The organism is Nitrincola iocasae, from assembly GCF_008727795.1.
Taxonomy (GTDB): domain Bacteria; phylum Pseudomonadota; class Gammaproteobacteria; order Pseudomonadales; family Balneatricaceae; genus Nitrincola; species Nitrincola iocasae.
Genome location: NZ_CP044222.1, coordinates 1,033,367 through 1,091,037, shown reverse-complemented (window position 1 = coordinate 1,091,037; position 57,671 = coordinate 1,033,367). Strand labels below are relative to the sequence as shown.

At 44.4% G+C, this 57,671-nt stretch carries 43 protein-coding genes and 2 pseudogenes (2 of these 45 running past the window's edge); 13 read left to right on the top strand and 32 right to left on the bottom strand.

Annotated features, from left to right (window positions below; genetic code table 11):
* From F5I99_RS05095 to ilvD, 6 genes are all read right to left on the bottom strand, one after another.
* A protein-coding gene (locus tag F5I99_RS05095) for a response regulator transcription factor (RefSeq protein WP_151053953.1) crosses the window boundary here: on the bottom strand, positions 1-670 show its 5' portion. 125 nt of this gene lie to the left of the window's left edge; only the first 670 of its 795 coding nucleotides appear in the window; the start codon lies at positions 668-670; the stop codon falls past the left edge of the window.
* The gene (locus F5I99_RS05090; RefSeq protein WP_151053952.1) at positions 634-2,586 is read right to left on the bottom strand and encodes a sensor histidine kinase; all 1,953 of its coding nucleotides are present in this window, start codon (positions 2,584-2,586) and stop codon (positions 634-636) included. Before F5I99_RS05090 ends, F5I99_RS05095 begins: the two co-directional genes overlap by 37 nt.
* A complete protein-coding gene (locus F5I99_RS19425; RefSeq protein WP_191906022.1) occupies positions 2,583-2,981 on the bottom strand; it encodes a hypothetical protein in 399 nt (132 codons plus the stop codon). Before F5I99_RS19425 ends, F5I99_RS05090 begins: the two co-directional genes overlap by 4 nt.
* Before the next feature lie 224 nt (positions 2,982-3,205).
* Positions 3,206-3,889, bottom strand: a complete 684-nt coding sequence (locus tag F5I99_RS05085) for an alpha/beta fold hydrolase (RefSeq protein ID WP_191905953.1) — start codon at positions 3,887-3,889, stop codon at positions 3,206-3,208.
* 172 nt (positions 3,890-4,061) lie between these two features.
* Positions 4,062-6,170, bottom strand: coding sequence for an autotransporter outer membrane beta-barrel domain-containing protein (locus F5I99_RS05080; protein WP_151053950.1), 2,109 nt, complete (start codon positions 6,168-6,170; stop codon positions 4,062-4,064).
* 224 nt (positions 6,171-6,394) lie between these two features.
* The gene (gene ilvD / locus F5I99_RS05075) at positions 6,395-8,071 is read right to left on the bottom strand and encodes a dihydroxy-acid dehydratase (RefSeq protein WP_151053949.1); all 1,677 of its coding nucleotides are present in this window, start codon (positions 8,069-8,071) and stop codon (positions 6,395-6,397) included.
* Positions 8,072-8,693: 622 nt separating this feature from the next.
* Between ilvD and F5I99_RS05070 the strand changes: the two genes are divergently transcribed.
* Positions 8,694-10,055, top strand: coding sequence for a tyrosine-type recombinase/integrase (locus F5I99_RS05070; protein WP_151053948.1), 1,362 nt, complete (start codon positions 8,694-8,696; stop codon positions 10,053-10,055).
* A gap of 63 nt (positions 10,056-10,118) precedes the next feature.
* Here the strand turns inward: F5I99_RS05070 and F5I99_RS05065 are convergent, their stop codons facing one another.
* From F5I99_RS05065 to F5I99_RS05035, 7 genes are all read right to left on the bottom strand, one after another.
* The gene (locus F5I99_RS05065) at positions 10,119-11,615 is read right to left on the bottom strand and encodes a hypothetical protein (protein WP_151053947.1); all 1,497 of its coding nucleotides are present in this window, start codon (positions 11,613-11,615) and stop codon (positions 10,119-10,121) included.
* Complete coding sequence (locus tag F5I99_RS05060) at positions 11,615-13,267, bottom strand: hypothetical protein (protein ID WP_151053946.1); 1,653 nt, start codon at positions 13,265-13,267, stop codon at positions 11,615-11,617. The genes F5I99_RS05065 and F5I99_RS05060 overlap by 1 nt, the downstream gene beginning before the upstream one ends.
* A gap of 397 nt (positions 13,268-13,664) precedes the next feature.
* On the bottom strand, positions 13,665-14,321 hold the full coding sequence (locus F5I99_RS05055) for a HEPN domain-containing protein (protein ID WP_151053945.1): 657 nt from the start codon (positions 14,319-14,321) through the stop codon (positions 13,665-13,667).
* Positions 14,322-14,345: 24 nt separating this feature from the next.
* The gene (locus F5I99_RS05050; RefSeq protein WP_151053944.1) at positions 14,346-15,350 is read right to left on the bottom strand and encodes a helix-turn-helix transcriptional regulator; all 1,005 of its coding nucleotides are present in this window, start codon (positions 15,348-15,350) and stop codon (positions 14,346-14,348) included.
* A gap of 200 nt (positions 15,351-15,550) precedes the next feature.
* On the bottom strand, positions 15,551-15,856 hold the full coding sequence (locus F5I99_RS05045) for a gamma-glutamylcyclotransferase family protein (protein ID WP_151053943.1): 306 nt from the start codon (positions 15,854-15,856) through the stop codon (positions 15,551-15,553).
* A gap of 3 nt (positions 15,857-15,859) precedes the next feature.
* Positions 15,860-16,798, bottom strand: a complete 939-nt coding sequence (locus F5I99_RS05040) for an ATP-binding protein (RefSeq protein ID WP_151053942.1) — start codon at positions 16,796-16,798, stop codon at positions 15,860-15,862.
* 474 nt (positions 16,799-17,272) lie between these two features.
* A complete protein-coding gene (locus F5I99_RS05035; protein ID WP_151053941.1) occupies positions 17,273-18,112 on the bottom strand; it encodes an SIR2 family NAD-dependent protein deacylase in 840 nt (279 codons plus the stop codon).
* Between the two features lie 130 nt (positions 18,113-18,242).
* Between F5I99_RS05035 and F5I99_RS05030 the strand changes: the two genes are divergently transcribed.
* The 3 genes from F5I99_RS05030 to F5I99_RS05020 are packed head-to-tail and all read left to right on the top strand — an operon-like array spanning position 18,243 to position 19,618.
* Positions 18,243-18,617 carry a hypothetical protein gene (locus F5I99_RS05030; protein WP_151053940.1) on the top strand — a complete coding sequence of 125 codons (375 nt, stop codon included), beginning with the start codon at positions 18,243-18,245 and terminating at the stop codon, positions 18,615-18,617.
* 39 nt (positions 18,618-18,656) lie between these two features.
* A complete protein-coding gene (locus F5I99_RS05025) occupies positions 18,657-18,935 on the top strand; it encodes a hypothetical protein (RefSeq protein WP_151053939.1) in 279 nt (92 codons plus the stop codon).
* On the top strand, positions 18,932-19,618 hold the full coding sequence (locus F5I99_RS05020; RefSeq protein WP_151053938.1) for a hypothetical protein: 687 nt from the start codon (positions 18,932-18,934) through the stop codon (positions 19,616-19,618). Before F5I99_RS05025 ends, F5I99_RS05020 begins: the two co-directional genes overlap by 4 nt.
* Before the next feature lie 83 nt (positions 19,619-19,701).
* Here the strand turns inward: F5I99_RS05020 and F5I99_RS05015 are convergent, their stop codons facing one another.
* Together F5I99_RS05015 and F5I99_RS05010 are read right to left on the bottom strand one after the other, a co-directional pair.
* Entirely contained in the window at positions 19,702-20,868 is a 1,167-nt protein-coding gene (locus F5I99_RS05015) for a metallophosphoesterase (protein WP_151053937.1), read from the bottom strand.
* 656 nt (positions 20,869-21,524) lie between these two features.
* Positions 21,525-21,989 carry a YgjP-like metallopeptidase domain-containing protein gene (locus tag F5I99_RS05010; RefSeq protein ID WP_151053936.1) on the bottom strand — a complete coding sequence of 155 codons (465 nt, stop codon included), beginning with the start codon at positions 21,987-21,989 and terminating at the stop codon, positions 21,525-21,527.
* A 104-nt stretch (positions 21,990-22,093) separates the two neighbouring features.
* On the opposite strand from F5I99_RS05010, the gene F5I99_RS05005 reads away from it, so the two are divergent.
* The gene (locus F5I99_RS05005; protein WP_151053406.1) at positions 22,094-23,074 is read left to right on the top strand and encodes an IS5 family transposase; all 981 of its coding nucleotides are present in this window, start codon (positions 22,094-22,096) and stop codon (positions 23,072-23,074) included.
* A gap of 242 nt (positions 23,075-23,316) precedes the next feature.
* Here the strand turns inward: F5I99_RS05005 and F5I99_RS05000 are convergent, their stop codons facing one another.
* Complete coding sequence (locus F5I99_RS05000; protein ID WP_151053935.1) at positions 23,317-25,941, bottom strand: DEAD/DEAH box helicase; 2,625 nt, start codon at positions 25,939-25,941, stop codon at positions 23,317-23,319.
* A gap of 83 nt (positions 25,942-26,024) precedes the next feature.
* Here F5I99_RS05000 and F5I99_RS04995 point away from each other — a divergent pair, with 83 nt between their 5' ends.
* The 4 genes from F5I99_RS04995 (at position 26,025) to F5I99_RS04985 (ending at position 29,166) form a co-directional block, all read left to right on the top strand.
* Complete coding sequence (locus tag F5I99_RS04995; protein WP_151053934.1) at positions 26,025-26,615, top strand: class I SAM-dependent methyltransferase; 591 nt, start codon at positions 26,025-26,027, stop codon at positions 26,613-26,615.
* A 41-nt stretch (positions 26,616-26,656) separates the two neighbouring features.
* Positions 26,657-27,655: a nuclease-related domain-containing protein gene (locus F5I99_RS04990; protein ID WP_151053933.1), complete on the top strand. Its 999-nt coding sequence runs from the start codon at positions 26,657-26,659 to the stop codon at positions 27,653-27,655.
* 278 nt (positions 27,656-27,933) lie between these two features.
* Entirely contained in the window at positions 27,934-28,101 is a 168-nt protein-coding gene (locus tag F5I99_RS19420) for a hypothetical protein (RefSeq protein WP_191905952.1), read from the top strand.
* Positions 28,102-28,197: 96 nt separating this feature from the next.
* Positions 28,198-29,166: an IS30 family transposase gene (locus F5I99_RS04985; protein WP_151053932.1), complete on the top strand. Its 969-nt coding sequence runs from the start codon at positions 28,198-28,200 to the stop codon at positions 29,164-29,166.
* 133 nt (positions 29,167-29,299) lie between these two features.
* Here F5I99_RS04985 and F5I99_RS04980 read toward each other — a convergent pair whose 3' ends face one another.
* From F5I99_RS04980 to F5I99_RS04970, 3 genes are all read right to left on the bottom strand, one after another.
* Positions 29,300-29,725 (bottom strand): hypothetical protein, encoded by a 426-nt coding sequence (locus tag F5I99_RS04980; RefSeq protein ID WP_151053931.1) that lies wholly within the window; start codon positions 29,723-29,725, stop codon positions 29,300-29,302.
* A complete protein-coding gene (locus F5I99_RS04975) occupies positions 29,722-30,069 on the bottom strand; it encodes a hypothetical protein (protein WP_151053930.1) in 348 nt (115 codons plus the stop codon). The genes F5I99_RS04980 and F5I99_RS04975 overlap by 4 nt, the downstream gene beginning before the upstream one ends.
* Positions 30,070-30,329: 260 nt before the next feature.
* Positions 30,330-31,253: a helix-turn-helix transcriptional regulator gene (locus F5I99_RS04970; protein WP_151053929.1), complete on the bottom strand. Its 924-nt coding sequence runs from the start codon at positions 31,251-31,253 to the stop codon at positions 30,330-30,332.
* A gap of 148 nt (positions 31,254-31,401) precedes the next feature.
* On the opposite strand from F5I99_RS04970, the gene F5I99_RS04965 reads away from it, so the two are divergent.
* From F5I99_RS04965 to F5I99_RS04955, 3 genes are read left to right on the top strand one after another with little or no spacing between them, the layout of a single operon-like run.
* Complete coding sequence (locus tag F5I99_RS04965) at positions 31,402-32,499, top strand: hypothetical protein (RefSeq protein ID WP_151053928.1); 1,098 nt, start codon at positions 31,402-31,404, stop codon at positions 32,497-32,499.
* Positions 32,492-33,658 carry a hypothetical protein gene (locus tag F5I99_RS04960; protein WP_151053927.1) on the top strand — a complete coding sequence of 389 codons (1,167 nt, stop codon included), beginning with the start codon at positions 32,492-32,494 and terminating at the stop codon, positions 33,656-33,658. The genes F5I99_RS04965 and F5I99_RS04960 overlap by 8 nt, the downstream gene beginning before the upstream one ends.
* Entirely contained in the window at positions 33,643-35,133 is a 1,491-nt protein-coding gene (locus tag F5I99_RS04955; RefSeq protein ID WP_151053926.1) for an Hsp70 family protein, read from the top strand. Before F5I99_RS04960 ends, F5I99_RS04955 begins: the two co-directional genes overlap by 16 nt.
* Here the strand turns inward: F5I99_RS04955 and F5I99_RS04950 are convergent.
* The 5 genes and pseudogenes from F5I99_RS04950 to F5I99_RS04930 all read right to left on the bottom strand — a co-directional run.
* Positions 35,130-35,552 (bottom strand): annotated as a pseudogene (locus F5I99_RS04950) (IS30 family transposase); the annotation flags it as partial. The gene F5I99_RS04955 and the pseudogene F5I99_RS04950 overlap by 4 nt on opposite strands.
* A gap of 26 nt (positions 35,553-35,578) precedes the next feature.
* Positions 35,579-37,231: an IS66 family transposase gene (gene tnpC / locus F5I99_RS04945; protein WP_151053925.1), complete on the bottom strand. Its 1,653-nt coding sequence runs from the start codon at positions 37,229-37,231 to the stop codon at positions 35,579-35,581.
* A gap of 44 nt (positions 37,232-37,275) precedes the next feature.
* On the bottom strand, positions 37,276-37,644 hold the full coding sequence (gene tnpB, locus F5I99_RS04940; protein WP_151053924.1) for an IS66 family insertion sequence element accessory protein TnpB: 369 nt from the start codon (positions 37,642-37,644) through the stop codon (positions 37,276-37,278).
* Positions 37,644-37,952, bottom strand: coding sequence for an IS66 family insertion sequence element accessory protein TnpA (gene tnpA, locus F5I99_RS04935; RefSeq protein ID WP_151053923.1), 309 nt, complete (start codon positions 37,950-37,952; stop codon positions 37,644-37,646). Before tnpA ends, tnpB begins: the two co-directional genes overlap by 1 nt.
* A gap of 83 nt (positions 37,953-38,035) precedes the next feature.
* Positions 38,036-38,593, bottom strand: a pseudogene (locus F5I99_RS04930) (IS30 family transposase); the annotation flags it as partial.
* A gap of 883 nt (positions 38,594-39,476) precedes the next feature.
* On the opposite strand from F5I99_RS04930, the gene F5I99_RS04925 reads away from it, so the two are divergent.
* Positions 39,477-41,084 carry an MBL fold metallo-hydrolase gene (locus tag F5I99_RS04925; RefSeq protein WP_151053922.1) on the top strand — a complete coding sequence of 536 codons (1,608 nt, stop codon included), beginning with the start codon at positions 39,477-39,479 and terminating at the stop codon, positions 41,082-41,084.
* Between the two features lie 31 nt (positions 41,085-41,115).
* Here the strand turns inward: F5I99_RS04925 and F5I99_RS04920 are convergent, their stop codons facing one another.
* The 8 genes from F5I99_RS04920 to brxC all read right to left on the bottom strand — a co-directional run.
* Positions 41,116-42,405, bottom strand: coding sequence for a hypothetical protein (locus F5I99_RS04920; RefSeq protein ID WP_151053921.1), 1,290 nt, complete (start codon positions 42,403-42,405; stop codon positions 41,116-41,118).
* 156 nt (positions 42,406-42,561) lie between these two features.
* Entirely contained in the window at positions 42,562-44,649 is a 2,088-nt protein-coding gene (gene brxL / locus F5I99_RS04915) for a BREX system Lon protease-like protein BrxL (RefSeq protein ID WP_151053920.1), read from the bottom strand.
* A 3-nt stretch (positions 44,650-44,652) separates the two neighbouring features.
* Entirely contained in the window at positions 44,653-47,184 is a 2,532-nt protein-coding gene (locus tag F5I99_RS04910) for a PglZ domain-containing protein (RefSeq protein WP_151053919.1), read from the bottom strand.
* Positions 47,181-49,019, bottom strand: a complete 1,839-nt coding sequence (locus tag F5I99_RS04905) for a DUF262 domain-containing protein (protein ID WP_151053918.1) — start codon at positions 49,017-49,019, stop codon at positions 47,181-47,183. The genes F5I99_RS04910 and F5I99_RS04905 overlap by 4 nt, the downstream gene beginning before the upstream one ends.
* Positions 49,020-49,075: 56 nt before the next feature.
* On the bottom strand, positions 49,076-49,690 hold the full coding sequence (locus tag F5I99_RS04900) for a DUF4276 family protein (protein ID WP_151053917.1): 615 nt from the start codon (positions 49,688-49,690) through the stop codon (positions 49,076-49,078).
* A gap of 2 nt (positions 49,691-49,692) precedes the next feature.
* Complete coding sequence (locus F5I99_RS04895) at positions 49,693-50,931, bottom strand: AAA family ATPase (RefSeq protein ID WP_151053916.1); 1,239 nt, start codon at positions 50,929-50,931, stop codon at positions 49,693-49,695.
* Complete coding sequence (gene pglX / locus F5I99_RS04890) at positions 50,928-54,767, bottom strand: BREX-1 system adenine-specific DNA-methyltransferase PglX (protein ID WP_151053915.1); 3,840 nt, start codon at positions 54,765-54,767, stop codon at positions 50,928-50,930. The genes F5I99_RS04895 and pglX overlap by 4 nt, the downstream gene beginning before the upstream one ends.
* 3 nt (positions 54,768-54,770) lie before the next feature.
* A protein-coding gene (brxC, locus tag F5I99_RS04885) for a BREX system P-loop protein BrxC (RefSeq protein WP_225307559.1) crosses the window boundary here: on the bottom strand, positions 54,771-57,671 show its 3' portion. Its footprint extends 744 nt past the window's final position; 2,901 of the gene's 3,645 nt are visible here — the last part of the coding sequence; the start codon falls outside the window, past its right edge; its stop codon occupies positions 54,771-54,773.

Here is a 57,671-nt window from a genome sequence, read left to right as displayed (position 1 = left end):
TGATTGGACTGGCCTTGAAATTGATCAGTAATTTGGTACGCAAGCGGCTGATCAATTTTTCCAGTCGGCGTTCATCATAAAGCATGAAATCTTCACCCAGTGAGCGAATCAAATCAGCACGGGATACATGCGAGGGGTGCTTTTTTGCCAGTTGGATCAGCAATTCAACTTCAGAAGCCGTAAGTACTAATGCGGTTGAGGTATCCGGGGCGTAAAACTGCTGACCTGAAACATCAAGGTGCCACAACTTTTGTTGTGTCTTTTGTATGCGAATACGCCGTAAAAGGGCATGGATTTGTGCCAGTAATTCATCAAACTCAAACGGTTTGGTAATATAAGCATCAGCACCCGCTGAAAGACCGCCGATACGATCACGCAACTCACCCCGCGCAGTTAGCATGATGATTCCTGTACAGTCCCTGCTGTTGCTTAGCTCACGAGCCAGATCGATGCCATCTGCATCAGGAAGACCAAGATCTAGAATCAGAATATCATAGGCGTTCATAGCATGACGAAGCCTGAAAGTAGCAGCATCACCGAAGGACTCAATTTGATAGCCCTCACTTAGCAACAGGCAATCAAGCTCTTCTCTGAGGGCAACATTATCTTCTAATACTGCAACACGATATTGATTCATTTTAAGTCGATAGGCCCTGCTTGCAAACAACATGTAAACACCGCCCCGATCTCCTGATTATCAACAAAAAGGCTGGCGTCATATTGTTCGATTAGCTGTTTTACAACATACAACCCAAGCCCAAGACCCGGAACAGATGCCCTTTCCTCAGCACGAAAGAACTGTTCGAACATATGCTTACGGACATGTTCAGTCAAGCCCGGTCCATTGTCTTTAACACTCCAACACACTCCGTGCTCATCCCTTTGTACCACTACCTCTACAGGAGAACCTGATGGACTGTACTTAAGCGCATTGTCTATCAGGTTACGCATAACCACATAACACGCCTTTTCCGGCAACTGGAAATGATTAATCATTTCTGATTCCGGATAGCTAAACATGATCCGTTTTTGCTCATCCTTATTGAACTCACCGATAACGGCCCTGGTCAACATGATGAGATCATAGGACTCATGGTTGCCGGGATATTGTTCCATGTCAGCTTGAGCTTTGACGACACTCATACTTAACAATTCATGGATTCGTTTAACCGACCCTCTTATACGCGCATACCTGGAGCGCTTAGCATGCTCTGTGACTCCCTGTTCTTGCATTCTGATCAAAGCTTGTGCGGCCGAGTCAATCACCGTCAGAGGAGTTCGTATTTCATGCGACAGCATAGCCAGAAATGTCTGTCCCTGCTCTCTGCGCAAGCGCTCGGATGACGCTTCGTGACGGGCTAATTGTGTGGCTTGCTTTGCCTCATCTATAGCAGTTTGCGATTTACGGATCGAAAGCATGATGACAAAGTGCAGAATCAGCTGAAATGAAAGTATGGTGATTGGCGAAATATAGGATTTAAGCCCACTAATACCAATGAATCCATTCACATACATACTATTGATAAATGTAAAAAATCCGAAGACAATAAAACCGACTACTCGATATTTTTTCTCGGTATCAAATATTTTCCAATTAGGTAATACAAAAAATGATACTACTAAGGGTAATAGTGCCCCTATCCAATTCATATAATCCATCACTTCAACAAATCTATCAGTGAGGGTCATATAAATTCCGAAAAAAACATGGAGAATACCCGCAACAAAAATAAAGTTGACTATTCGCTTTCTTTTGAAGCTAAAATCAATGAGTCGGTAAATAAATAGAATTGCAAATATGGCAGATATCAATAATGAAATCTTAAATATTTCATTTTGATGTATCATTTCCAAAGAAGGATAAACTCGTCTGACAAGTCCAACAGATAATGCTACAGTGGCCAAAAGACTGAATTCATATAAAACAAAATATATAAATAAAGCACTTCTCAACCAGAGGCTATTTATAAAATTTATAATCAAAATAGTTATAAGAACACCAATAAGGATTCCTTCAAATACGATACTGATATCGATATAACTCTCGAACATATTTTCCGGTATCAGCTTCACCAGCAGCAGGGAGGTACTCGTTGTTTTTAAACGAAAATAGACATCAGACGTACCCACTGGAAACAATGCCTGGACAAAATGTAGACGACTGTGAATATCATATTTCGGATCAACAACTTGATCTCCAGCTTGCATATGCCTGATCAACTCACCATCCTGCATAATAAATATGTCTACCTGGTCAAGGTAGGATGGGGTGATGGAAATACCCCATCCAGTGGAAGACTGCTCAGGCCTTAAAACCTGCGTATACCCCCAAAATGCGGAGTTACTGTAGCCTTCACTGACTGAGTCGAATATTGGCTTAAACTGCCCCTGCTGTCTTAATTCGACTACCTGATCGAACAGAAGACTAGCAGATGTATCTTCAAAAATACTCAACTGCCCCTGATCTAAAGTCTGAATATCATCGCCCAGGATTATCTCACTCGCAGTCACTCTAGCCGAAATAAACAATATAAAAATAAACAAAAAAATACAATTATGCTTAAAACTTACATCAGCCAATATCAAAATTCTGACTCCCGAATCATAATAGCCACCAGCCGCTCCAGTTGGTCCCGCAACCTGCTTCTGGGCTGCCCTCCATCGACGCTGTAATTGTCAATGCCTCTTGTCTCACCAGCAAGCGTTCCATTTTGACCTGCAATTGTTTCACCCGCCAATTTTTTAACCTCAATAATCTGAGCTGCCTCAGGTGCATACACGTAGCGTAGGCTTTCTGCTCTGATAACAGCAGGGGCCCTGACCTCTGAAGGCAAAGGTATAAGCGCTGCTAAAAAGAGGATTAACGGCAGGGCCCAACAGCCAATGACGCAGCCTCCAACGTCCCAGTGCGAGAATGCACGCTGCTGAAGGTTTTCTACTCCAATCAGGTCTGAAAAGGCATAATAACCATCGAAATGCAAAAAAGGACTGACATTGACCAGCAGTGACGTTATCCAACCAGTTTTTCAGCCAGGTCCGAAAACAGCCAGTCAAGGCGCGAAAATATTTATTTAATCCGGTTTATAACAAATTTAATTCAGCCAAAGCTGACCAAAGCTGACATTGGCTAATTATTTTTCAGAAAGGTATAAGGATTTTTCGCCTGCAGAGGGACTTCAAGAAGGGTATAACACGGCGTGCCCAGCTATTTTTCCAAGTGTTGCAATATTGACAACCATCCTAAATTTCCACAACACCTATGCGATACACCCGGAAGAATAAGAACCTCAGTGTTGGGTGGTAATCCATGTCGCATATCCATGTAGGGAACATTCCTGTCATCTTCACCAAACACAGCCAGGCGTTTCACATCGGAGCGCCAAGAATTCAGACTGGCAATATTCAACGATCCGGATAGTGGCGAGTAACCATGCAATTCCGCCCAGCGTTGATGATCCAGAGGGGCAGCAATAGCCACCACCTGAGAGACTTGTGTAACACGCTCAGCAATCAACAATGCCAGAACACCGCCACCCGAATAACCAACAAGACTGATATCAGCTACACTTGGGTGCCGTACTAGCCAGTCAACAAGCGCACTGGTCATTATTTGGACCACCTTATCGGAGTAGCGATGGCTGGTCCAAAGCTGTGGTGTGCATGGTGGTTCACTTGATCCAATAAAATAGCAAGGCCGGCCGAGATAAAGCACCCCACGATCATCCTGGGTCATCAATTCTAAGGCCAAAGGATTTCTTGAGGTCGGATCAGCCGCTACCACCTCTCCACCGGCAATCCAAGGCCGACCATCGCCTTCAATATAGATGCGAACATTCTCGCCTTGCGTAAATAGACCAGGCTGCTCAAGAACCAATACACGAAACCCCATGGCCTCGATACTATCTTGCCTTAAATGAACACTGTCCCGAAGTGCCTCAAAACGACCTTGTGAACTGGAACATGCCCCTAAAAAAAGGGGAATAGTCATTAGAGCAAAAAATATAAAGGCTGTTGGAAAGTATTCCAGCAGCCTTTTCTTCGGATTAAACATGGACACTGATCTAGAAGCTCTGACGGTACTTGAGTTCCAGCGTGTAGTCACTGTAGTCGCTATTGCCGACTACACTATCAACGTTGAAATAGAATGATCGTTCACGCTCAATGACCTTACTAACACCAAATGAAACTCGCCCGTAGTCACGCTGTCCGTCAATTCCCTTCACCTGAAAAATGGTATTTGCCGGATCATCAACGAATGCTGTCCTAATAGATCGACTGTCATTATTAAACTCGTGTTCCCAGGCCAAGCTACCATTAACAGCCCACCCGTTGTTCAACTGACGCTCCGCCCCAATACCAATCTCTGAAACCAAAGATTCGATTGTGTTGCCACCATAGAGTAACGCAGCAGCGCCACCTTTTTCACTGTAGCCATCGATGGACACATTGGCATAATGCAATTGACCAAAAGGTCTCAGGGTGACCAGATCACTAACCTCCATTTCTCTGGTCACACCGACGGATAGGTTCCACTGGTCGGCATGGGTATCACCTACCAGACGATCTCCTGCAACCGTGCGCGTAGTATCTAAGGTAACGTGGCCATAGCTTAATACCCCATCAAGATACCAGGAGGGAGAAAACTCATAGGAACCATAGGTTGAAAGCATATAGGTGTTGGCATCTGAACCACTGCCCTCGATACCACGCACATCGGAGTCGGTGGAAATATAACCGAGAGACGCACCAAGCAGGACGTTTTTGTTAATTTGTGTATCAGCCCCTAAGGCGATGCTATAGGTTTCAGAGTTGTAACCATTAATGCCTGCATCAGTGGACTGACGCGCTTCTCCATAGGTACCGCGAACAAAGAAGTTTATATCGCTTGCACTGTCAGCACTGGCACCACCACCTGTGCTGCCAATTCCGGCTAATGCTGTGTCACTGATATTGAATCCGTTTCCACCCGTAAGCGACAGTGGAACTGAAGATGCACGTAAACCTTGTCGAGCACTGGTAATTCGGCTGAACAGGATGCGTCGATACTGTGAGCCACCACGCAGGATTGCAGCTCGTCCTGCCAGGGTCGCATGCGGTAACATCTGATTAAGTTGTGCCTGCATCTGAGCATTAGTTCCGCTCGGGCGTACCGAAGAAAGCTGTGAAGATCCCAACAATGCCGCACACAAGTTTCTCGCCGGACCCGTTGCAACGCTACAATCAACACCAACCACAGTCCCCTGACCTTGGGAAATCGAAGCTACGATTTTTGCCAATTCCTGAGAAAGAGAGTTCAGTGCGGTTACGTCTGTGTAGACACTTCGTAACTCACTAATATCCATCACTGTACCGCCGGTTGCCAAAGAAAGCTCACTGTAGTCACTATCGGTGGTATCAAAGCTATTAATGCGGACATAGCCCTGCACCTTGGTAACCACACCTGTCACTGGATCTTTAACGAAGGCGAAACCCGTCGTAGGATCGGCACCGACTACAGCAATCGCCGTATTACCCTGGCTATCGGTGAAACGCTGATCAACTACGCTATGCAGTACAATGTTTTTATCCGACAGCATCTGCTGCATCACCGGCATATTAGCCGCAGAAATCGAAGAAGGGGTGCCACTGTTGTTATATATTGTCTGGCCTTGCGGGAGCCCGCTAGTCGCTGGTGTGCCATCAGTATCGACATCGCGGTCTTCATCAGTAATCAGAAAAATTGATGCTCCAGCACTGTTTCGAAACTGATAGTTACGTAATACATAGTCCACCATCCGGTAACCATCTTCCGTTCCACCAGAAGTTTGAAGTTGGGATGTTACCGAATTGAAATCATTCGCCGTTCCCCAAATTGAATCAACTCCACTCGAAAGATTAAAATGTCGATAAAGCGCAGAGCCCGTTTCACGTCCAGCCTCATTGGCAGAGGAAAGCTGACCGATACTCCCACCAAAACCGCCCAAGCCATAGCGATTGACAGTGACTTGCTGGGTGTTCAAAACATTGTCCAGATTCTGAATATATGAGCCAATAAATGCATTGTGTTCACCAGACATCGAACCACTTTCATCTATAGCTACAACCATGTCAATGGTGTTTGCAGCGTTCACTGTGCCGCCAACTACAGAAAAAATAGCGGCACAAAGCAAACTCTTTTTGAAACCCTTCATGTAACCTCCTTGATTAATACGAACACTGACATAATAAAACGGCCATTTTAAAGCAACGTATTACCGTCTAACCAGCTCTACTGTTTAGACAAAAGTGATATATCAATACAAAACATGACACACATCAATATTCTTAAACACTACCGTGCCTAAGTTAACTATTCACGTGAACAAGGTTGGAGTTTCAGTAAGAAATTTTTCGCCCGGAGACCGGGCTCCTACAATCAGGGAAGGTCGGTCACTGCGCCCTTGGAGGCTGAGCCGACGGTACGTGCGTATTTTGCCAGCACGCCTCTGATGAATCTGGGGCCAGGGGCTTGCCAGGACTGGCGCCTGCGGTCTAGTTCTTGATCCGAAACGTCCAGTTCAATCCGGTTTGCAACCGCATCAATAGTGATGGTGTCACCCTCTTCAACCAGGGCGATGGGACCACCTTCCGCGGCTTCAGGAGTGATATGACCTACTACAAAACCATGGCTCCCTCCGGAAAAGCGACCATCAGTAATTAATGCTACGTCACTTCCAAGCCCTCTCCCCATGATCGCCGAGGTTGGACTGAGCATTTCCCGCATACCCGGCCCGCCTTTCGGGCCTTCGTAGCGAATCACCAGCACATCACCGGCGACAACTGTGCCATCCAGAATCCGTGTCTGGGCCTCTTCTTCAGAATGGAACACCCGTGCACGCCCGGTAAAATGGGTGCCCTCCTTGCCGGTAATTTTCGCTACAGCACCCGTGGGAGCCAGATTACCGTAGAGGATGCGCAAGTGACTATCGGCCTTGATGGGGTTATCGAAGGCATGAATGATATCCTGATCTTCCGGATAGGGTGCAACGTCAGATAGATTCTCGGACAAGGTCCGCCCAGTCACAGTCAAGCAATCGCCATGCAGTAACCCCCGATCCAGCAACATTTTCAACAGCGGCTGAATACCACCAATCGCGACCAGTTCCGACATCATGTAATGGCCACTGGGTCGCAAGTCTGCCAGCACAGGAACTCGCTTACCTATCTCGGCAAAGTCCTCCAAAGCCAACGCCACACCTACCGTACTGGCCATGGCTAACAGGTGTAGCACCGCATTGGTCGAGCCGCCGAGCGCAATAACGACAGTGATCGCATTCTCGAAGGCTTCACGGGTCATAATGTCAGACGGTTTGATATCACTTTCAAGAAGATTGAGCACCGCCGCCCCCGCGGCCTGGCAATCCTCAAGCTTGTTCGCTGACACGGCATTCTGCGCCGAACTGCCCGGCAGGCTCATACCCATGGCCTCTATCGCTGATGCCATGGTGTTGGCTGTGTACATGCCTCCGCAGGAACCCGCCCCAGGAATCGCTGTTTCTTCGATCTGTTTTACCTCTATCAGGTCCATCTTGCCCTGTGCATGCGCACCTACGGCTTCGAACACAGAGATAATATCCGTGTGATTTTCACCCGGCAGTATGGTGCCCCCGTATACAAATACAGCCGGGCGGTTCAATCTTGCTAGCCCCATCAGACAGCCTGGCATGTTTTTGTCGCAACCACCGATGGCCACAAGACCATCAAAGCCCTCACAACCTGCAACTGTCTCTATAGAATCCGCAATCACTTCGCGAGACACCAGTGAATACTTCATACCTTCAGTACCATTGGCTATGCCATCTGACACAGTAATAGTATTGAAGATCAAGGATTTTCCCCCAGCCGCATCTGCACCCGCCGCCGCTTCTTCAGCCAGCCGATTGATGTGCATATTGCAGGGAGTGAGGTTACTCCAGGTAGAAGCAATGCCTACCTGGGGTTTCAGAAAGTCATCGTCAGTGAAACCAACGGCCCTTAGCATGGCGCGACTGGCTGATTTTCCAACACCATCAACCACTTGTGAGGAATAACGACGACGCTTATCTTCTAACATGGGTTTTTAACTCAGTTAATTTTGTTTTTTGGAGGGCTATCCACTCGCCATGGCATACCGTTACAGGTTGAGTAATTGCTGCAATCAGGCAGGCAACCACGACAGGGTAGCCGATGAGGTGTCGCTGTAGTGTTGTTTTGTGTAGGTTCAGACATAAGATTAGTACTTCATCAGGTTAATTCAACCTGTGTTACGTCCAGAGGTGAGATTTGGATGTGATGTTTCGCCCGGGGACCGGGCTCCAACATTATTTCCGCGACCCCTTGTGGAACCTCGCTCCGCGAGTTTCGCCCGGGGACCGGGCTCCTACAGCAATCATCAACCTATGTAGGAGCTCGCTCAGCGAGCGAACAAGAACACCCGAAGACCGGGTTCATGACGACGAAAAATAAGGACATAAATTGGTCGGGACGGGAGGATTTGAACCTCCGACCCCTTGCACCCCATGAATAAATTTTTCATTTCCATGGCATTCCAGCACATTCCATAAAAACACAATAAATACTTTATATTCAGCAGCTTACTTGATATTTTTCTTTTTTTAAATCCCAAGACTTTTCAATAAATACCAGTTAAGCTAATCTCAAACGGTCACGGAACGGTCACGAGAATAGAGATAAAGATGGCAATAATCACCGATCGACAAATCAATTCAAAACCTGATACCAAAGATCGCTGGCTCAATGAAACAGTAGTCAGGGGGCATGGTGCACTAGTCGCCCGGATTGCACCTTCCGGGGCAAGATCTTTCTATTTCCGTTACACCGACAGTAATGGAAAGCGCGACCGTATGCCTATTGGAAATTATAGCCGAGAAGAAAAGCCTGGCGGCATGACACTGACGCAAGCACGCTTCAAGGCAAAAGAGCTTGCTGGGCTCCACAAGCAGGGCATAACAGATATACGACTGCACTTCGAAGCCGAAGAGCAGCTACAAAAAGCAAAGCTTGAAGCCGAATGGATCAAACTAGAACGAGAAAACCAACTTCACAGAAGCCGGATGACGGTGAATGACCTTTTCGAACACTGGGCCAGCGTTGATCTAATCAGACGCAAAGACCAAGGTGCAGAAATGAGGCGCTTGTTCACCAGGGATATCCTGCCAAAAATAGGTAAGCTCGCTGCAGAGGATGTGCGACGCCGACACATTACCGAAATAACAGATGTCTTTTTGGCCAGAAACACTCCACGCATGGCTAAAGTGGCTTTCTCAAGTATTCGGCAGATGTTCAAATTTGCTGTTGTTAGGGAAATTGTCGATGCTGATCCAACAGCTGCTATTAGCAAATTCAATATAGGCGGTCAGAGCGTTGAACGTGACAGAGTCCTATCTGAAGATGAGCTAAAATTACTCGTCAAACTCCTGCCTGAATCAGGGCTGGCACTAACAACAAAGATCGCGGTATGGATAGCCTTATCCACCGGCTGTAGGATTGGTGAGTTGATGACAGCTGAGTGGTCTAATATCGATCTTGAGAAGTGTGAATGGTTTATGCCGACCACTAAAAACGGCAAATCACACACAATACAGTTATCAGCATTCGCCGTGGAGCAATTCCAATTCTTGTATGAGATTACAGGCGCTAGCCGCTGGTGTTTTCCAAATAGACACGATACAGGGGCACTTTGCCCTAAAACGATTAACAAGCAACTTCAGGACAGGCAACGACAGCCTGATCAAACAAAGTTAAAAGGCCGCAGTCAAAACAGCCAAGCCCTGATACTGCCAGGTGGTAAGTGGACACCGCATGACCTACGAAGAACGGCTGCCACGATGATGGTTGAGGCAGGAATACTTCCAGAAGTAGCGGATCGCTGTCTGAACCATACGGAGCAAAATAAAATCAAAAGGACGTATCAGCGATACTCATATGCGAAGGAAATGCGGCATGCTTGGGAGGTGCTGGGTCAACGCCTGACAATATTAGCCCAACCAGAAGGCAGTAATGTTATTACTGGACACTTTGGAATGCAGGCAGACTAACCATCAACTCATTACTGTTCAGTTGTTAGAGGATACCGTGGTTCAGCTATGAGCTAGTACAAATTATGGATTCAAAAGTTTTTTATACTCTTCATCTAGATACTCATTAGCTGCATCAATATCAAGTCGACCTGCTAAATACCAAGCACGAAGCTCTTTAACGGCTAGAGTACCAAAACGTGCCCATGCCAAAATATTTGCACGCAGCATAAACTGTACAATATTGCCTCCTGATCGCAAGCCTGCGTCAATGCCATCGACCATACACAAGGTTCCATGAGAGACCAAAAGCATCCGTCTTAATTCAGGGTTTGCTCCTACTGGCAAACATTGGCTCCACTCCTTTTTGTGATATAGCCGTTGTTTGAAACTCCATGAAATGCGAGTTAGAAGCTCTGCAATCATAACCGGCACAGCCAAGGCCAAGCCATGTCGAAAATCGTAACCTTGTTCAAACACTTTAACAGCAACTTTTCCAAAAGTGTCTCTATGTTGCCCAAACGCACCAAAATCTAAAAATTGGAGTAAAGAGTAGAAAGGTATAGGTATACCTGCTCCACGACCAGAAGATCCTGAAGAGCCAGCCATATCTGATGCAAGATGTCCTAACCAATTACAGAAACCAGAGAATACTTTTGCGGGAAAATTCGCCCCTTGTAATTCAAAGGTTTCTGTATCGATAGTAATTAAACGTCCATCACTGATAAAGGTGGATGTACTGGTGAATTGATTAATTATTGAAAAAAGCAAACCTATCAAATCTGGAGAGTGTGAGAGACTTTTAATATGATGATTCAATGGTGTTAAGTTTTTGATTTGACCATCAGTACCTCTAGGTCCAGCCGCATTAGAGTGAGTTTGATCATAATTAACTTTAAAATTTCGTTCTAAAAAACCTATTGCACTCGCTTTTGGATCGCTTCCTTCTCTTGCACCCTGCCAACCAAACAATTTTGCTACATTTATAGTTGCATTATCTACTACTTTATCAGCCCCCTTACCGATGATACTTTGGCCTGGAACACCAACAAAAACAACATCAACTAAACCGCCAATCATTCCACAGGTAACAGCGAGCATATAATCATACTTATCGCAATTACTTGCCTTGTATGTTAAATCACTATCTATTCGCTTCTCAATCTCTATACGTTGAGATTCTGTCATTAAGTTTTGAAAGGGATCGCTAGAAAGGTCAACTTGATTTTCATGCGAATACTTACGAACTGAAGCCATATAGGCATCCCAATCAAGATCATCATTCTGAACGATTTCTAATAAAGAAATTTGATGCTTAGCTTCGATTTGAAATTCATCGACAGCTAATGCTAATGCAACCTCTTCAGAAATGGATTGATCACTAACATCAAATTCAACTCCTGTACTAGCTAACAAGATATCAAGTTGTGAATCAAGCTCATCAAAAGCACTTAGATTTTCTTGGCGAGTATTGGCAAGGCTGTCTACTCCACTTTTAAGTTCGCCGAGCTTTTTTTGAGCAGAAGACTGCTGGTGCTTCTGTACCAGCAGTGATTCAGCAGCTTCTCTGTGCTTAGACATTACGAAAAAAATCCTTTTAATTTTCCTTTTATTGCAGATTGAGTAGAGGCATAATCCAACAACTCAAACACTTGTCCTAATTGCTCCATCTCTTTGGAATTACTACTCTTGATAAGTCGATGTGATTGTCGCTCCACTACAACACCTTCCTTTACTTCTTTAAGGATATCTTCTTTGTAATAGCCCATAACAAAATCAAAATATTTACTTTTGTCATGATCTGAAGTTAGAGCTTTTAGACGGTCTACGTCTAAATACTCAGGTGATTTTAACCGAGCACGCTCAGTCTCCGCTTGCTCTGTCTTAGAACCAACAACTTGAGAGGCTCTTATAAACTGAGATAATTTAGCTGCTAGTTGCTCTAACCTCTCCTTAGTAACATGCTCAGATGCCAACGCACTAGATAGTTCCTTGGTAAGAAAGTTAATATCCTCGATAACCATGTTAATCGTTCGTTGACTCTGTCGGATTACTTCTTGCAACATGATTTCTCTGCGTTTATCTCCTTCATCAACACCCGAACCAGTCAAGTGCTTTATGCCCTTGTACGCCACAACACCCAGGATAATAGCGGCACCTATCCCTGTAGCCATGCTAGAAAAACCAAGAACACCACCCATTCCCAGTGTTGCAAGTCCAGAAGTCATACCTGCTGCTGAAAGACCCATTACTGACCCAGAAAGATAAACTGCGCCTAGCGGTACGCCTACAGCACCAGCTTTAGCACTCAACTCTTTGAGACTTTTTGTGATAGCTGTATCTGTATAGGAACGATCAAGTATTTTTCTATCATTAGCAATAGCCATCTGAGCCAACTCAATTTCTTCATCTGATATTTCAAACAGCTCTCGGTTTTTTTGAAGAAATGAAAAATTTATAGCATCAGTTTTAGTTAAAGAAGAGTTAATACTTATGAGGTCTTTTACAAGTGATATTTGTATGGACTTCTCCATACCATCTGGGCTTTGCGATCTAATTACAGATACCAAGTCTTTCACCAACTCAATATTATCAATTGATCCAATATACAGACGAATTTCATTTCTAGACTCTAAATTTAAATTAAGACGAGTCATTAATTGTAGAATCTCAGCAAATTCTCTATCATCAACTTCACCATCATTATCAAAAGCCATATTTACAATTATTTTTATGTATGCAACTTTTAGTAATTCAGACAAATTCTCTATAGGCTCTAATTGATTCTGCTCTTCATAGCCATCATATTTACTAATAACATCATTGATAATTTCCGCCAATTTATCTCGCGCAACTTCTGATCCATATTTTACATTGACCACATCACCACTTTTTAAATTAAACCTTAAAGACTCATCTCTTTTCTCCTTCCCTTTACTATCTAGCTGAACATCTAAAATATAGTCTACAGAATCTATATTTTCATAATATATCTCAATAGGATTTTCAAAAACCTCTTTAAAAACAATTTTTAGTCCAGTAAGTAGAAAACCCTCCTTGGCACTTTTAAATGTTGTATTATCACAGATACCTATAATAGATGCTGGATCCCCATTAAACTTAAACGCATTAACTGCATTATTTAGTTTCTTTTCAGGAATATCTGGTGCTATATAGGTTGCATTACCCATTTCAGACAACCTTTCCTTCAAGTACTGGTTAATTCCTGACATAATCAATATCCTTACTGGTAAAATATTATATATTACTACTTTTTTACTATATTGAATTTATTAAATAAAAAATAACTCTCATCTGAAAGCAACCTATGAGTATCCCTGATACTGGTTAGCAAATGACTTTCCAGATCAACAAGCCTAGTTACTTCTTTCCGTATAACTTACAGGTTATCTGTATTAATTTTCATTATTTATTCGACTATAACTAACCACATATTCTTTAAAATCAACTAGAAATGTCAAAATCCTATTTACAAATTACCTTCGATTAACATACCGAAAAAATTTCCACAAAATCGCTCTCCATTAAAACATCACTTCTAGGCGAGACTATTTTAGCCCAACCGAAAGCCTGGCACTTAATCATGAATGGTTTCATTTTTATAACCATTTAGCTCTCCTGAATAAAAGGATAAAATGGTTCACCCCATTCGTTTTTATCATGCTCAAGCATCAGCTCAAGGATGATTGGTATAGCTTTATCCAATAGTGATACACAGTATTTGAGTTGAGATCTGTTGGCATGGCTATTCCAGGTTGATCCACCGTGCATTATCTGATTACGGAGCGTGTATATTCTTCTGAAAATGATTGAAAGAATATGAGTCGTGTTCTGAGATGCCAATGCCTGAGAGGCACGTTTCTTGGATTGTTTAAAGCGGGCTTCCCACTGGTCTTTTTCCAGGCGATTATTTTGATAATCCCAGAAAGGCTGAAATATGTATTGATTATCGAGTAACGCACGGATCGTGCCAGGAAACTCTTTCCATACCAGATGGTAGAGGCTTTTGTGTTGATCCAGCTCTACAAGTTTTTGAAAGAACTGCTCAAACATACCCTTTTCAGTTGTACGATATTGCTCTTCCACATCGACGGCATAAACAGCATTAAAGGCTATCCACAGAAAAATGAATTTCGCATCCAGATCATCTTCTACCTGTTCGGCCTTGTTCAGCCAGCTCAGAGACCTGTGAATACGAAGAGAGAGTTCAGGAGCTGAGAACTCGCGCCTTTCTCTGTGTATCTGCTTCAGTTCTTGGTACTGCATCGCGTCTATTTCCTTAACAGATTTTCATCCATATAGCTTTTTTAATTCATCAGCTAAGTCTTTAATTCGTTCACGCCATGCCAATGGCTCTATCACTTCAAAATCAGCTCCAAAGCCCATTACCCACCACTGAGTCTGCAAGTCATTCGGCACAACTGCAGTCAACGTCGTCCACCCTTCTTCGTTGGGTTCAGATAAATTTTGTTGTTCGCTTACGGGAGTTTCAGATAATAACCAGGCAATCTCAGGCCTCACCTTAGCGACTAGCTCTATGTCTTGGCTATCTATGCGGTATCCAAATACACCCTGTTGCAGATAGTCATCTACATTAAAGTCAGGTCGTGCACGATAGACTGCACGGCTTTCTTTACTCTGCTTGATTCGGTGTAATGCAAAATGCCGAATATCTTCGTACTCATCTGCTGTTGCAAGAAGATAGGTTACACTGTGGCGAGCAACTAGCCCTAATGGATGCAGTGTGAAGGATTTTTCTTCACCTTTGGCTCGGCTAAGATAGATAACATCAAGTGCAATACTGCGCAGCAAGGCATCCGTTACCTCAGACCAAATTTTCTGATCAATGGGTGCTGGAATCAGCGCTTTGCCATTAGGGATGGCTTTAACGTGACGAGTCCAGTCACTGAAGCCACTCTCTTTGAGTTGGTCTAGGTATTTACGTGCAGCGCTAAACTGATTACTTAACTGCACAACTGCCGTTTGGGGAAGCAAGCCTTTCAAATACTCCTCAGCAAGCACCAGCGTGAGCGCTGTTGGTGTATCCAAAGCTGGTAGATTACTTTTAAACGCTGGATCGAATGCCCAGCGGTAGGGCTTACATGCTTTATCACAGATAAGTGGGAAGTGATTGGACATTTTTTCCAAATCACGCTGAACACTTCGAAGTTCAACCTGGAAACCACGCTCCTCAAGAAGTGCCTGAAGGGTGGGGGTCGCTCTGTATCCTGGCAATCTAGGAATTAACTGCAAAAGCGTTAAATACCTAAATAATGTATTGTGCTGGTTACTCATCCTGAAGCAGGTCCTTGATTCCTATAATTTCATCATATCCAAAGGCTCTTGCGATTGAAACAGACTTAAGTCATATATCAGCCAACTTATTTAATTGGATGTACGTGACTGTCCTCAACGATCTGATGTTGAATTGGTGTCGCTCATTCTGGGCACCAATTACCTGTCGCGATGACACTGTTAAGCTCTACCTGTCGGCTTTATTCATACACCCACACAGAGCCAAAGCTTGATTCAACCTCGATACGCAGATATAGGCTCTTGTGAGGCTCACCTTGGTTGTAGCCTTCCAACTTATCCAGGCGATGTAGCTGTTCCGTTGATACACGATAGATTTCAACAAGCACACTTTCAGAGCCACCACGCTTTATGGCTGGAAACAACCCCAGGTCATAGAGGGTAAATTCAAACAACCTATCTTCTCCGACAAACTCCGAGCCTTTCAGTAGGTCATGATTAAAGTGGCCCTGCTTTAACGATCCATACACTGCAACCAGATGCTCCATAATCTAATTTCCCCCAGATAAGGCAAGGCTGCCCCCTGGTTGCAGTGTTTTAATTTCGTGCTCTTGCTGCAATCCATTCAGCAATGATTGTGGTGTAAGGGTATCGCCCATAGCACGATGATGTCGCTCAACTGCTGCAAAGTCACCGGGGGTAAGTAGTCGTAGTTTTTGCAGTTCACTGTGAATATTGTCGACTGGATAAGCCTTTAAAGCTGACTCATGAGAACGTCCTATCAGATTATTAAACAACATCCACGTCTGCTCAAAATCCAGATAATTGAACCGGATTTTGAAATCAAACCGCCGCATCGCTGCCATATCCGGATGTGTCATTAAGCCAGTAGAAATCAAAAGAATGCCATCATACTGTTCCATCTGACGCAGCAACTCATGCACTTTCGTGACATTCAGTCTATGACGTACTTGAGCACTCGATGACAAGAAAATATCTGCTGCACTGATCAATAGTACTGCTGATTTTTCAGTGGCTTCGTCAAAGGCATGCGCTAGTGATTTTTCGGTGCTACCTAAAAACATATCTAACAAATTAGATGCTTTGTGTGCCACAAGCGGCATGTTCAATTGATCGGACAAGTAGGTAGCAAATGATGTCTTACCGGTTCCTGGCGGACCGAACAAACAAACACGCCCTCTTCGACTACGTTTTAGTTCCTTTGTGAGGCACTCCAGCGAAAAATCCGTGTTTGAAAAGGCTGGATTGAAATAGACAGGCACTTCTGAATGCCTCTTCTTTTTTTCTCTATGACCCAAAGCCTGATAGAGCGATCCCAAAATGGCATCAATTTCGGCGTTAACACGCTCAGGCTTGTGATGGCCAGAATTTTTAACTTCACCCGTCCTTATCCACCCTTGACCAAATAAGGGTTGGGGAGGCTGAACCATCAAAATTGGGCTAGGTACGTACTGTAACAAAGATGACATGGCTGACTCCCTTCACTGCTGGATTTATTGGGAGTATAGGGAATGGGTGCGTTAAATTTTGTCGCAGAGATCATTTTGTAAAGAATGGCCGATATTCAATGATATAAACTCTTTGCAGGTAGGTCTAACCTTGTATGAATTCATCCCTTTTCGATTCGTGCCGTTCCACACTCAACACATAACTTAGCCGAAGAAGAGCGTAACGGTAACGAGCACATAACGCATTCGGGTCCATAGTCATCGGCACGAAAATAGTGAACTAAGTACCAGTCTTTGTGAAGTAATGCAGAACTTGTGATTGAGTTGTACTCATTGACGACCCAGCAATGTAACTGTATCGCAGCACTGGATTTATCAACACCTTGAGTTGATAGCACCGCATAATTTTCCATATTGGCCTGGGATAATGACCACACTTGATTCCACTCATGATCATCAAGCATTTTTTCAATCCGCTTAGTTCGCCAACAATACTTACTGATCATCTGCGTATTTATTCATCTCTTCATGTACTGATTCTAATACCGTTAACGCTGTGCCATCGAGGTTAAGCCATGGACAGGGTGAATCATTAGGTGCAGCCTTGCAGATATTGATCTGCAGCACAGCTAAGGCCTGTTTTGCCAATGCCCAAGTTTTATCTTCTAGTGTCGTGACGGTTGAACCCACACCAATCTCTAGCACAAGAAAGTCACGGCTAGACGCTAAGTGCTTCTCAAAACTTTGCCAATTCAAATAGGCCTTTTCATCAGCGTGATGAAGAAAGCTACGATCACCAAACATCAGCACATGCGGTCGCAACACTTGCCCACAGCCACACTTCGGTAGAATGCCATCTTCTATCAAGTTTAACTGATCATCGGTAATGCTCATTAATCCAATTTTACGGGTATCGCAATGTTTATCACTGCAATACATAGACTCAAGCGATCCATGGCATTCATACACTTGATCCGGATTGAAACCTGACTTCAAAAAATGACCATCTGTGTTTGACGTCAATACAAATGAACGGTGACTGCCGACACGTGTGCACCACTTGTGCAAAATTTCATAACCAGGATGAGGCTTTGTTAGACGATATTGTCGAATACGTTTAGCGTAAAACTTCCAGGATGCCCGTGGTTCTTTTTCGAACAGAGAGTAGCTGGCCAAGGAAAATTGATTACGGTCATCACTTTTCCAGTACCCAGTGGCATCTCGGAAGGTGAGTAATCCACTGTCAGCACTCATACCAGCACCCGCCAGAATGACTAATCGTTTCGCCGACCTCAGATAGGCTGCTGCCCTCTCAATAGATTGTGTATCCAGCATGACGCTTACCCTATGTACTGGAATCTAGTTGTGTTCCATATATGTATGAGTTTACGCGAACATACGACAAATATTGTCGCAATACATCTTTACAATACACAGCAATAAAATATTTTAGTCGAATCACCCTATGCGCAGAGTTAAAGACATTTTAGTGGCGAGTTTGAGCAGTGACGACGAATCATCAACCATAGATGATTTAGCCTTTCATATTCAGGACTGCCTGTCAGACCTCATTCAACTTAAAAAACTGTTTAATTACGTTGAAAGCAATGATGAATCAGCACTGTCTTTGCTGGATGGAGGTCCAAAAAGAACACTGATCTCCATAGCAATACATGCGTCTAATCATCTCATTGGTGCCGCCTACCTTTACACAAAGGTAGGTCTTACTGATCAATTTCAAGTCAATATCTTTCATGACGAACCCGAGTGCCCAGATCATTTAATGCACACACCCTGCCCTGAGCCAATGTGTGAAAGAGAATTACAACATTACATATGAAGACAGCATGCGCCCTTGCCGATTAAGCAGATGTCACGGATGGAACAACTGGTATACCATGAATTTTTAAGGGGTGATGCCAGTGCTGGCACGCTAAAACAGGCTGTATTTCTTTTGACTGACTGGCACACTGAATCTCATATGCCAGAAGCGCCACAGGTCAGAAAGATCCTGGCGCATTTTTTCATCAAGACGCCTGAGCATTTGGCAGCACTTGGAAAATTGCAATCTCGGCGGGCCATAACAGATGTGTTTGGATTAGGTATTTTCAAAACGGATTATTCAGATGCTGGAATTCAGAGGGTAATAGTGGAATGAATGCTTTATTAAACGAAATCATGGACCAAGCGGGTGTATTGAATTCAGTGGATACACAAAAGGATTACGACTGGTCCTATCCCTACTTTGTGCGCTATTTTTCAGATAGAGCTGTGATTACTGAGCATGATTTTATTATTGGTTCTAGCTTCACCTATTCTTGGATGCCAACGATTCTGCGGTATAAATCTATGAATAACGACCAATCGAATAAAAACCTGTTTGATGAGAAAGCCAAACAAGCCGCTGACATACTTTGTCGCGCCAGGTGTTTTGAACCTTTATCTATGGAAAGCCTTTACTTTCTAAAAGGTGTTATCAACAACTCACTTGTCGGCACATCGAAACTACTTCACTTCGTTAACCCTGATGTGTATGCCATTTGGGATAGCCGGGTGATGAAATTTTTATTGGGAAAGCGATACAGATACAGCATGCTCAAAGATCCCCAACTGTACTATCGCTACCTAGACCTCTGCCACGAGCTTACCAAGCATCCAGATTTTAACCACACTAAAGAATGTTACATGGAGCGACTGGGCTACCAAGTCTCCTCACTCAGGGTGGTAGAGCAAATATTATTTTTAAACAGCAGCCATGAACTGAAGAACACATGGGAATATTGTAAAAACGCTAACAGATTACACAAAACTCTTCCATTAGCTTCACAGGTGCGTCATTGAGTACCGAACCTTAGTGATGCCATACTCAAAGATACAAACGCTAAAAACACCACAAATTGATGACTCATTTTGCGTGAGCGAACTCAATGGATGAGTTCGCCTAATTTGATAAGGACCTTTGCTACGTGACGCGACTCCACAAGATCATCAAAGGAATCTATTAACGCTTGTTCAACAGCGTCATACAGTGCAGTTTGGTCATCAAGCGAAGCTCTAACCTGTGCAGCAAGATACTCATACTCATCTGTGCAATCATTTTCGACACAACAGGTATTCATTGGGTCTGCCAAATAAAAGGCTTCAGACAACTGCTCAAGACTGAAATGATCATGAGGCCGCACACTGACCGTCACAAAATTTTCAGGCTTAAGGTCACCGTCATCGAACTGATAGGCAGCGAGAGCACCTTTATCGGCAACGGACCAATCAACACAGACGACGTGTTTGGAGACAATCGTCGGATACGGGGAAGCCTTCAACCAATAATGTCCAATAAAAAGTGGTTTCTGATTATCATAACCCGGCATTTCATCGGATGAGATAGTGCAATCTGGGAGGCTGTCTGTATTAGGCACTCCGAGGGCAATTCTTCGGTAAGTGCTGTTCTGATCCAACCACCACTGCGTACGAATGCTATCCCGAACATGCCCATCCTTATCGGTAAAGCTATAGTTTTCAGGAAGTTTGAGCTCCCATCCTTTCATTAACACTTCGATGGCATGGTATAACGGGTGATCAGGATCATTGGCATGAACCCAAGCACTTGGCAGAAGCCTAAAGTGTTCGTCGGTGTAGGTCTTGAGCCCATGAATTGAATCTGAATGCCAGCAAGCATGCACCACACGAAATTCAGGTAAATCTAACAGCAACGGTAACGATGTAAACCAGTGAATAGTGTCTTTATACCAGTCTTGATGATTCTCCATCTCGTTCAGAAACTGTTGGTGCTGCTTTTTGTTTTTGGGTGTGTGTGCTCTAAGTGGCTTTTCGTTTGCATCATAGGTTGCATAAGAAATCGCGTTAAATTCGTGATTACCCTGAATGACGATGGCAGAGCGGTACTCTTGCATGGATCGCATGATATCGACCGTTCTTTTTTGCTGTGGACCTCGATCGATTAAATCGCCAACAGAGATCAAGACGCGTGTTGGATGTTGCCAAACTGTGTTAATCCGCTGGTAACCCATTTTAGCTAGCAACAATTCAAGCTCATCTGCATAGCCATGTATATCACCCAGTATGTCGTACATACCTAACCTCACAAGTAACGACCATATTTTTTCCAATCGGGTTTAAAAACAACTAGCTCAATGTCGTGGTTAGTTGCACATACCGCTCAGCCAGAGAGCCGGCACCCTTTGCACCACCCTATAAGTTTGCTAATCTGATAATTCACTAAGGTCTCTTCTAACAGATCATAATCGGCAAATGTTCTTGATCCGATAACGGCAACGCTTTTCATGGTTTATCCTCAATGATGTCCTCAATTGAGTCCATGATATCTACTGGTACGACATTTACTGTTGCTTAAAACAAATATACATCCATAGCTTGATCATTTCATTTGGTTGTATAGTTGAATAGTGCTACCAAGCATGCCGGAATCGAAGTTTTTTCCTTCAAAAAACCATTCAGATATTTCTGCTATCAGAGCTTCTTCAAAGCAACATCCTCTTGAAAGCCGGGCTTCAATAGACTTAGCGATATGATCATACTCATCAAAGGATTTATTTTCCCTGCAACAAGTGTTCAATGGGTCATTTGGCCCGCTGGTGGTGGAGGAAGATAACTTAGACCAATGCCGCGTTGAATATAGCTTGCTCTGAATGTGGTGATGCCAAAACTGAGGTGATAGAGGTCAGAGTAAAATCTTCATTCCTTAGACTACAGCTCAAAATGGGTTTGATTAATATGTTGACCTTACCCATAAATCACCAAAACGATCTCGGTGACACAGGTACAAGCGAAGATCAAACTCAAGTTGATGATACTCAGGCTCCATATAACAACAGAGCTTGTAAAACGCTTTGTCATGCTCTTTTTCACGCTGGTGTGCGAGCTCATGGACCAGAATCATCCGTAAAAATGGCTCCGGCACTTTACGAAATAACGAAGAAACACGAATCTCGTTTTTCGACTTCAACTTAGCGCCCTGCACCCGAGATACATAGGTATGAAGGCCTAACGCATTATTAATGATATGAATTTTATCATCATAAACCACCTTGCTGATCGGTGTTGAGCTGCGCATATACCTATTCTTGATGCCTTGGGCATAGTCGTACAAAGCCCTATCTGACACCAAATCATGCACTTGCGGATATTTTTTCTGTAACCAAACGCCAGATTTGTTGTTATCTAACAATGCCATCGCCTGCTGCTGAACCTGCAGGCTGTAACCACTAAGGAACCTGCGATCAAGTCCCTGATGTGAGATAATCTGAGCCAATAGCCATCAACAAAGACATTCATTCCATGAGCCATCAACTCACCTTTGCCGATAGTGAATTTTCCAGTAAACGCCGCCAGACTCGTAAAGAGATTTTCCTGTCTCGGATGGATGCTTTATTGCCTTGGCCACAGCTGTTAGATGTCATCGAGCCGCACTATCCCAAAGCTGGCAATGGACGCCGTCCCTATCCACTTGAAAGCATGCTGCGTATTCATTGCATGCAGCAGTGGTACAGTCTCAGTGATGAGGCCATGGAAGATGCACTCTATGAGATTGCGTCCATGCGGTTGTTTGCTCATTTATCACTGGATGGGGCTATTCCTGATCGGACCACCATCATGAACTTTCGGCATTTACTGGAAAAACACAAACTGGCCCGCAAGATACTCAAAGCCGTGAATCGCTGGTTATCTGACTGCGGTGTCATGATGCGGCAAGGCACACTGGTTGATGCCACGATCATCGAAGCGCCGAGCTCCACCAAGAATAAAAGCAATCAGCGCGACCCGGATATGCACCAGACAAAGAAGGGCAACGACTGGCACTTCGGCATGAAGGCTCATATAGGCGTAGACGCCAAGAGTGGTTTAACCCACTCGTTGGTAACAACCCCTGCGAACGAACACGACCTGAATCAACTCAATAACCTGCTGCATGGTGAAGAGGAATTTGTGTCGGGTGATGCAGGTTATCAAGGTGCTGAGAAACGGGAAGAGCTTAAAGAGACAGGCGTGGAGTGGCTGATAGCTCAACGTCCTGGCAAAGTCAGAGCATTGAAAAAACATCCGCGTAAAAACAAAGTCGCCATCAAAATTGAATACCTAAAAGCCAGTATCCGTGCCAAAGTGGAGCATCCGTTCCGCATCATCAAATGTCAGTTTGGATTTGTGAAAGCCAAGTACAAAGGATTACAGAAAAATGACAATCAACTGGCGATGCTATTTGCATTGGCTAACATCGTTCGAGTAGACCAAATGTTGCGCTGGCAGCCTAAATCCGCCTAAATTCAGGATTGGCACGGGAAAACGATAAAGTTTAGCCATCAATGGCTTTATATCGGCCAATAACGGCAAAAATCTGCTTAAAAAGCACTCGATTGAGAATGAGTGCCGTCAGCAGAGTAAAAGCTCCGGCTTAATCGCTGGTTCCCTAAGATAATTGAGTATTTTTGACTGGCTCATAAAGCTATGTATCACAATCCTAAAAAGAAGACTCAGGGCAGAATAAAAACTCATCTACCTGGTACTTATATCTGCTCATAATACCGCTCCAACTCGACCCGATAATGCTCTTTCAACACCTTAACCTCTTCACCATGACCAATCTTGCTCCACAGCACAGTTGAGAAGGCAATGTGATTAAGATCTTTGCAGTGATACATAAAGCGTTTGCGCTCAAATTTCTCGAAAGGGTTTTGTAGTAAGCTGGTTTTTATCAGGGTTGAATTGGCCAGAAAGTCTTTGTCTTGATATGGGCACTTAGGTCTATCGACGGGCAACCCTTGCTCCAGTCTGTCCCGGTAGAAGCCTGTATACTTTTCAACCAACGTATCCAAATGACACTCACCGTTGTGATCCATCACTTCCAAAAATGACAACATCATCACGATTTTATAGGAAAAGGTGTAATTCCCTTCCCTAACGAACTCCCAAAAATCTTCATAGATCGTTGTTTCATCGTGTTTTTTAAGATCTAACACTGCTCGTATCTGCTCAACTTGATCAGCAGCATAGTAATTTAAGACTCGGCGTCCGAGAGGAATGCTGACTGCCGGAGTAATTCTACCCTTCTTTACCCAACTGTTCACAGTTCCGGTAGAGACAAACAACTCACGTGCTAACTGTTCATCGCTGATATGATCGGGATATTCACTTTCAAAGGTAAAGATATTAATTTTTTCCAACAACCGTTCCTGTTCATATAGACCCGCAAGTATCACCTCTTCTGATGTTAGCGCTGGCTTGTCCGTGTCTAGAACCGACTCCCAGGGTCTGTATTCAGGTACTCCAAGTAATGCATGAATCGACCAAGGCATTTTGTTCACACCCGAACTGGCACCGTAGTTATCCACTACATCAATTACATACAAGGCTTCTTTGCCTGCACACTTTCGAGTGCCACGTCCAAGCTGCTGGGTGTAAAGCACCTTTGACATCGTTGGTCTTGCCATCACAATTACGGAAGTGTGCGGTGAGTCCCAGCCCTCATTCAATAATGAACAAGTGGTCAGGAATTGAATTTTTCCGTCTTGGTAGTCTTGAATATAGGCGGTTGATTTATTGTCTTTACCACTGACGGCCACAGCTGAAATTTTATGCAGCTTCATCAGCTTTGCGAGGCTTTCAGCATGCTTCACCGAAACACAAAAGATAATGCCCTGCTTGCGATTAAGCTCAGTATCGACAAAGTATTTTAGTAAGGTATCCACCACCAACTGATCGCGTGATGGCACAATGACATGCTTTTGTAGATCGGTTGAGAGGTAGTCTTTACCATTAAATCGAATGTCACTGAAGTCCAGATTACTGTGCAAACGAAAAGCTTTAATGGGCGACAATAAACCTTCTTTAATCGCATCGACCAGGCTTAAGTCAGTATCATAACTGCCAAAAATATCTTCAAGTTTTCGAGCATCCAAGCGTTTATCCGTTGCCGTTAAACCGATCAACGTTTTCGGGCAGAAGTGCTGAATCACTTTCTTAACCGTCGGCGCGGTTGCATGGTGTGCCTCATCGACCGCAAGGTAGTCAAACAGGTGTGATGGCAATGCATGAAAATGACGACTCAGCATTGAATAGGTCTGAACGACAATATCGCAATCTACTCTTTCCCCCACACTCAAACCCTGAATAGCATGATCACAGAGCCGAAGGGTAAACTTCTGAATATGATCCAGCTTTAACTGTTTAGAAGACACCATCACCAAGCACTTTTTAGCCAAACCCGCTTTATACTGTTCAGCAAAATCAGCGATCAACACTTCAGTTTTACCGGTACCTGTTGGCAAGACCACTAAGAACGCATTGTTGCCTGATCCTCTCGCCTGCTTCAGCGCATCGATCTGATTCACTTGATGCGTTAGCAACGCAAAGTTACGGGAAACCGATACCTTTTGCGCTAGCTGGAAATACTCGGCCGGACCGAAAAAGCGCTTCAGTTCTTCATGAAAATTATCAACAAAACGCATCCCCTCCATCGACCACCGAAACACTTTCGCGCCATAGGCAACCAATGAATTCTGTTTAACCAATTGACGTTGGTACTGCGCTTTACCGGTAATAATAGGGTGGTGATAGGTTTCACCGTTTTTCTCAATGGCGATATCACCCCCATCTTGACGGTGCAGGTAATAATCCACCCAGCGCGTTTGACCTTTGATATCGATCATTGGCAATTCACGCGACACACGGTCTAGCGCTTCACGACCATAGCAATCGATAAAGGCTTGTTCAAAAAAAGACTCAGGTAACGTTGGATCAATCTCAGATAAAGTTCGGTTACCGCCACTGCGAATTTCATCTTCGCTGAAATCACGTTCGAGATAACGCTGCAGCAGACGCCACTGTTCTTCTAATTCGCGCTCATCATCAACACTAATTCGATAGACCTGGGCATACTGATGCATCAGGCTGTTTTGCTCTTTGGTGTACTCAGTGTAAGAATAGGGATGCTCACGATGGCAGATGAGATGATCGATGATTAACGCAATGTCAGACTCACACTGATAGAACAACACACCTCTTAATAGACAGTATTGAAACTCAAACCCGTGGCTCTCAAGTCTTTGAGTCAGTGTTTCTAATAATTGAGGCTGAAATTCGGGGTAATTTTCGACAGTCTGTTTCAAAGCGATCCATCCGTGTGTGGTCATGTCCGTTCACCCATCGGATCTGGGAATAGGTGTTAACGAAGTTACTGTAAACTCAATCCATTTCAGAACAAAAGAACTTAACGATGACGCTAGATTTTTACAACCAAAACGCTCAACAGTTTTTTAACGATACCATTCAGGTAGATATGAGTGAACTCTATCAGCCATTTATCACGCAAGTAAAACCGAATGGATGCATCTTAGACGCCGGATGTGGTTCAGGTCGCGATGCTAAAGCGTTTATGGAGTTAGGCTTTCGGGTTGAAGCCATGGACGCCTCAATAGAAATGGTCAAACTTGCCTCATCCTACACCGGATTGAACGTTAAACATCAAACCCTAGAGTCCGTCACTGACATTGAAGTGTATGACGGCATATGGGCCTGTGCTTCCCTCCTCCACCTGTCTGAAAAACAACTGCCGTTGGTAATCAGACAGTTTGAAGCAGCGTTGAGACCTGACGGTGTTTGGTATATGTCGTTTAAATATGGGGATGGCGAACGGGAAAAAGCTGGACGTGTTTTTACGGATATGAATGAGGCACGCTTTGCGGCTTTAATGGCGCAACGCCCTAATCTGACAGTGCTTAAGCAATGGATTACAGAGGACAAACGGCCAGATAGGGATGAGCAGTGGTTGAATGTTGTGGTTGGAAAATCGGTCGTTAAAGCTTAGACTACTGATATAACTGCATTATTTCATATCATGGAGCGGTAATGACGATTCTGAAGCAAAAGGATTTTTTAGACACTAAAGATCCACGTTTGGCAGCCGGTGATAAACAAGAAAAGGATGTGGCTTTTTACCTACGACGCGCATTTAAGGATGATGAAAACATACTGGTTTTGAATGACTTTCGCTTCACCTTCAACGACGAAGTTGCGCAAATTGATCACCTCATCGTACATCGCGCAGGTTTTATTATCATTGAGTCTAAAAGCATCTATGGTGAAGTGAAAGTTAACACACGTGGTGAATGGTCACGGAGTTACAAAGGACAATGGTCAGGTATGCCATCGCCTATCATCCAAGCAGGATTACAAAAGGACTTATTACGCCAGCTACTCATCGATAACGTTGAATTATTTTTAGGCAAACTACTCGGCATTCAAACACAAGTCAGGTATCGAGAGTGGGCTGTCTTATGTACTGTATCGAATAATTGCATTTTACATAGAGAAGAAATGCCAAGCGATATAAGCAAGCAAGTTATCAAAAGCGAGAGCATTTCGGACGAAGTCAAAAAAATTGGCGGGTACTCAAAACTAGGCTCAGCCTTCTCAACTAAACCCTACTTCAGTCAAAATGAGCTAAACAATATCGGGCAATTTTTGCTTGATACATGTCAATCAAAACCAAATATCGAAGAATTAAAAATCGAAGAACCAAAAATATCTTTCGATGATAAAACTAACACCATTAGCCAACCAGTTGAAATTGTCAGCCCATCAAACACTCAAAAAAGTGACGAGGTGCTGGGCACATCAGTGATCGGTATCGCATGCAAAAACTGTGACGAGACAGAAAACCTAACCGCTAAATATGGCAAGTTTGGTTACTATGTTCAATGTGGTAGTTGTGACACCAATACATCGATGAAAACAGCATGTCCTGAATGTGGTAACACTAAAACTCGCATTAAAAAACAAGCAGATGAGTACTGGTTAAGTTGTGACTGTTCAATGAATAGATTGCTGTTTGTGCAGGCGAAATAAAAAACTGCAATTGAAATGATGTAGAGGGCGTTCAGAATTCTGTGTGACTTTAGGCTATCGGAGGCGTTCCTCCCAAACAACTATTGCAAGCGGCTTAACTTTCTACGAATAACTGCTGCTTAAAATGGGGGGATTGCAATCTGAACTTCTTGAACGTAACCATACTCTTCATGATGCTCTTGAACAAAGCCAGAACTGATTATTGAAGGAACAGTCTTAAGCAGCTACGAAATCTTTGGAGTAGCTTCAGTATTTACTGACACAGGTAATCTAATCTTATGAACAATAGCAATAAAAAAAAGGCTAAAAAACAGAATAATGATAACAAATTAATTTCTGCACAAATCTCTGAAAAAAGAAAAGAATTTTACAGAGCGTGGCATAGAGATGTAGAAGAAAAGGCACAAGCATTGGGCATTAGTAAAGAAGAACCTGAATTCAGATAATAACCGCAACACTCATGTGATGGGCCAGGTCGGAGAGAGGCCAGCTACCGAAATGTGGTAGCCTTATTTTTCGACCAAAAAAAATGAGATCTACACATGAGTTATCGGCAGCTGACCGAGGGACAACGATACCAGATTTCTTTGCTGCTCTCACAGGATTTTTCGCAGCGAGAGATTGCAAGAAAGCTAAACATTGCACCTTCGACCGTCAATCGAGAGTTGCGACGTAACAAAAATGAAGCAGGTCACTATGACCCCGATAGAGCTCAACAGCGCTCATTATTTCGCCGTTTAAAGCCAAAAGCTAAGCGAATATGTGAGAACACAAGGAATGCCGTTGAGTTCATGCTCGAACTTGACTGGAGTCCTGAGCAGATATCGGCTATTTGCACCAGGATTGGTTACACCGTCAGTCACGAGTGGATCTATAACTATGTACTGGCTGATTTTAATGAGGGTGGCACCTTGTTCACCCACCTGAGACATCGGTTGAAACGTTATAAAAAGCGGCTTCACAAGCAGCGGGGCCGTATCCTGGGTAGGCGCTCAATACACGATAGGCCTGGGATTATTGATGATCGAGGCCGCTATGGAGACTGGGAAATAGACACGGTCATTGGCAAACAAGGAACGGGGGCTATCGTAACTATTTTAGAGCGAAAAAGCCGCTTTTATTTAGTTAGGAAAGTGACTAGTAAACGTGCCGATGCGGTGGCTGAAGCAACGATAGATATGCTACAGCCTTTCAAAGCTTTGGTTCACAGCATTACCGCCGACAACGGCTTAGAATTCGCTGACCATGAACGCATTGCTCGTGAACTGGAAACTGATGTTTACTTTGCAGACCCCTATGCGTCTTATCAGCGTGGCGCAAACGAAAATGCAAATGGGCTCTTGCGTCAATACATACCCAAGGGCACGGATTTGCGGACAGTAACCCAAGCCTTGATTGCAAAGGCTCAAGTAAGGCTGAACCTGCGTCCCAGGAAAATACTGGGTTTCATTCAACCAGACGTAATTTTTAAAGAGCAATTGCGACAGAATATAAGCGGGTGTTGCAGTTAATAGTTGAATTCAGGGAATACATTAAAAGGTTCAAGCCAAGAAAGAACAATAGGGGGGATTTGTGGCTTGGTGGTAAAGGTTTAAATTAACTAGCAAATTTAGAACATTAGTAATCTCAAGAAACTTGCATTTTTCATCTATATCTCTTCAAAGCTTCTAATAATTGAAGTCTAAAGTCCATATTACAAATTGGGCCAGCTGGTCCACCAACATGAAAAGAAAAATATTTACATATGTTTGCTGAAGATTCAAAATATGGATATATTGAACTTTCAAACATCTCTTTCATTTCTATCTCATAGTCAATCATAGCCTGATTTGGCTTTTCATATGGATAATTATCAACCATTGATATCTCGTCAACAAGAGCCATTATTATTTCATCTGAATGCCGTATCACTTCATTTGTGCATGAGACAATAGCACCATTAGAAATTCCACCTTGATCTTCAATACATTTATTATAATACTCTATTGAAGCTTTGTTATCTTCTGCGTATACAGAATATATAGATGAAATCAACAAAAAAAATACAGAAATAGACTTAATCAAATTCATTCAGAATCACTCCTATCTAAATCAATAAAATAATTTCTTATTTCTTGAATTTCGTTTCTAATTGGTCTGAAATTCCAATCGTTCAGTTTTTCTATTTCCTTACTAATTTTCTCTAAATCTGAGACAATAAATTCTAAGCCATAATAATCTGATTTTTTCAATTTATATTCTAAACATCGCTCAACAAGATTAAGGAAAGCTTCAGATTTTTCTAAGAACTGAATATCAGAACTATTAAAAAGGTGCTTTTGAGATTTATATCTATCCTTAATGCCATTTATTTTTTTATCGAGCTCAAAAACAAATGAGTAAGAAACAATACCATGAAGTATGAGATATTTCATGGATGTAAACTCTTCGTTTATTCGCGGAAACATAAGATACGCTCCTACTTTAAAATTAGTTTATATTGCATCCAAAAACTCTTGTTTTAAGAACTTTTTTCCACCAACATTCCCTTTCAATGAACACCTTATCTTCAGTAGTTGATATGAATATATCTAATATTGAGAATTCCAAATTCTTCATAATATGATCGAAGATTCTCTAGATAACCATCAAGAAGCTTAAGTTCAGCTATGAACCTGGGCAGTTGTTTATTCATTTATGTATCCATCTTGCTTTTTTTAGGGCTGGTTACCAAATTTAGCGATGGCAACTCTTCTTTCTCTTCTGATTCAAATAGCAGATTTTCAAGTTGGACCTTACATTTTTTAGCAATCATGACAGGAAAGCGCAACTTTTCACTCGCATCAACATCTGTAATACCCACTTGAAACCTTTGTAATACGTAATGCGCAAGTGCTTTTCTAACATGTACTTCTAGTTTACCATTCGACATGCAGAAATCTTGCTCAATCAACTTTTTTTGTTCAAGACTAAGATGCTGATTTGCAATAAGAATTAGTGTAAAAAATTCATTCCATAAATAGTCATTGCTAGAGCCAACATATTGAGCTTTGCTGAGTTTTGGTTCAAATATCCTTGATAGAATAAAGTCACGATACTCTTGTCGAGTATGACAAAAAGCACGAACGTGCCAGCGAAATCCTGTATAAATCAGCGTATGAGGACTGATAGACCTATTATGAGGTGTTGGGTTAGACATAGAAGCGTAGATAATCTCTAATGAAAATTTTGCTTTACACGCCTTAATGACCTCCCTTAACACCTCAGGCATTACTGAACAATCGGGTAATTGAATCGCTGTAATATGATCATTAGCCTCTAGAGTAATGGCTATTGGTTCTTTTGGTATTCCAGCAATCAGATTGAGATACTCACTCACATGCCCGTGAGAGATCACAGGATGAAAATTGGGCGACGGGACATAACCTTTAGCGGAAGGACTGTAGACTAAGGAGCCTGGGTTACGCTCTGATACATACCTTTTGATATCTAAAGATGCCTGTTGTCTGCTTACACCGAACCAGTCTACAAGCCTGTTTGTAATGATACGTCCTTCCCAAAGAGCTAATAGCTCTATAGCACGCATTCGGAGTAACACTTCGTGTTTTTCTGTAACCATTGTAATTCAACTAATGCTAGACATGGATCTAAATTAGTCTATATTTGAATATATGTAAAGTTGATATACTGTAAGGTAACTATACGTGACTTGTAATAACGATATCATTCAGATTTAAGTCACTATCATCAAGAGGATTGAAGATAAAGTGGGGTTTTTAGTCATTTATAAAGGGGATGCGGCTGGAAGCGTCAAAATTCCCGACTCAGACTTTGAGAATGTTACGCCACCACCGAGGGTATATATTTGCCCTCATTGTGACTTAACTTTTGAATCTTTGCAGTTACTTCAAGACCACAAAATTTTGGCTCATCCACTTAAACGCCCTTACCTTATGATACACGGTTCAGCTGTAGGCAGTGACACTATCTCTCTAAAACAACAACTTTATCGAAAAGACTTAGCGTTTGAGAATGCTGAGTGGGTATCTTTAGACGAAGTTGCATATGATGATCCAAGTGAAATGCTAGACGCTCTGGTTGCAAACCAATCGGGAAGGAGAGTTGTTAAGCTTTCGTATCAATCCTATCAGGTTGAAGTTAGTTTGATATTTGATTTAATATCCGATGAGGAATTAGATGCTGTTGAACGATGTTTTCAAGAAGTATTCAGTGGCCAGGAATTATCGAGCACTAAGCTTAGGCAATTTGACACAAAGCTACATGAAGTCAAATGTGCTAACGCTTATGCTGGCGGGCTGGGATGTTACGTTTCTGGGGTTATGGCAAAAGATCGAGTCAGAACGAGTGGTCTAAAATTTGAAGAGTTCAATATCAAGTTTGGTGAAGCATTGGATGCTCTTAGTCATATTGATACTGAGTTGTCGAAAAGCATTAAATTTGCAATCCTTTTTTCCAGGAATCAATTTAATCGATCAATGGATATATCTTTCCTTCCACAACTATCAGCTGTATCCAGGTTTATGATTACTGGTAGCTTTCATGAAATTGATATTGACTCAGGCTCTGAAGCAACGCTTTTACCAATCGATTCGATTACTGAATCTTTAGTGATGTTTTGCACTAAGGGTGAGTCCTATAGAAGATCTAGCGTAAAGTCATTAGAAAACATGATTAAGACATCAAGTATCAGTTTGGATGATCAACATAAGGTAAACTTTGCATTGATGTGCCACTATCTAGATGTTTCAGAAAATGACAAAGCAATGGAATACTTTCGAAAAGTAAAACATGCCTCAACCTTTAAAGAAGTAGCAGCAGAAAAAATAGGTTTATTTAATGACTGACAAAAGTGAAATTCCATCTATTGTTACTGATGATTCAGTTCCAAGAGAAATTAAGCCGGATGAAGAAAAAGGCGATTCGATAAAAACAGATGCTATTGCTATCAATTCTACCAGCGCTTCTGTATTGCCTCCAACAGAATTGTTCGATTACATTGCTAATCTTTATCAGGGTCAGAATTTTAACAAAGCTTACAAAAATGCTTTCAATAAAATTGATCTTGAATCTAGGCTAACACCCGATCAGCACGAACAACTGCTACAGCTTTCAAAAAATGGAGACAAAGACAATAAACTACTCATCTCCCTAGCCGAGTTTTTGCTTGAAGGACTAGGAGGGGTATCTTTGCGCGATACAGTCATGAAGCATATTGAATATGTAATTAGTGACGAAGGTGATTTAAGCAAAGTCCAAACGAAATATGTATTTCAAGCATGGATGGATAAATGCGATATTGCTAACCGTGTCAGCTTCATGATGGATCAGATAGATAATATTAATGACGGCATTGACAAAAATGGAAAACCAAAACCTCTGACGGATTCCCGTAAAAACATTATTAAGTGCATTGCCTCAATTTGGCTGTTTTATAGAGGATATGCTGACTTAAAACAGATTTTTAGAGAATTATCGAAGGAAACATTTGGGGTTGACACAGTTGCATCTGAATCAGTAGAGAGAAGAGCTCTTGGTTTCGCAGCTAAAATGGCCATATCAAATAGTCGTGATGGCTTTGCTTTTTTTATCAACTACTTCAGTCGACAACAGTCTATGCTAGCAAATGATCTGAGTCATTCTAGATCGCATGTAGAGACTTTGAGGTTGAAAGTTCAGGCTTTGACCGAAGAAATATCACAATTAAAGGTAGAAGCTGACACCACAAAGAACCAAGTTCAAGACTTATCAAGCAAAATCGTTAGCCTTGAGGATGAATTAACCTTATCAAAAGAGAAAGCTAGTCACCAAGGAATACACCAAAGAGATGAGCTGGACACTCTCAAAGGGAATATATCAAGCTTTCTAGAACAAGAGTTGGCTCCGCTGTTGCGAAGTGCTTTAGCTGCAAACTCAAGAACACCACCAAAGACTAGAGTAGTAGATATTAAATTGGACGATACATTGCAGCAAGTTGAAGGAAAAATACAATGGCTAAGACAATAGGAATAGATTTCGGTACCACTAACAGTTTAATCACTGTAATTTTAACCGAAAAGGCGAGGTATTTTTTAGACGGTAGTAACACCCCCTACCCTTCAATCATTACGTATGACAGTGGTGTTCCAGTTGTTGGTAAAGCTGCAAAATCTCGATTAGAGAATGCTGGGGTTAGCAACGTTGGTGATATAATTAGAGCACCAAAGAGGCTGCTTGGTAAGGGTTCTAAATACATTGAAGGTAAGGAATATCAGCCATCAGAAGTTGTGCGAGATGTAATACGCTACCTAAAAGAATCAGCCTTAAAGTCATCTGAACAGGATGTCGTTGATCATTGCGATTTTGAAAAAGCGATCGTTTCTATTCCTGTTGCAATGGATGGTCGTGCAAGAAGTGAACTTCGAGATGCATTCTTGCAGGCTGGAATTAACATTGTCCAGTTTGTTCATGAGCCTCTAGCTGCACTATATGCTCACTTCCGTGTCGATGGAAACATGACAAATGCTTTAGAAAAGTACCATGACAAACTTGTTCTTGTTTATGACTGGGGTGGTGGAACATTAGACTTAACTTTATGCCATATCTTGGATAATCGCATAACACAGATTGCTAACGAGGGTGATAACGAAGTTGGTGGTGATTATGTAGACGAGGCTATCGTAGATTATGTCTTAAATGCCGAACTCAAGGAACGTGGCTTAGAGACCACACCACCTGTTCAGGTTGGTGCAAGAGCAAGACTCTTAGACTTTTGTGAAAAAGCAAAAATACGACTTTCAACACGTAGCATTGAACATATTTACGTAGAAGACTTTTTTGCATTTGATGACGACACTGATCCTGATATTGAAATTGAACTTGCTAGAGAAGATCTCGATTTAATTAGTGAGCACCTCATAAACAGAGGCTTATCTAAAATAGATGAACTACTAAAAAAACTTGACATTGATCAGCGACGGATTAGCCTGTGTTTAGCAACTGGCGGTATGATTAATATGCCGCGGATAAAAGAGAGACTCATCGAAAAATTCAGTATTGATAGACTTAATTGTTCTGATAGGGGCGATAGAATCATATCTGAAGGATGCGCATGGATTGCTCACGATAACGCGAGACTTACTTTAGCTAAACCGATTGAAGTACGTGAGGCAAGAAATTCATATCTCAAGATTTTTCGCGCAGGTACCCCTTTACCTATTGTTGGACAGGGAACTCCTGATGAGTCAATAATACTTTATTGCGTTGACCCTAGAGATGGTAAAGCAAAAATTCAATTATGTCGTCCAGAAAATGCACAACAGATGGCTGCAATGGATTCCAGAGTTACCTATGACAATTTGGTCGTACCAGTTGACCCAGAATTGAAGCCATTTGTTGAACGTATTGAGTTGAAGCTTAATATAGATCATAACTTGATACTTTCTGCAAAAGCAAAGTCGGGAATCAGTCAAAAAATAACAGAGCCTGAATTCAACTATTAACTGCAACACCCGCTTATATTCTGTCGCAATTGCTCTTTAAAAATTACGTCTGGTTGAATGAAACCCAGTATTTTCCTGGGACGCAGGTTCAGCCTTACTTGAGCCTTTGCAATCAAGGCTTGGGTTACTGTCCGCAAATCCGTGCCCTTGGGTATGTATTGACGCAAGAGCCCATTTGCATTTTCGTTTGCGCCACGCTGATAAGACGCATAGGGGTCTGCAAAGTAAACATCAGTTTCCAGTTCACGAGCAATGCGTTCATGGTCAGCGAATTCTAAGCCGTTGTCGGCGGTAATGCTGTGAACCAAAGCTTTGAAAGGCTGTAGCATATCTATCGTTGCTTCAGCCACCGCATCGGCACGTTTACTAGTCACTTTCCTAACTAAATAAAAGCGGCTTTTTCGCTCTAAAATAGTGTAAGCGCCGCTAAATCCGCACCTTGACTCTAATCGTATTGCGCCACTTTTTTCGGAGTTTTATCCATCGATACATTCCATGGCAGCAGTTGCTCTAACGCTTCTACTGTCTCAGCTTCAGCGATATGTTCCAGGACATGCTGGATATAAGCAGCCGGTTCGAGCTGATTCGCCTTAGCCGTTTCTATCAATGAGTAACAGGTTGCACTGGCACGTGCCCCTTGAGGGGTATCGGCAAACAACCAGGCTTTTCGGCCTAAAGCGAAGGGACGGATGGCATTTTCAGCCAAGACATTACTGATCTGTAGATCGCCACGTTCGCAGTAACCCACAAGGGTTGGCCACTGGTTAAGCGTATACTCCATCGCCTTGCGAGTCAGGGAGTCTTTTAGCACGCGTGTGACGTTGGCTTCCAACCAGGCCTTAAGCTCATTCAGCTTTGCCAGGCTCAACTCCTGACGAATGCGGTAACGCTCAGCCACGCTCAGGTCTTTAATCTCTCGTTCGATGACATAGAGCTTGTTGATATAACTCAGTGCCATGTCAGCCTTAGAGAGCTTAGCCTGTTTGCCCTTACCTTTGGGCTTGGCGGCTTTTGATGCCTCGACGAACTTGCGGCGGGCATGATCCCAGCAACCAATGCGGGTGATGTTGTTTTCAGTACAGACACGGCCATAACCGGAATAGCCATCAGCCTGTAAGATGCCGCTAAAGTCATCCAATAGACGTACGGGTACACTGCCAGCACGGGAGGGATCGTATTCGAACAAGACCGAGGGATGGTCCGGTGGCCCTCCGCGTGTCACCCACATCCATTTATCCGATTGGGCTGTTTTACCGTCTTCTTTCAGCACTTGTATCCGCGTTTCATCCGCTTGTAAGTAGTCGCTGCTGTTTTGTACTTCGCGCATCAGATTGATCAGTGGTTTGAACACCTGTTCTAAGCGGATCACCCAATGAGCCATGTTGGTGCGGCTGATCTCGTGCCCATGACGCTTAAAGATGTTCTCTAACCGATACAAGGGTAAGCCATCCGCATATTTTGCAGTGATGATGTAGGCCAGCAATGACGTAGTAGCAATACACTTACCTAAGGGGTGTACTGGGCGTTGAGCGGCCACAATACGCTCTTCACCCTGCTCAATGAAGACGGCTTTTTCCTGCCAGATTTCACGTACCTTCAGTTGAGCTGGGATAAACTGTAGCTCTTCCTTTACCTTGGTAAAGAACACTTTGCTGGCACCGGCTTTCTCTGCATCGGTCAGTGTCAGTTCGATACGTTCACGCAGTAGATGTTCAGAGAAGCCCCGGTGACGCGCTTTACGTTTTTCACGCGGTGCATCGGCTTCTTCCATGTCGTCAGGTAATTGGTCACGCCGTGCATCGATCTCGGCTTCAAGCTCAGCCTCATCGAATAAGTGGTGTTGATGAGCCGACTTCTCGCTACTGGCAGCGAACTGCTGGATGCGTTTCCAGCGCAGGAGTTCTTCAAGCAGCTGAATATATTGATCGCGTTGCTTGACGGTTTGGTTACGCTGTTCGAGCACGTCATTGCGCTTCTGGATTTCAGTTTCTTTTTCAACCAACTGCTGCTGAAGCCCGGCAACCACAGACAGTAATTCGGTGGCCGAAAGGCCACTAAAATCAGGGGTTTTGACGGGGTTTTCAGGTGGTTTTTTCATGCGTAAAGTATAACAAAAACAGCTTGTTATGGCACGTAAAAAACCTATCCAACGGCCTCATAATGCAGAGTTTTATGGCCCTTCAGCAGGGTAATATCATAGCCATCTAACAGCCAGTTGATCTGCTCACCCGTCAGGGACATTAGCTCATCTGACGGGCTTGGCCATTTGAATTTCTCTTCAGCCAACGCTTTGTAATACAGGATAAAACCGTTATCTTCCCACATCAGGCACTTGATCTTATTACGCTGCCTGTTGGTGAACGCATAAAGTGCCCCATTAAAAGGGCTGTGTCCCAGCTCGTGTTCCACGAGCAGTGCCAGTCCATTGGCTTGTTTGCGAAAGTCGATCGGTACGCGATACAAATATATCTCAGGCAACGCATAGGAAGGACGCAAGTATCGACCTTTCATCACAACTGCCTCAAAATAGCACCTAGCAGATGGATGTTGTTGGCCTGCAGTCCGGTGATGCTAAAGCCACCTGGCAAGGTCAATACAAGCTCACTGGCGGTAATGGATTCCTTGACCTGAGTGACGCGTGTAAATCCTGTTGGCTGTATTGACTCACCGATCTGGTCATCTGTCAGCTTTTGCCGCCAATAGGAAAACTGATGATACGATACGGACTGCTGCCGACAAAAAGCGGCACCTGAAAGATCAGATTGCTGCCATTGTGTAATAATCTGCTGCCAGTTGTCTTGGCGTTTTTGGTTGGTCATTTTGAACTCCATACATTGAATTTGATGGAGTTAGTTTGAAGCGGTTACATTCTAAATTGTAGGTGCTGATTCTTTGGCGCTTACAAAATAGTTACGATAGCCCCCGTTCCTTGTTTGCCAATGACCGTGTCTATTTCCCAGTCTCCATAGCGGCCTCGATCATCAATAATCCCAGGCCTATCGTGTATTGAGCGCCTACCCAGGATACGGCCCCGCTGCTTGTGAAGCCGCTTTTTATAACGTTTCAACCGATGTCTCAGGTGGGTGAACAAGGTGCCACCCTCATTAAAATCAGCCAGTACATAGTTATAGATCCACTCGTGACTGACGGTGTAACCAATCCTGGTGCAAATAGCCGATATCTGCTCAGGACTCCAGTCAAGTTCGAGCATGAACTCAACGGCATTCCTTGTGTTCTCACATATTCGCTTAGCTTTTGGCTTTAAACGGCGAAATAATGAGCGCTGTTGAGCTCTATCGGGGTCATAGTGACCTGCTTCATTTTTGTTACGTCGCAACTCTCGATTGACGGTCGAAGGTGCAATGTTTAGCTTTCTTGCAATCTCTCGCTGCGAAAAATCCTGTGAGAGCAGCAAAGAAATCTGGTATCGTTGTCCCTCGGTCAGCTGCCGATAACTCATGTGTAGATCTCATTTTTTTTGGTCGAAAAATAAGGCTACCACATTTCGGTAGCTGGCCTCTCTCCGACCTGGCCCATCACATGAGTGTTGCGGTTATTATCTGAATTCAGGGAGTGTGAAGTCTATGATTTGGAGTTCGGGCTATCGCTGCCGGGAAAGTCACAAGGCGAGACAGTGTTTAGTGAATTAATCTGCTCGCCGCATATTTCTAAACAGTCAAAACATCATAGAGTAGTTTCTACATCAAATGTGTCATCTACTATGACAAAAAGTAAAGTTCCAGGTGAATTTTTGCGATCTTATGATTCTAGAGCATTTGATCCTGAATTTGGCGATGCAACCCGGCTACAACATCAAGAGAGTTTTTACTATATACCCTGTTCAACCTGTAAGAGGTACTGGAATCATCCAGATTGTAAGTGTAGCACCCTACATGTAATTGTGCCTGATGATTAAGCTTTGGCATCTGAGGTACGAAATCGAATATCCCCTTATGCATTGCTCCTACTTCAGCAAACAGGTCCTCTTCACTTAAACGAGAACGATTGGAAATCGCCTGGTAGCCATGTGTATCAACATGTAGCCTAACCAAAGAAATCGGGCTAGATATGGCGTGTAACGAAGATGACATGACTGACTCCCATCACTGCTTGATTAATTGGGAGTATAAGGAAGGTGTGCGTTATATTTTGTCGCAGAAACCGATTAGATGTTTTACATACCTATTTTCTTGAGAGGATTCTAGGCAGCCTGCCTAGAATCCTCTCAATTTATGGAATGGTGTTTCAAAATATGCAAAAACTTAGACTCTCAACCCCCCTACTAGACAGGGCCACATCACTGGAGAATCGATCAGGTAAATAAATTGATGAGGTGATGCTATATGAATATTGAATTTCTTGGTCCATTGGATAGGGTTACAGGGTCATGTACTTGGATGCATGATGCATCAAATGGTTGGAACTTTCTTGTCGACTGCGGCATTCAGCAAGGAGAAGGTAATCCCGATATATGGAATAATGGTACAGATTGGCCATTCGATCCTGCCGAGCTCAAATTTGTGCTACTAACACACGCACATATGGATCACTGTGGACTAATTCCGCTGTTATACCAAAAAGGCTTTAAAGGCAAAATTATCTGTACACATGAAACTGCAGAGATAGCCAAAATAATGCTAGCAGATGCCGTTAAGCTAGGTGCACCTTATGGTAATGAGGATATCAATAGCATTACTTGGTTCGAGCCCCGTGGAAAATCGCTCATTGGTGGTAATTTACATGCAGTCGATAAAGACCTATTTATCAACTTCTACCGAACAAGTCACATCATAGGGGCTGTCGCAATTGGTATTTACTGGGGTCCTGTTGGTACAGGAGAGCAAAAGAGTATTATTTTTTCAGGTGATATAGGAACTTCTCTAGAAAACGAAGAAAACTTACCAATAATTCGTCATATGATGCACCCTCGTGAGTTTGACTATGCAGTTATTGAGTCAACCTATGGAGGAAAAATAAGACCTATTGAAGAGCTATCACCTAATTTCCGTTGGCAGCAGCTAACTGATATCTGTAACCATATTGTTACCCAAAAAAGCACCACTCTATTGCCATCCTTCTCACTAGGGCGTATTCAAGACCTTCTGTTTGATCTCCATTGGGTGTTAAACAATGAACAAGCTAAATATTCTGATATTGAGTTAATACTAGACTCACCAACAGCTAATAAGCTTACACCTATTATTTTAGAGGCTATTGAGCGAACAGATTTTCTTGGTAAAAACCTAAAAAAGGTTAGGCCAATGTGGCTAGGAAAACAAATATTTCGTTGGTTTGAACTCGATGATACTGATCCATTTCAGGTAGACAGAGCTATCGATATTATTCGTATTTGCTTAGGAGAAACACCAAAATTTCCAGAGCTCGCCAAAAAATTCGGAAATTCAATTGCCAAGAATTGGAAATCAAGAGTAAAAGTAATAAAATCCCATCAAGAAAGAAATGCTATTGAATTAAATCGTCCTCGTATAATTGTTGCTAGCGCTGGAAGTTGTGATGGTGGTGCAGTTACTAACTGGATACCTAAAGTAGTACTCGATGAAAATAACATTTTAGGCTTAGTTGGATACGCGGCGCCTAACTCAATAGCATCTGAATTCAATTCTTTAAAAAATATTGAAAATTGCGAACGTAAACGCCACCGTGGGAAAATATATATAGAATATACAAACACTGAAATTCCTTATCGGGAAATCTTGTGTAACATATCTACGGTTACAGGTTACTCTGCTCATGCTGATCAAACAGGTCTACTTGGCTGGCTTTTTTGGACTTTTAAAGGAGAAAGCAAAATTACAGCTCCGATCATTTTTATTCAGCATGGTGATGACCATGAACGTTTAGCTCTTAAGAAAGCAATAACAAATACAGCTGGAAATCGGAATATTACTGTAAAAAGCCCTTCATTAACGAACAGTAAATTCACACTCTGAAATTTAAAAAACGAGGTAAGGCATTGAAGCCTTACCTCGTAAAATCTTCAACACCAGCATATTTATTTTCAAAATAAGAACGGTACTCTTTATAACGTAGAACAGATTCCTCCATAACCTTGTAGCTATCAACAGACCTAAAAACTTTTAGATCATCCAACAACTGCAAAAATAGTTTATCTAAAATAATTGACACAAAACCTATATCAGTAAGGAAGGTCGGATCACATGAAAAATCATCACTGAAGTTAATAATGAATTGGTAAAACTTTTTATGACTGGGGTAATTTGATTTTTTCCAATCCTTAAGTAAATCCTTTTGCTTTTCATCTCTAGTGTATCCATTAATAGTATCCTCTTCATTTTCCAGGGGGATAAATGAAGCTAACTTAGCCCTACTTATAGGTGAATTACTAACTAACGGCCCATCACTTCCTGCCAACCAATCAAGGTAAAGTGAAAAAGGGTTTTCAATATAAATATAATTTTCATTAAATCGTAATTTTCTAATAAAATTATATATAACCCCATCAACAAACCAATCAGGCCTTGCCTGAATCAACTCTGGAGATTTAATTCTTATTAAACGAATCAATCCTACTTCCAAGCAAGCAATCGCAGAATAATAAAAATCCAACTTCAAACTACAGACTAATAATGATTTAATATAAATTGAATATTGATATTCTTTATTTTCAGAAAGTACCCTTATGGCTTCAATTACTTCATCTTGAATAAGAGTTTCTTTAGTCAAAGTATCAAAATATAGACTACGTCTATCTTCATCACTTATTGACGCATTTGAAACACGCGTCAATAAATCAGCCTCTTTATTCATCCTTTCAGTAATAAACTGAATCAAAACAGAAAACTCACCCAATCCACGCTTAGAGTTTTTTATTCCATCAATCAACCCAAGCCATCCATCTGCAGCGCCACCATTAAAATCCTTAGGCAACCGGATCGATTTACTTTCTATATCACCAGGAATTTTTTCAAAAAAATAGCTAATAAACTTATGCTGCGTTTTTTTACTAAGTGATACCAATCCATTAAAAAATTTAGGTATTTTGAAAATAGTAGCTCGACTAAAGGGCATTTGCTCATTTTGTTTATGACTTGACAATATCAGAGATACTAATATGTTTGATTCATACCCTATAAACTCTAAAAAATCTTTCGCAGAAGGAAGCAAGGGTGTAATCTTTGACTCAGGCTTAATCGCCTTTCCCTCTAATGAATCAATATAGCTTATTACTTCTTTAGCATTGCTAAAATAAATATAGTCTCTTGGAGTAACATTATTGCTTTTGCCACACACTCTTATTTACCCCATTGACTTTTAAAATAGTTACTAAATATTATAATAATTTCAATACAGGCTTGCTTTTCTTGAAATATTTACACACAATAACCTAACCAAAAAATATAAAATTAGTCAACGCTCCATATACATGGTTTAAATATATTTAAATGATTATTTTGTATATATATCTACCTTAGTTTCTAAACATTTCCTCAGTGTCAGATCAGTAACACCTATACCAAACCAACTATCCGGTTTTTGGAAGAAGTCTAAACCGCGACCTATCTTAATTATCCAGCCGTTATCAATGCGGATTTCTCGGTCGTGCAGGTTTTCATTGATTTTCACTTCTAGCTCAACATCCAGCTCAATCAGGCTCTGCTTCAGCTCCTGCAGTCGTTCAGACAGTTCTTTGATATCTGTATCCTCATCATAGCTAGTGGTGAGGACTATTTTTCTGACGGTGGATACTTTCAACACGGCTTCGCAAAAGCGGACGAAGTTTTGAACCTGGTGTGTAGCTCGGATATAAGGGTCTTCTATCTCAACGACTTTTGCCGCGATCAGGTAGGGTCCTACGATGGATTCGTAGCTGTGTCCGGTGTCACCATAGTAAATAGTGAAGTGCTGCTCTTGGGGGGTATCCTGCAGCATTATAGGCCCAGCTTCTGTTGCGACAGGCTGAATGCTCTTTACTTTTGCCACCTCCATTTCAGGTGCCTGCTCATCCTGCGTATAAACGTCAGGTAGATCAGTCGCAGCTTCGGGGTTATGGATATTTTTCCGTAATGGTTCCTGAGTGGCATCAGCGTTTTTAGACTCCGGGCAGTAAACGACCACTTCACGACCGTTGGTATCGAAGTAGGATAGGTTAATACGCGCAAACTCGTCATCGGTTTTGCGCTTATTCATCTGTTCCTTAACTCGGCGACGGCATTCAACCGCATACGCCACGTACTCAGTAAACTCTTCATCACTGGGGGGGGCTGATGGATGCAGGATTTTAATCAGTGCAGAGACTGTTTTCTTGATACCCTTCTCGTCTCGACCTTCTACTGCAGAGCCCAGGCGAATCCGCTTGGAAACTTCTTCGTAGCGGTTGGTATGCTTCATCTGGTAGTGGAAGGCTTCCGCCAGGTAGTCGGTAATGAAGCCATAATTGTTGGTCAAGAACTCACTGCTATTCTTAGGCATTTCCCAACCAGGTAAGTAAAATGCAAAGCGATCCATCACAGCAAGATCAAACTCTTTAGGTAATGGCTGGAATAAGTCGTAGACCTCAGAGTTAACAATCTGTTGAACAGAAAGATCAAGGTTACCAACAAATGCCATTGAGGCATCAGCGATCACTTCGACACCACGAGAGAAGCGGCCATTGGCCATAAAGTCCTTCATGATTTGGATAGTGTCAGGATCTTTCACTTTGATCCCACCTACTTCATCAAATGCAACAGTATCCCAAAAACCGACCAGTCCTATTTTTTTACGCTGGTTGTTGTAGAACAGCGTGGCTTTTGTCGCCTGGCCACCACTGATCAGGGTGGAGTAAGGTGAGAACTCACTGAAGAAGTAAGACTTACCAGTACCTCGCGGTCCGAGCTCGATGAAGTTGAAATTGGGCTCTACAAGTGGCAGCAGTCGAGCGATGAAATGCATCTTCACCCGCTGCGTCAGTTTTATTGGCTCTAAGCCGACAGAGCGAAGCACCACATCCATCCAGTCATCACGGCTGAACTCATCACGTCCCTCGCAGTACTGATCATAGCTGAAACGACTTAGCTGAATTGGACGCAAATCTTCAATATAGAATGCGTAATCGTCGTCTTCGATTTCGTTGTAAGCAATAGTCACCTCGCACCAGAGGCCACCCTGTAACAAGCGGTCGTTGTCACGGTAGAACTTCTCGCTGATAGCTACTTTGCGGGAATCGAAGTTTTCCAGTGCAGCCCAGTGACGTCGGTCTTTTTCGACATAGTTCACATGCACTTTGTCGATAAAGCGATGCTTACCCTTGGTTGCCACCACCGATTGCGCTTTATTGGCTTCATTAGGGCGCACATAGTTGTCCTGCAGGGTTTCAAGCACAGCCTCCATACCCGCGGTAATTTCCGCCTCGTCATCACTGGCACAATATCTTGCCAGCAGGAACTCCAGTACAAAGGTAGGAACATTTGTCCCTTTTTTTATACGGTGAACTAAATCCTTGCGGACAACTTTACCGTCAAAAGCTTGGCTAATTCGTTGATCCAGAGCATCCATGAGCTATACCGTGTAGTCAGTTTCCAATTCTAATTGAGCATATACTGCTAAGGTCGTTGGGTTAAGAGCTTTTACTTTAAATTTACCCTCATACTCCATCAGCATACGCAGAGTCACCTGGGCTTTATTATTTGGTTCAAGAGTAATTGTGCCAGTAGCGGAATTAACCACTCCACCAGGCTTAGCCTCACCTACCACTTCACCTTTTTTGTTCTGGGCTTCTAGTAGCACCTCAAACGACACCCCCACAGAGAACATATCCTGGGTTTCAACACTTAATTCAACCACTGGCATCCGGGTGGTGATACGCTTGGCGCCATTCTTGTAATTCAGAACCACACTAGCCTGTTGAATCGCTGGTTGTTCAGCCTCTTTAAGTTGAATATCCAGCACAGGTACCACACATTCCTGCAGCGATGCTCCGCCATGGTAATAAAGCAGCCCAGAGCGATACGCTGCCATGGATCGGGGCCCTGCTAGCTTACTGAAATCACCTCGAATCCCTGCCTTCTCAGCACTGAGTAAGTAATGGTTGGGATCCTCAGCACCATCACCCAACAGGCAGCGCTCATGGATATTGAGCCAGTTCCCCGGAAGCTTCTTGCAGGTATCCCCCGCACCTGCATGGGTATTCATGAAGAATCCATGATCGGTGGCAATCACAATCTGGTTAAACCCGCGTTCCTGTAACTTATGTACAGCTCTGCGGATACGCTGAAGTGCTTTTGTAATCTGCTCAGGTGCTGTATCAGGATGGTTTTCAAAGTGGCTATCGATCTCAACTGAGCGCAGAATCAAAAGTTCTGTGGTATCGTCCACATCAAACTTACTGCGCACAAAATCTTCCAGACGCCCTTCCTGGAAACGCTGACCATAACGTTTACGCACCCACTCCATCCGCTGAGGAACGGTACTAACTGCCTGATCCCCCATCATCGGCACCAACCCAGCATCCGTATTTTTGAGTACCAGGCTGGATGATGCGCCAGGCAAAAGACTGGCCATACCTACCAAGGTAATACTGGGGAGCTGTACCAGAGCAGGTTTGAGTTCTACTTTTCCATCTTCCTTGAGCTGCTGCTCCAGTGCAACGCCGAGCTCATATCGCAGGGCATCTACCATCAGGTAAGCGACTTTGTGACCGCTTTGCTGCAACCTGGGTGCCACCAGCTTATCGAACACATCTGTATTAGACAGATAACCTGTCACAGGCCAACCAGTCTGCTCTAGGTGCCGAGTGAAATTAATCTGCACCTTCTCAATCAAACGACCATAGCTCTGCCGTATGCGGTGTTTCACAGGTTCCATTACACCGAAGGTATCCTGCCAGTCATAATCGCTGACAGCCTGCTCAAACTCACGGTGCAAACGGTCCACGTCACGCAACTGACAAACGTAGAACTCCAGTAAGGATTCCATATTGCGGACATAATTAGGTAGCTCCAGCTCCCGCTGCTCACAAGCCTCCTTCAGCATCAAAGCTGAACCCAACAGGTCCCACTGCGCCTGACTTTCCCCTTTACCTGTCCAAACCGACTGGGAATGGCGGTCGAGAATATCGCGCACCCGATCAGTATCATCCGCTTGCAGGGCGACAATAGCTTGATGCATGAAAGTACGCTCTTCAAACGGAAAGGTGTCCTTACGGCCCAGATCGGCCATTGCCTGACAGTGGTTCACCAGCTCCAGCTCGGATTCAATGCGTTCGGCCCGATCAATGTAAGCAGGCTGGGTACGACGATCGTTACGCAGTCGCTCACATAGGTCTTCAATCAACGGCTCTGCTTCAGCGGGTGCACGTGGCATGGTACCCAATGCTTCAGGCAATTCAGTAGGCAAATCGAAGGCAAATTCACTAAATAGTAAGTAGGTCCAAAGCTCATCTGCTATGCTGCTCCAGCTCTTGGCACGGGTGCGCAACTTAAAGCCAATGGCATTTTGTAGCAAGGTTTTAACTTCGGTCACCCAAGCGTCTGTTCCTTTGAGCGACTCTTGTTGGCGCTCACTCGGTGACAGCAATGCAAACAGAATATCGCGACTGGATTCAACCTCCAATAAAGTACGTAGGTTGGGCCACTCAAGCCCTCCACCTACGGCATCAATCACCGCAAAGCTAGGGTTAGGGTCTTTGTCAAAGATACTGCGAATCTGGGTAGCATGGTCCGGCTTAGCCTTCATGCACAGGTTGCGATACTCATCACCATCGCCCTCAGGGAAGACCGCGCCACAGGCGGCATAGAGAGCAAAGGGGTCGGTCTGTCGAGTTTCATCTTCCAGCGGCTTTGCTACCGGCACATAGACTAGAAGCTGATCAATGAGTTTTTGCCCCAGATGCTGCAGTGCTTCCAGTGCCTGTGCACGGCTTTGCAGACTGGATTTAGTGGCGTCCACCACAACCCTGTGCTTATCGGCCATATCTAAACAAAGTTGGCGATAACGCAGGTCCGGGTCGTACACCACCAGCACTTGATGGGAATCAGCACTGGCAAGCCGGGCGGCAAAAATTTCTTGCTGGATAAATGTTGCGATACTCATGCAGTCGTCTCCTGGTGCTGCCAAATGCTTTGTATGTTCGGTTGTTTACCCGCAGCAAGTTCTATTACAGTTTTTTCCACCAGCATGGCCCTAGTACGCATAAACGCATTGAAATCGGCTTCAAGGCGCTGCTTGAGATCATCTCCCGTCAGCTGACCATAGTGTGCTTGGCTAAGTTGCTCGTAAGAGATCAGGTGAGTGTCTAAGCGATCTTTGACACTGGCTTCATCAGCCAAGTCTACACGCTCCTTGATATAGGCTAGCGGATCTTTACGGCCAATAATTCGGTTGGTTTTCCAGGTAATCAGAGCACAGTTCAGAGCATAGTAGCTCTTGATACCAGCCTCAGATAGCAGTGCATCAGGGAATATATGGTGATATTCACGCAGCACAATATTGGCTGCTGATATGGGCTTATTATCCGCAAAGTCATGTGCACCAAAGTAACTGGATACGGCTAAAATACCCCTAGCCTCAATCCCCATGGCTTTGGGCCACCCTGCATTCATCAACGCATCGTTGCCGACCAACGGGTAATCATCACGGTTTAGAACTGGCACTTTTACGCAGTCGTTAAAATCAAAACTGGGGGTTGAAAGCAACTCTTTTAGTGCTTTGAAATCAGCATAAGCACGGGAAGAAGCCGAGTTTTCATAACGATCAGTAAAAAAAGCCGACCACAAGTAACTACGCAACAGCTTTTCAGCCTTGGCAACAAAGTCACCATTTTCAGGAACCAAGTCATAAAGAGCTGCAATCACGGCCAGCACGGCATTCGTAGGCAATCGGGCTTCATCAAAAACACCCTGGCACTCCAGCAGCTCCGCCATTCGCTCCAGGCCCCGTTCAAGCTTGTACCAGTTATCGAGCAGAGACTGCTTATTCATTTCAACCATGCCACGGTTGTTTGGTATCTTCTCCTGCAGCAGTGCCGAGGTAGCCAAAATCATGTTGCGTACATCACCAAAACGAGCAGCTTTTGGGCACTTTGCCCTCAGGTCATCTTCCAGGTCATGGAGCGATTGGTCAGCTACCTCTTCTATTTGAGCCACAATGATATCGTACAGAGAGAGCGGCTTGCTGTTGGTGTTCATGTTGATAAACACCTGCAGTGCCACATCCTTAGAGGTATCAGGCGGAAGCGAAAGGTAAGGCAAGTTAAAGTGTCTCACCCGTTCACGTAACTGAACAATCTCATCTTTCAGCTTATCTCTTGTTGCCGTGTAGACTTTGTACTTTTTCAGAGCATCAGGATCGTTATCATTCGGCTCTAGCGACTTAGTCGCCTGGCTAATCCAGCTATCCACTTTGCTGGCGATATCTCCAGGACAGAGTAGATCAACTGGAACCAAACCGCGAACGAAGCATTGCTCAGGCTCGTCCGTCCATAGAGGCATGCGGTTGCCGTGCTTGTTTAACCACCGTTTCTGGCAACGGATGGTTTTTTCAAACTCATCCGCTGAATTGCTTTGATCAAATTCGGGGAAGTATACAAAGTACATTTCCCACTCGTAATTATTGTGCATACTGCGCCAGAATGCAGTTAGGCGCTGCTGACCATCGAGCAGGTGCTGGGTAACAGCCACCTTGGTGGACACCTCAGCGGTCGCGATGTGCCTGGATATAAAAGGCTCATCACCTGCCACATCCAGTGCCAACGTGACACCGACGGGCAAGTTATTAATTACTGTGTTAAGAAAGCTGACGATACGGCCTTTATCCCAGGCTTCGTAGCGCTGAAAACGGGGTAGTTTGATCTGCCCCTGCTGAATATGCTGGAACCATATACCGAGTGGCCGGTCCTGTGCTTTGCTCGACTGCTGCATAATGCTCATGTATAAAACTCCTGCCATAACCCACCAAGGTCACTATACGTCCAAATTTTCTTAGCTTATTCACATACCCTGATGGCGTTAATGGCCTGTACAAACGCATTGAAGCTGGCGGAGCGATTGGCATCAGGGGTCATGTGAGTAGCGACTTCACGAGCGCATTGCAGTTTGTTCAAGCCTGCGGGGAAGTAGCCCGCCCTTTTTAGCAACCGTTCCAGAGCTTCCCAAGTCCCACCTTTGATTGCGTCGGGGTTACGGAAGGGGGCTTTTTGCGGGATATTGTCCGGTACACGCGGGTAGGCCTGTTTGACCGCAGGCCAATCACCAAAAAACCAGGCTTCTAGCTCTTCAATGACGATGCGGTTGACCACCTGAAAGCGGTCACCTCCTTGGGTTTTGGTACTCAAACCGGATTGTTGCGCCACAGTTTCCAGTTGCTGCTTTAACTCACGGCAGTCGTTATTATCTCGATCTACTAGCACCAGAATAGCCCATTCAGGTGGCAACCAACTGCTGTAGGCACGCAACCGTGCTGGAAGGTTTTTCAACAGATCGTCTTTACACTGGAAGCGGTAAATTTCAAACTCAACATCCTGCAAGAGCTTAGGCATGAGCTGCTCAAGTGCGGCTTCCATGGATATTTCTTCCACAAAGATCATCAGCTTTTCAAGCATGCTCATTTCCCTATTTTGGTACGTGGTGCACCAAAGTTCACCAAAGGATCACCCATGCCAAAGTGACCTTCCATCCAGAGATAACCCAGGCTGGCACCTTCTTGTACAAATTCCTTAATACCACGGATATCCGACACACGTACCGCTTTAGTGAAACCTTGCTCATCACGGTAAAGTACCCGCACCTCTTCTGGACGCATGGAATTGAGTAGGAACGGAGAATGGCTGGTGATAAATAGCTGTGAATTAGCTGCAGCGTTGCGGCACTCCTCGGCTAGCTCCGGCAACAGACGTGGATGGAGAAAGTTCTCCGGCTCTTCTATTCCGATAAAACGAGGGGGTTCAGGGTCGTAAAGCACTGCCAAGTAGGCGAGCATTTTCATGGTGCCATCGGAGGCATAGCGAGATAGCACTGGTTGCTCAAAGGGGGCATCTTTAATCTGTAGCAGCAAACGCCCATCCGGCATGGGTGAAGCTTCTACTTGTTCCAAGCGGGGTATGCGCTGGCGCAGCACTTTAAAAATCTGTTCCAAGCGCTCCGGGTGCTGCTCTTTTAAGTACTGAATCACATTAGCTAGATTCTCGCCGCTTTTGCTCAGGCGCTCCTGCGGCCCGGCTTCTGGCTGGTGTCGGGTTTGATCGATCGACAGATAAGACACATACCAGTCAGTGATGAACTCACGTAAGGCGGCAATACGTGGATGATCTGAGAGCTGACCCAAGGTGTTCACTGCGATCAAATCCGGCGAGCGTAGGTTAACTTCTTCGCGCTGATTATCTTCATCAGGGGTTTCACCACTGACGGCACGACCTTTACCACGTGAAAACTCCAAAAAGCGGAAAGGTTTACCCTTTTGGCCTCGACGCCACTGCAACCACTCCTCAACCACCTCAGGCCCTTTGGTGCCTTCATCAATAGCCAAGTGATAAGTGATCACAGGCATACCTGGCTGCTCACGGTATTTAAGCTCAAACACAATCGGACCAGTTTGACCGCGAGTTTTCAATTCTTTAGCACGCCCACGGCGATCCCAGGCTTGACGAAGATTGAATTGAAAGCACTCCGACAAAAAACTCAACACATCAAAAATTGTCGACTTGCCGCTGCCATTGGGGCCAAGCAGCACGGTGAGCGGCGTCAAGTCTTTCAGCTCAATTTTTTTCAGCGCCCGGTAGTTCTCGACCTTAATCGATTCAATACGAGGGATGCCTCGGCGTGCAGAGGTACTTTGGGTACTCATAGACTTAGTTCCTGACGGACTTGGTGAATCAATGCCTGCAGCTGGGCTTCAGACAGATCTTTAGGTTGCCATTCTAGCTTAGTCTCGCCGGTATCCTTACCACGGCGAATCACCGGTACTTCGACCTCTTCCCAGAACTCTTCTTCGACATCATGGGCTATGGCCAGGCTCCGGTCTTCGTGGCATTTGCACAGCACGCGATCGGGCCAATAGTTCAGCGCCAGGTGCGCCCAGTCGTAGTCGCCTTTCTCCAGCTTGACCCAGGTTTCTTTGAGCTTTTTCTGCCAAGCTTTGTGTTGGAATAGCTTCCATAAGGGTGCAGCTGTAATTTGCACACCATCGTTTAGATTCGGCTTCCAGAATTTGGCCAGCTGCAGTAATTCATAACGAAAGTCGTACAGCTCACTGGAAAGGTCGCTGAGTTTTTCTAGATCATTGTCTTCTTGTCTGCTACGGGCAGGTTTTCCACGTAAGCTATTCAAATCTTGCAAAACCTCCTCTATCTTAATATCAACAAAATCGTTGATACAAGCATAAAGCGTTTGCTCGTTTAGGTGATTATAATAAACCCATAAAGTATAGGATCCGGATGGTGTTTGTAGTGGCCAGTATACCGGGCTTGGTCGTCTTGAGCATGTGAATTTTTTAAGATGCCATTCGAAGAATTTATTTGTTTGAGTGAAGAAAGTCGAAATCCCCTGCCTTCCTGAGGCAATACCTACGATAGGTCTTAAGTCCTCGAAAATAGGCAGCCACCTATCACTGATCAAATAGGAAAGACCATTTAAGGTGTCATCTTCCACTATACAAGAAACTTTTTCTTGCTTTTCATCAAATCGGCCAAATAAGCAACCAACAAGGTAGTTAATAAATTCAAAACACACAGTTTCTTTTATTTCATTTCTTTCAAGCCCCCCCCATACAGGAACAACTTCATCTGGTGACTGAAGCATATCGTTTTTCACTTGAGAAATTGATTCATCATCTTTAATTCCATAGAACTTAAGAATAAAACAGTTTATTTCATGATGAATTTTTTGAATATTTCTGTTATCAGATTCAATCTTTTCAATTAGATCATGTAACAATTTCTCCACTGAATGACCATCATTAAAAGCTGTTATTAAATAAGGAGCATCAAAAAAAACAGTTGTTTCATCGTACTTATAATACGATGATTTAATGAAGTGTATTTCTTTTGTTAAATTTATTATATTTCTAGATAAAGATTCACAACCAGCGGCTATAGGCAGGAGGTTCGTATACCCTGAATACTTGTGTTGTCCTGAGAATGTATTTAGCAATGTCGAGGTTATTTGGCTATTTAGAATAGCCAACAAAAGCCAACGCTCATCTTCATGAGATATTGGTATACACTGTCCTTCTACGGTAAAAATTGTATTGTCATCATCGATTAAATGTGAATCAAGAATATCACCCCTAACCCCAAAACCGACACCCTTCAAAAAATGCTTGTCTTTGTTCTGAAGTCTATAAGAGTATGACGGAAAGTTTTCCGAACCAATTTTTGAATAAGGACCAAAAATAGCCACATCTCTGCGAGGGTGAACATACCGAACAAACTCCCCACCATTGTACATTTTTACATACTTTTCGTTTTTTTCGACTTCTTCGGTGAGAGGGAGCTCCCAAAACAATCGAAAATGCCTGTCAGACTGAAGTTGATGTCCAGTATATCCTGTGAAGCCTTGGTTACTAAAATTAGGTAGCCGTGAAAATAAATCTAATAGATTATCAGACAGCTCGTAAACTAAGGAAGAGTTTGGAAATTGAGCGAAACTATTGGTTTTGTGAACGAACAATTCCTTATGATCATTTATAGCTTTATATATATACGTAGACTTATCATCAAGACTGTATTTTCTCGAATCGATAAAGGTAGTTAACTCCGAAGCGCCGACCTCTTCACCAAGAATTACTGATGAAACTTCAACATTAGCATCTAACACACCCCAACCTAAATCCAACACCATTTCCAATGAGTTATTTTTAAGTAAAATACTCTCCCTGAATTTGCTGTAGCTCGACTTATTTAATGGACTTCGATCAATTACGGAAGCCAAATAACCTTTCGGGCATAACAGCATAGACAATCGTTCTATAAAAACACATAAAATATTCTTATTCCAATTCGGGTACTTTTTACTAATATAACTTTCTGCTCCTGAACAAGCCTCTCCGAAAGGAGGATTCATAACCACCACATCAAAGACTTCACGAGTCAGATCAATCAACCGCAGCCCTTGGAGTGCATCCAAGGCGAACAGTCTGCTCTGGTAACTGCTACTAACCTGCTCGGTAAAGGTACTCAGCGCCTGCCGCAGCCGTTGCTCTGCCTGCTGCCAGGTTTCCTGCTCCTGTGCTGCAAACAGCCCGTAGCCACTACCTCCGTATACCTGCTTGATCAGCTTGGGCAGTTCTTGCTCAACCTGCAGTAGTACACCAAGCTCAGGCAGGTTATGCAGTAGCTGCAGGGTTTTCTCGAATAGTTCAGCGTCCTTTTTATCCAACTGTTCGGCAAACTGTTGGCGTAGCTCTTTTTCCGCAGGCGGCGCGATGGCAGCGATCACATGGCCTTGACCAATAATCGGGCGTTGCGGTGCCTTAACGCCAGCCTCATACCAGGCACGCTGGGCACGCAGCCAAAGTGCCAGCGTCGCAATTTGGGCGGCACGGGGGTCGATATCCACCCCGTATATGTTGTGCTCAATGATCAGGCGTGGCACATCGCGCAGGTAAGCCGCTTCGTCTGTGTAGGTCTGGATTAACGGCTTAAAGCCTGCATCAGTCTGAGTGGACAGATCCAAACTGCCAGGGCCCTGCTGTTGCTCCCATGCCCAGGCTTCGCGGTAGATCTCCAGGAAGAGGTCAAAGGCATAGAGGCCAAAGTGCATGGAGCCACAGGCCGGATCGAGGAGTTTGAGGGTACGTGGGTCACGCAGGGTACGTGTTGCCGGTTCCGCCCGTTTGGCTTCCAGCTCTTCCGGCTTTACCAGCAGGTATTGGCAGCGGTCATAAAGGCTGGTGCTACCCTGTGTTACATCAAACCAGATTCGTCCAAGCGTGTTGTCCACCAGAAACTCGACCACATAGCGCGGGGTGAAAAACTGGTTACGAACGGCCAGCTCGCGGCTGTTACGCGGCGCCTGGGACTCCTTGCGCATTTTTTTGCGCTCTTCCTGAGAGTTGAAGTACTGGTAGATCCAGCCGATGGTTTCATCTTCTGCCCAGAGGTGTTCGATCTCCGGGTGATTAATCTGCTCCAGCAGTTCCAGCAACGCGGATTCCCTGGGGAAGAGTTGGCCCTGGGCACCATGGCGATCAAACAGCAGCTCCAGATCGACACTGAATTCGTCAAACAGGCTGAACAAGTAGTTGCGGTAGGCATCACCGGTTTCACCCTGGCTGGTGCCCGACAGCATTTTATACAGCTCAAAGCCTCTGGAGTTGTAGCCTTTGGCGATGGACTCCATCAGTACATCACGGGCTTCCATCATGCGCAGAGCGGCCATGCGGTTGAGCACAGTAAAGGCCTGTTCGCGTACCAGCCGGTCCAGCGACTGCAGCGTTTGCTCCTTGGTATTTTTACCTGGCGTGGCAGCGATATAGTGCTGCAGAATCTCACGCAACAACTGGGCGGTTTGACGCTCGCGGTTGTCCAGGTGCTTGAGCTCACTCAAGTCGGCAACGGTGCCAGTCTTCGGGTCGAGGCCGTAGGTGGCTTGCAGCTGACGGGTCAGCTCTTCACTGAGCAGTTCTCGGCTTGCGTTGACGAACTTTTGTAAGCGGCCACGGGTGGTCTGATCAAACGCCATGGATTAGTCCTCGTCCTGTAGGTTCAGGGTCAGCTCAAACTCGTGGGCATAGCTCAATTCACCACGCAGACGGTTGAGTTCGCTGATCAAGGTGTCCAGCTCGTTGATGCTGGTGATACGAGGCTTCGAGGAAAGCTTACGTTGCATACGCTTGGGCTTACCCTCTTGCACCGCTTTGTCCTGCTCTTGCTTAACCTTTTCCTGCAGGCGCTCGCGGCCGATGCGCTGAATGCGCTGTTTGAGATCTTGGATGGTGTTGTTGATGCTGTAGTCCTGGTTGACCAGGGTTTGCAGGCCACTCAGGTCTTCACTGGCTTCAACCCCTAGCTGCTCCAAATCCGCCAACAGGCGGTTCTGTTCCTGCTGGGTCAGTTCGGTCCACTCCGACAAGCGGCGCAGATCCGGTTCAGCCGCTTTGATGCGCTGAGCTTGCTCTGCCTGCATGGCGATGACGGTATCGCGCATACGGGATTTAAGTGCGGTCAGGGTAGAGGCAAAGTCAGTGCTGAATTTGAAGAAATCCGGCTGCTGTAACCGTGCTTCTGTGTCTTGAATTGCTTCTGCCAGCTCCGCTTTCAATAGTCCCGGCGTACCACTCGCGGGGAGTGCGTTGATGCCTTTGATGTGCGTTTGCAGGCCGCTCAGAGTTTCTTCCAGCCCCTGTCCCAGTTTTGTCTTCAGGTCTGAGGCCCATTTCAGGCTATTAAACAGATCCGACTCTTCACCACCCAGGCGCTGGGGGGCGTCCGAGGCATCGGTGAATAGGATGTCACGCATATCTTGAGACAGCGCCTCCAGACAATCTCTGCCCGGCAGACCCATAGCCCTGAGCTTTTCAGCCAGGGGGCCATATTCATGCTGCAGCCGTGGCAGCAGCTTGACGGTGGCTTTGCTGATCTCGTCTTCCAGCGGGATGACGATATCACCGGTGAGCTCGGTCAGGCGTTCAGCTGCCCGAGCTTGTACTTCAATGGAGGGGCGCTCTTCCCGCAGGGAGATGCCCACTGACTTGAAGGTATTGTTGGTTTTGAGGGCATCGATCGCTTGCTGGCCGTTGACAGTAACTTCACGACCACCGGTTTTAAGTTTGATCTCGCTGGCAATTAACATGGCGGCAATCAGATAGCGCAGAGTATCTGGCGACCAACCAAAGGGTGGGCTGGTAAACAGATCGGTCAGGCGCTTGCCTTCAATGGTGCCTTGACGGTCGATCATATCGCGGATGCTGATGATTGCTTTATGCTGAGTGTTAATACTGGGGATGCCGCCACTGGTTTGTACCAGGTTCAGGGGGTCAACCTGGTGGGTGACAGCGGACAGGTTACCCAGGCGCAGGAACTTTTCGGCCAGATCCGTACCAGCCCTTACCGGCACCTCGGCATAACGATCAAACACCTGTTCAGCCACATCGGCCAGGTGCTTTCGTGCTGCTTCGATCAGGTCTTGGCTCTGGCTATCCACTGCGGTCAACGTACCACGGAACAGGAAGGAGCCTTGCAGTAGGCTACGGCGGATATGGCGTTCCAAATCGCTCAGCAAGCGGCTGGCACGGTCGAGCTGACCGGCACAGTAGTCTTTCACTTCCTGGTCGGGTTCGTTGCGGTAACGGGTGGCCACTTCGCGGCAGCGGAAGATCTCGGTGGTCAGTTCATCCATCTCTGGGGTAGTCCGCCCCAGCAGGTAAATGTTCTGCAGCTCACCCTTTTGGCGGCTATCGTTGGTCAGCCTGGTTTTGGCGTTGTCGTACTCCACCGGGTCAACCAGCTCGATAATGGTCTGCACCGGGTTGCGGTCGCCAGCCAAGGCAGTGGGGACTGCGCCAGCCGTGGTGAGCACCTTAAGGCCGGTTTGTACCGAAAGGGTGCCGTTCAGCTGGGTTGCTGGCAGTGGCGAATACACTTCTTTCAGGGCATCACTGATGATGCGACGCAGCTCAACTGAACGGGTGGCGATGCTGGCGCGCTCCTGTTCGATCTCATTGAGCTTTTCACTGAAGAAGCAAAGATTACTGTCCTGTTCACCAAAGGGCACGATGGGATCAGAGATCAGCTCTTCGATGGCGTTGGCGATACTATCAGCCGCTGATGCCTGTGCAATGCCTGAGTGCAGCAAGCTGGTGACGTTCTGACGGGACACCGGCAGGTTGTTGAGTACCTGAAGGATACACACAGTTTTGGCAATATCCTGGTGCAGCGCCGAATCCGGGAAGCGCAGCTTCACCTTATCCACCGATGCGTACAGGGAAGCGAAGGCCCGACGGATATCTTTTTCCAGGGCATCAAACAGGGTGACGGTATTTACTAGCCAGCCCATCGGCTGCTTGGCAATCGGGGTGCGGTTATCCGACTCATCCACCAGAATATCCTGCACCACTTTGATAGCCGAACGCAGGCCATAGCCACCGGTGGACTTAGCTAGCGCACCCAGCAGGTGTAACAGAATATCAAAATGGGCAGGTAGAAAGGGGTATAAGTCGATAAAGGTTTGGCGTTTAAAGTCGGCACCGTAGGCACGGGCATCTACCAGCTTGGTGTTGTGGCGCAGTGCCTGGCCATGCAAATCGAACAGCTGACCCAGCTCAGATTCACCAGTTGCAGACTTACCCAACAGACGGGTGTAGCAGATCTCTTTGATATCGTTGGCTTCAAGATCGATCTGAATCGGAAAGCGGTCTTTCAGTTTGAAGAGCTCAGCGGAGTTGAGCGCGGCTTTGCTATCATCTTCGGTCAGCGTCTGCTGAGCAGTACCGATGATCCAGACTTTTCCATCTCCGATGTTTTTCAGGTTCTTGGCCAGGCCATCCAAGTTGAGAATTAAATTCTGACGTGAGCCTACATACTGACCGACCTCATCGATGATGAAGATGATGTACTCTTTGCCAGTCGCTTCACGGGCGATATCGAG

Bases quoted from the DNA above. Each gene is read 5' to 3' on its own strand.
- F5I99_RS05085 (WP_191905953.1), bottom strand. From the start codon at position 3,889: ATGGGGTTTCGTGTATTGGTTCTTGAGCAGCCTGGTCTATTTACGCAA.
- F5I99_RS05080 (WP_151053950.1), bottom strand. From the start codon at position 6,170: ATGAAGGGTTTCAAAAAGAGTTTGCTTTGTGCCGCTATTTTTTCTGTA.
- ilvD (WP_151053949.1), bottom strand. From the start codon at position 8,071: ATGTTAGAAGATAAGCGTCGTCGTTATTCCTCACAAGTGGTTGATGGT.
- F5I99_RS05070 (WP_151053948.1), top strand. From the start codon at position 8,694: ATGGCAATAATCACCGATCGACAAATCAATTCAAAACCTGATACCAAA.
- F5I99_RS05065 (WP_151053947.1), bottom strand. From the start codon at position 11,615: ATGTCTAAGCACAGAGAAGCTGCTGAATCACTGCTGGTACAGAAGCAC.
- F5I99_RS05060 (WP_151053946.1), bottom strand. From the start codon at position 13,267: ATGTCAGGAATTAACCAGTACTTGAAGGAAAGGTTGTCTGAAATGGGT.
- F5I99_RS05055 (WP_151053945.1), bottom strand. From the start codon at position 14,321: ATGCAGTACCAAGAACTGAAGCAGATACACAGAGAAAGGCGCGAGTTC.
- F5I99_RS05050 (WP_151053944.1), bottom strand. From the start codon at position 15,350: ATGAGTAACCAGCACAATACATTATTTAGGTATTTAACGCTTTTGCAG.
- F5I99_RS05045 (WP_151053943.1), bottom strand. From the start codon at position 15,856: ATGGAGCATCTGGTTGCAGTGTATGGATCGTTAAAGCAGGGCCACTTT.
- F5I99_RS05040 (WP_151053942.1), bottom strand. From the start codon at position 16,798: ATGTCATCTTTGTTACAGTACGTACCTAGCCCAATTTTGATGGTTCAG.
- F5I99_RS05035 (WP_151053941.1), bottom strand. From the start codon at position 18,112: ATGCTGGATACACAATCTATTGAGAGGGCAGCAGCCTATCTGAGGTCG.
- F5I99_RS05030 (WP_151053940.1), top strand. From the start codon at position 18,243: ATGCGCAGAGTTAAAGACATTTTAGTGGCGAGTTTGAGCAGTGACGAC.
- F5I99_RS05025 (WP_151053939.1), top strand. From the start codon at position 18,657: ATGGAACAACTGGTATACCATGAATTTTTAAGGGGTGATGCCAGTGCT.
- F5I99_RS05020 (WP_151053938.1), top strand. From the start codon at position 18,932: ATGAATGCTTTATTAAACGAAATCATGGACCAAGCGGGTGTATTGAAT.
- F5I99_RS05015 (WP_151053937.1), bottom strand. From the start codon at position 20,868: ATGTACGACATACTGGGTGATATACATGGCTATGCAGATGAGCTTGAA.
- F5I99_RS05010 (WP_151053936.1), bottom strand. From the start codon at position 21,989: ATGGCATTGTTAGATAACAACAAATCTGGCGTTTGGTTACAGAAAAAA.
- F5I99_RS05005 (WP_151053406.1), top strand. From the start codon at position 22,094: ATGAGCCATCAACTCACCTTTGCCGATAGTGAATTTTCCAGTAAACGC.
- F5I99_RS05000 (WP_151053935.1), bottom strand. From the start codon at position 25,941: ATGACCACACACGGATGGATCGCTTTGAAACAGACTGTCGAAAATTAC.
- F5I99_RS04995 (WP_151053934.1), top strand. From the start codon at position 26,025: ATGACGCTAGATTTTTACAACCAAAACGCTCAACAGTTTTTTAACGAT.
- F5I99_RS04990 (WP_151053933.1), top strand. From the start codon at position 26,657: ATGACGATTCTGAAGCAAAAGGATTTTTTAGACACTAAAGATCCACGT.
- F5I99_RS19420 (WP_191905952.1), top strand. From the start codon at position 27,934: ATGAACAATAGCAATAAAAAAAAGGCTAAAAAACAGAATAATGATAAC.
- F5I99_RS04985 (WP_151053932.1), top strand. From the start codon at position 28,198: ATGAGTTATCGGCAGCTGACCGAGGGACAACGATACCAGATTTCTTTG.
- F5I99_RS04980 (WP_151053931.1), bottom strand. From the start codon at position 29,725: ATGAATTTGATTAAGTCTATTTCTGTATTTTTTTTGTTGATTTCATCT.
- F5I99_RS04975 (WP_151053930.1), bottom strand. From the start codon at position 30,069: ATGAAATATCTCATACTTCATGGTATTGTTTCTTACTCATTTGTTTTT.
- F5I99_RS04970 (WP_151053929.1), bottom strand. From the start codon at position 31,253: ATGGTTACAGAAAAACACGAAGTGTTACTCCGAATGCGTGCTATAGAG.
- F5I99_RS04960 (WP_151053927.1), top strand. From the start codon at position 32,492: ATGACTGACAAAAGTGAAATTCCATCTATTGTTACTGATGATTCAGTT.
- F5I99_RS04955 (WP_151053926.1), top strand. From the start codon at position 33,643: ATGGCTAAGACAATAGGAATAGATTTCGGTACCACTAACAGTTTAATC.
- tnpC (WP_151053925.1), bottom strand. From the start codon at position 37,231: ATGAAAAAACCACCTGAAAACCCCGTCAAAACCCCTGATTTTAGTGGC.
- tnpB (WP_151053924.1), bottom strand. From the start codon at position 37,644: ATGAAAGGTCGATACTTGCGTCCTTCCTATGCGTTGCCTGAGATATAT.
- tnpA (WP_151053923.1), bottom strand. From the start codon at position 37,952: ATGACCAACCAAAAACGCCAAGACAACTGGCAGCAGATTATTACACAA.
- F5I99_RS04925 (WP_151053922.1), top strand. From the start codon at position 39,477: ATGAATATTGAATTTCTTGGTCCATTGGATAGGGTTACAGGGTCATGT.
- brxL (WP_151053920.1), bottom strand. From the start codon at position 44,649: ATGGATGCTCTGGATCAACGAATTAGCCAAGCTTTTGACGGTAAAGTT.
- F5I99_RS04910 (WP_151053919.1), bottom strand. From the start codon at position 47,184: ATGAGTATCGCAACATTTATCCAGCAAGAAATTTTTGCCGCCCGGCTT.
- F5I99_RS04905 (WP_151053918.1), bottom strand. From the start codon at position 49,019: ATGAGCATTATGCAGCAGTCGAGCAAAGCACAGGACCGGCCACTCGGT.
- F5I99_RS04900 (WP_151053917.1), bottom strand. From the start codon at position 49,690: ATGCTTGAAAAGCTGATGATCTTTGTGGAAGAAATATCCATGGAAGCC.
- F5I99_RS04895 (WP_151053916.1), bottom strand. From the start codon at position 50,931: ATGAGTACCCAAAGTACCTCTGCACGCCGAGGCATCCCTCGTATTGAA.
- pglX (WP_151053915.1), bottom strand. From the start codon at position 54,767: ATGGCGTTTGATCAGACCACCCGTGGCCGCTTACAAAAGTTCGTCAAC.